Annotated in this window: 48 protein-coding genes and 3 tRNA genes (2 of these 51 cut by a window edge); 9 read left to right on the top strand and 42 right to left on the bottom strand. The window is 43.9% G+C overall.

Annotated elements, in window-relative coordinates; translation table 11 throughout:
* On the bottom strand, nt 1-803 hold the 5' portion of the coding sequence (gene nagZ / locus KFK88_RS09755) for a beta-N-acetylhexosaminidase (RefSeq protein ID WP_345252514.1). The gene continues 214 nt to the left of window position 1, outside the view; only the first 803 of its 1,017 coding nucleotides appear in the window; it begins with the start codon at nt 801-803; its stop codon lies beyond the left edge, outside the window.
* Between the two features lie 165 nt (nt 804-968).
* Between nagZ and KFK88_RS09750 the strand changes: the two genes are divergently transcribed.
* On the top strand, nt 969-2,810 hold the full coding sequence (locus KFK88_RS09750; protein ID WP_223579075.1) for a M2 family metallopeptidase: 1,842 nt from the start codon (nt 969-971) through the stop codon (nt 2,808-2,810).
* A gap of 61 nt (nt 2,811-2,871) precedes the next feature.
* Here the strand turns inward: KFK88_RS09750 and KFK88_RS09745 are convergent, their stop codons facing one another.
* Complete coding sequence (locus tag KFK88_RS09745; protein WP_223579074.1) at nt 2,872-3,786, bottom strand: aspartyl protease family protein; 915 nt, start codon at nt 3,784-3,786, stop codon at nt 2,872-2,874.
* Nucleotides 3,787-4,238: 452 nt separating this feature from the next.
* Here KFK88_RS09745 and KFK88_RS09740 point away from each other — a divergent pair, with 452 nt between their 5' ends.
* From KFK88_RS09740 to KFK88_RS09730, 3 genes are read left to right on the top strand one after another with little or no spacing between them, the layout of a single operon-like run.
* Nucleotides 4,239-4,541 carry a hypothetical protein gene (locus KFK88_RS09740; RefSeq protein WP_223579071.1) on the top strand — a complete coding sequence of 101 codons (303 nt, stop codon included), beginning with the start codon at nt 4,239-4,241 and terminating at the stop codon, nt 4,539-4,541.
* Nucleotides 4,538-5,716, top strand: coding sequence for an efflux RND transporter periplasmic adaptor subunit (locus tag KFK88_RS09735; protein ID WP_223579068.1), 1,179 nt, complete (start codon nt 4,538-4,540; stop codon nt 5,714-5,716). The genes KFK88_RS09740 and KFK88_RS09735 overlap by 4 nt, the downstream gene beginning before the upstream one ends.
* On the top strand, nt 5,713-8,844 hold the full coding sequence (locus KFK88_RS09730; protein WP_223579065.1) for an efflux RND transporter permease subunit: 3,132 nt from the start codon (nt 5,713-5,715) through the stop codon (nt 8,842-8,844). The genes KFK88_RS09735 and KFK88_RS09730 overlap by 4 nt, the downstream gene beginning before the upstream one ends.
* 125 nt (nt 8,845-8,969) lie before the next feature.
* On the opposite strand, the gene trhA is transcribed toward KFK88_RS09730, so the two are convergent.
* Together trhA and KFK88_RS09720 are read right to left on the bottom strand one after the other, a co-directional pair.
* On the bottom strand, nt 8,970-9,686 hold the full coding sequence (gene trhA / locus KFK88_RS09725) for a PAQR family membrane homeostasis protein TrhA (RefSeq protein ID WP_223579063.1): 717 nt from the start codon (nt 9,684-9,686) through the stop codon (nt 8,970-8,972).
* A 25-nt stretch (nt 9,687-9,711) separates the two neighbouring features.
* A complete protein-coding gene (locus tag KFK88_RS09720) occupies nt 9,712-11,736 on the bottom strand; it encodes an oxidoreductase (protein WP_223579060.1) in 2,025 nt (674 codons plus the stop codon).
* Nucleotides 11,737-11,963: 227 nt separating this feature from the next.
* Between KFK88_RS09720 and sppA the strand changes: the two genes are divergently transcribed.
* Nucleotides 11,964-13,835 (top strand): signal peptide peptidase SppA, encoded by a 1,872-nt coding sequence (gene sppA, locus KFK88_RS09715; protein ID WP_223579058.1) that lies wholly within the window; start codon nt 11,964-11,966, stop codon nt 13,833-13,835.
* 128 nt (nt 13,836-13,963) lie between these two features.
* Here the strand turns inward: sppA and KFK88_RS09710 are convergent, their stop codons facing one another.
* The 26 genes from KFK88_RS09710 to ppsA all read right to left on the bottom strand — a co-directional run bounded on the left by KFK88_RS09710 (nt 13,964) and on the right by ppsA (nt 43,200).
* Entirely contained in the window at nt 13,964-14,632 is a 669-nt protein-coding gene (locus tag KFK88_RS09710; protein WP_223579056.1) for a hypothetical protein, read from the bottom strand.
* 182 nt (nt 14,633-14,814) lie between these two features.
* Nucleotides 14,815-14,891, bottom strand: a tRNA-Asp gene (locus KFK88_RS09705).
* A 169-nt stretch (nt 14,892-15,060) separates the two neighbouring features.
* Nucleotides 15,061-15,519: a YcgN family cysteine cluster protein gene (locus KFK88_RS09700; protein WP_223579054.1), complete on the bottom strand. Its 459-nt coding sequence runs from the start codon at nt 15,517-15,519 to the stop codon at nt 15,061-15,063.
* Between the two features lie 26 nt (nt 15,520-15,545).
* Nucleotides 15,546-15,830 (bottom strand): YcgL domain-containing protein, encoded by a 285-nt coding sequence (locus KFK88_RS09695; RefSeq protein WP_223579052.1) that lies wholly within the window; start codon nt 15,828-15,830, stop codon nt 15,546-15,548.
* Between the two features lie 22 nt (nt 15,831-15,852).
* Nucleotides 15,853-17,007 carry a ribonuclease D gene (rnd, locus tag KFK88_RS09690; RefSeq protein ID WP_223579051.1) on the bottom strand — a complete coding sequence of 385 codons (1,155 nt, stop codon included), beginning with the start codon at nt 17,005-17,007 and terminating at the stop codon, nt 15,853-15,855.
* 8 nt (nt 17,008-17,015) lie between these two features.
* The gene (locus tag KFK88_RS09685) at nt 17,016-18,671 is read right to left on the bottom strand and encodes an AMP-binding protein (protein ID WP_223579049.1); all 1,656 of its coding nucleotides are present in this window, start codon (nt 18,669-18,671) and stop codon (nt 17,016-17,018) included.
* Between the two features lie 96 nt (nt 18,672-18,767).
* Nucleotides 18,768-19,649 carry an alpha/beta fold hydrolase gene (locus KFK88_RS09680; RefSeq protein WP_223579047.1) on the bottom strand — a complete coding sequence of 294 codons (882 nt, stop codon included), beginning with the start codon at nt 19,647-19,649 and terminating at the stop codon, nt 18,768-18,770.
* 284 nt (nt 19,650-19,933) lie between these two features.
* Nucleotides 19,934-20,815 (bottom strand): MBL fold metallo-hydrolase, encoded by an 882-nt coding sequence (locus KFK88_RS09675; protein ID WP_223579043.1) that lies wholly within the window; start codon nt 20,813-20,815, stop codon nt 19,934-19,936.
* A 21-nt stretch (nt 20,816-20,836) separates the two neighbouring features.
* Nucleotides 20,837-22,147 (bottom strand): transglutaminase-like domain-containing protein, encoded by a 1,311-nt coding sequence (locus tag KFK88_RS09670; RefSeq protein ID WP_223579040.1) that lies wholly within the window; start codon nt 22,145-22,147, stop codon nt 20,837-20,839.
* Between the two features lie 46 nt (nt 22,148-22,193).
* Complete coding sequence (locus KFK88_RS09665) at nt 22,194-23,843, bottom strand: Na+/H+ antiporter NhaC family protein (RefSeq protein WP_223579037.1); 1,650 nt, start codon at nt 23,841-23,843, stop codon at nt 22,194-22,196.
* Between the two features lie 9 nt (nt 23,844-23,852).
* Entirely contained in the window at nt 23,853-25,124 is a 1,272-nt protein-coding gene (locus tag KFK88_RS09660; RefSeq protein WP_223579034.1) for an amidohydrolase family protein, read from the bottom strand.
* Nucleotides 25,125-25,141: 17 nt separating this feature from the next.
* Entirely contained in the window at nt 25,142-26,530 is a 1,389-nt protein-coding gene (locus KFK88_RS09655; RefSeq protein WP_345252515.1) for an amidohydrolase, read from the bottom strand.
* A 49-nt stretch (nt 26,531-26,579) separates the two neighbouring features.
* The gene (locus KFK88_RS09650; protein WP_223579028.1) at nt 26,580-27,977 is read right to left on the bottom strand and encodes a sodium-dependent transporter; all 1,398 of its coding nucleotides are present in this window, start codon (nt 27,975-27,977) and stop codon (nt 26,580-26,582) included.
* Between the two features lie 215 nt (nt 27,978-28,192).
* Complete coding sequence (locus KFK88_RS09645) at nt 28,193-29,884, bottom strand: acyl-CoA dehydrogenase family protein (protein ID WP_223579024.1); 1,692 nt, start codon at nt 29,882-29,884, stop codon at nt 28,193-28,195.
* Nucleotides 29,885-30,036: 152 nt separating this feature from the next.
* Nucleotides 30,037-31,728, bottom strand: a complete 1,692-nt coding sequence (locus KFK88_RS09640; protein WP_345252516.1) for an alanine/glycine:cation symporter family protein — start codon at nt 31,726-31,728, stop codon at nt 30,037-30,039.
* A gap of 93 nt (nt 31,729-31,821) precedes the next feature.
* A complete protein-coding gene (gene dinB / locus KFK88_RS09635) occupies nt 31,822-32,934 on the bottom strand; it encodes a DNA polymerase IV (protein WP_223579018.1) in 1,113 nt (370 codons plus the stop codon).
* Between the two features lie 107 nt (nt 32,935-33,041).
* Nucleotides 33,042-34,364: an LCCL domain-containing protein gene (locus KFK88_RS09630; RefSeq protein WP_223579016.1), complete on the bottom strand. Its 1,323-nt coding sequence runs from the start codon at nt 34,362-34,364 to the stop codon at nt 33,042-33,044.
* A 142-nt stretch (nt 34,365-34,506) separates the two neighbouring features.
* Nucleotides 34,507-35,892, bottom strand: coding sequence for an ATP-binding protein (locus KFK88_RS09625; protein ID WP_223579014.1), 1,386 nt, complete (start codon nt 35,890-35,892; stop codon nt 34,507-34,509).
* A 13-nt stretch (nt 35,893-35,905) separates the two neighbouring features.
* Nucleotides 35,906-36,589, bottom strand: coding sequence for a response regulator transcription factor (locus tag KFK88_RS09620; protein WP_223579012.1), 684 nt, complete (start codon nt 36,587-36,589; stop codon nt 35,906-35,908).
* 49 nt (nt 36,590-36,638) lie between these two features.
* On the bottom strand, nt 36,639-36,935 hold the full coding sequence (locus KFK88_RS09615) for a PepSY domain-containing protein (RefSeq protein ID WP_223579010.1): 297 nt from the start codon (nt 36,933-36,935) through the stop codon (nt 36,639-36,641).
* A gap of 51 nt (nt 36,936-36,986) precedes the next feature.
* A complete protein-coding gene (locus KFK88_RS09610) occupies nt 36,987-37,529 on the bottom strand; it encodes a glycine zipper 2TM domain-containing protein (protein WP_223579008.1) in 543 nt (180 codons plus the stop codon).
* Between the two features lie 98 nt (nt 37,530-37,627).
* Nucleotides 37,628-37,882, bottom strand: a complete 255-nt coding sequence (locus tag KFK88_RS09605) for a GlsB/YeaQ/YmgE family stress response membrane protein (RefSeq protein ID WP_223579006.1) — start codon at nt 37,880-37,882, stop codon at nt 37,628-37,630.
* 126 nt (nt 37,883-38,008) lie between these two features.
* Nucleotides 38,009-39,667, bottom strand: a complete 1,659-nt coding sequence (locus tag KFK88_RS09600; protein ID WP_223579003.1) for an AMP-binding protein — start codon at nt 39,665-39,667, stop codon at nt 38,009-38,011.
* A gap of 71 nt (nt 39,668-39,738) precedes the next feature.
* Nucleotides 39,739-40,182: a GNAT family N-acetyltransferase gene (locus KFK88_RS09595; protein ID WP_223579000.1), complete on the bottom strand. Its 444-nt coding sequence runs from the start codon at nt 40,180-40,182 to the stop codon at nt 39,739-39,741.
* A 96-nt stretch (nt 40,183-40,278) separates the two neighbouring features.
* On the bottom strand, nt 40,279-40,686 hold the full coding sequence (locus tag KFK88_RS09590) for a hypothetical protein (RefSeq protein ID WP_223578998.1): 408 nt from the start codon (nt 40,684-40,686) through the stop codon (nt 40,279-40,281).
* 144 nt (nt 40,687-40,830) lie between these two features.
* The gene (gene ppsA, locus KFK88_RS09585) at nt 40,831-43,200 is read right to left on the bottom strand and encodes a phosphoenolpyruvate synthase (protein WP_223578995.1); all 2,370 of its coding nucleotides are present in this window, start codon (nt 43,198-43,200) and stop codon (nt 40,831-40,833) included.
* Between the two features lie 142 nt (nt 43,201-43,342).
* On the opposite strand from ppsA, the gene ppsR reads away from it, so the two are divergent.
* Nucleotides 43,343-44,164: a posphoenolpyruvate synthetase regulatory kinase/phosphorylase PpsR gene (ppsR, locus tag KFK88_RS09580; protein WP_223579968.1), complete on the top strand. Its 822-nt coding sequence runs from the start codon at nt 43,343-43,345 to the stop codon at nt 44,162-44,164.
* A 131-nt stretch (nt 44,165-44,295) separates the two neighbouring features.
* Here ppsR and astE read toward each other — a convergent pair whose 3' ends face one another.
* From astE to KFK88_RS09560, 4 genes are all read right to left on the bottom strand, one after another.
* Entirely contained in the window at nt 44,296-45,321 is a 1,026-nt protein-coding gene (gene astE / locus KFK88_RS09575; RefSeq protein WP_223578992.1) for a succinylglutamate desuccinylase, read from the bottom strand.
* Nucleotides 45,322-45,337: 16 nt separating this feature from the next.
* On the bottom strand, nt 45,338-46,168 hold the full coding sequence (locus tag KFK88_RS09570) for a M23 family metallopeptidase (protein ID WP_223578990.1): 831 nt from the start codon (nt 46,166-46,168) through the stop codon (nt 45,338-45,340).
* Nucleotides 46,169-46,199: 31 nt separating this feature from the next.
* Entirely contained in the window at nt 46,200-47,528 is a 1,329-nt protein-coding gene (gene rmuC, locus KFK88_RS09565; protein WP_223578988.1) for a DNA recombination protein RmuC, read from the bottom strand.
* A gap of 164 nt (nt 47,529-47,692) precedes the next feature.
* A complete protein-coding gene (locus KFK88_RS09560) occupies nt 47,693-49,240 on the bottom strand; it encodes a cryptochrome/photolyase family protein (protein WP_223578986.1) in 1,548 nt (515 codons plus the stop codon).
* Nucleotides 49,241-49,489: 249 nt separating this feature from the next.
* Here KFK88_RS09560 and KFK88_RS09555 point away from each other — a divergent pair, with 249 nt between their 5' ends.
* Together KFK88_RS09555 and KFK88_RS09550 are read left to right on the top strand one after the other, a co-directional pair.
* Nucleotides 49,490-50,536: an NAD(P)-dependent alcohol dehydrogenase gene (locus tag KFK88_RS09555; RefSeq protein WP_223578985.1), complete on the top strand. Its 1,047-nt coding sequence runs from the start codon at nt 49,490-49,492 to the stop codon at nt 50,534-50,536.
* Between the two features lie 11 nt (nt 50,537-50,547).
* Entirely contained in the window at nt 50,548-50,976 is a 429-nt protein-coding gene (locus KFK88_RS09550) for an organic hydroperoxide resistance protein (RefSeq protein ID WP_223578983.1), read from the top strand.
* Nucleotides 50,977-51,023: 47 nt separating this feature from the next.
* Here the strand turns inward: KFK88_RS09550 and KFK88_RS09545 are convergent, their stop codons facing one another.
* The 8 genes from KFK88_RS09545 to KFK88_RS09510 all read right to left on the bottom strand — a co-directional run bounded on the left by KFK88_RS09545 (nt 51,024) and on the right by KFK88_RS09510 (nt 57,434).
* A complete protein-coding gene (locus KFK88_RS09545) occupies nt 51,024-51,359 on the bottom strand; it encodes a hypothetical protein (protein WP_223578981.1) in 336 nt (111 codons plus the stop codon).
* 171 nt (nt 51,360-51,530) lie between these two features.
* A tRNA-Arg gene (locus tag KFK88_RS09540) sits at nt 51,531-51,607 on the bottom strand.
* A 160-nt stretch (nt 51,608-51,767) separates the two neighbouring features.
* A tRNA-Ser gene (locus KFK88_RS09535) sits at nt 51,768-51,858 on the bottom strand.
* A 62-nt stretch (nt 51,859-51,920) separates the two neighbouring features.
* Nucleotides 51,921-52,148 (bottom strand): carbon storage regulator CsrA, encoded by a 228-nt coding sequence (gene csrA / locus KFK88_RS09530; protein ID WP_223578979.1) that lies wholly within the window; start codon nt 52,146-52,148, stop codon nt 51,921-51,923.
* Nucleotides 52,149-52,395: 247 nt separating this feature from the next.
* Nucleotides 52,396-55,014: an alanine--tRNA ligase gene (alaS, locus tag KFK88_RS09525; protein ID WP_223579965.1), complete on the bottom strand. Its 2,619-nt coding sequence runs from the start codon at nt 55,012-55,014 to the stop codon at nt 52,396-52,398.
* 100 nt (nt 55,015-55,114) lie between these two features.
* Nucleotides 55,115-55,591, bottom strand: coding sequence for a regulatory protein RecX (locus KFK88_RS09520; RefSeq protein ID WP_223578976.1), 477 nt, complete (start codon nt 55,589-55,591; stop codon nt 55,115-55,117).
* A gap of 18 nt (nt 55,592-55,609) precedes the next feature.
* Entirely contained in the window at nt 55,610-56,641 is a 1,032-nt protein-coding gene (gene recA / locus KFK88_RS09515; RefSeq protein WP_223578973.1) for a recombinase RecA, read from the bottom strand.
* A gap of 190 nt (nt 56,642-56,831) precedes the next feature.
* Nucleotides 56,832-57,434 carry a YhgN family NAAT transporter gene (locus tag KFK88_RS09510; protein WP_223578970.1) on the bottom strand — a complete coding sequence of 201 codons (603 nt, stop codon included), beginning with the start codon at nt 57,432-57,434 and terminating at the stop codon, nt 56,832-56,834.
* 143 nt (nt 57,435-57,577) lie between these two features.
* Here KFK88_RS09510 and KFK88_RS09505 point away from each other — a divergent pair, with 143 nt between their 5' ends.
* A protein-coding gene (locus tag KFK88_RS09505) for an alkane 1-monooxygenase (protein WP_223578967.1) crosses the window boundary here: on the top strand, nt 57,578-57,671 show its start. The gene runs 1,010 nt beyond the window's last position; the window shows 94 of its 1,104 coding nt (coding positions 1-94); its start codon is at nt 57,578-57,580; its stop codon lies off the right edge, out of view.

The raw sequence follows: 57,671 nt of genomic DNA, 5'->3' as shown, positions 1-57,671 counted from the left end.
GCGGCTTTGGCACGCTCATAATAACCGCCAACGACCTCTGCCCCTTTCATGCTCAAGTCATCGCTAAATATCACACCATCAAAGCTTAATTGGTTACGCAAAATATCTTGCAGCCACAACTCAGAAAACCCTGCCGGTTGCTTATCAACGCTCGGGTAAATGACGTGCGCAGGCATGACTGCTTGATAATTCTGAGCTAACTCAGCGAACACTCGCATGTCTTGGCTGATGATTTGCTCGCGTGGGCGCTCATCGACCGGAATATCAACGTGTGAATCGGCTTCAACTGAACCATGCCCCGGGAAGTGCTTAGCCGTCGCCGCCATACCAAAGTCATTCATACCTTTGATAAACTCACGACCGAGCTCGATCACCTCATCTACCTTTGTAGAAAATGCTCTATCACCAATAACGCGGCTGATTTCATCGCCTAAATCAAGCACTGGCGCGAAACTAAAGTCGATGCCAACGGCTTGAACTTCAATCGCAATCAAACTTCCCCAGCGATAGGCTGACGCTTTTGCTTCAGCTAAGTCGTTAGCATTCTGCAAAATACTCGCCATAGCAGGGACATTAGTAAACCCTTCACGGAATCGCTGTACGCGCCCTCCTTCATGGTCCACGGCAATCAGAATGTCGCGCCTAGCGGTTTCACGGACGGCTTGTGATAATTCGGCAATTTGTTGGGGACTGGCGTAATTACGGGTGAAAAAGATGATGCCTCCTAACAAAGGGTTTTGAAGCATATCTTTTTCAGCTGCATTAATTTCAAGACCTTCTAGATCCAGCATCAAAGGGCCAATCGGCATAGTTATTCCTGAGGATTCACCAAAAGCCGTATGATAACCGATCCGCCAAATAACGACCATGATGAATTCCATTTCTCAAATTAAAACAAGTCGCTATAATGGAGCGCGATTATGAAACGATAATGATTATTATCAACTTAAACAATAAAGGGTAACTCTATGATAACGCTTAAAAAAGCCGTCAGTACTGCAGTATTGGTGGGTGCTTTATTAGGACAACCTGTTATTGCCGACGATCATAAACAAAAAGTCACTGCGGAAGACGCAGCGGCTTTTGTTGCTGATGCTGAAAAGCGATTAACAGAAATTGCAGAATATGCTGCGCGCATTGCTTGGGTAAACGCGAACTTTGTCACTCACGACACAACTGCGCTAAATGCTCAAGTGGGCGAAGATTACACCAAACTAGGCGTTGAGCTTGCGAATGAAGCGAAGAAGTTCAACGGTTTGGACTTACCTTACGACGTTAATCGTAAGATTGAAATGATCAAACTAGGTCTTACGCTGCCAGCTCCAGCTGATGCGGAGAAAACAAAGCAACTTGCTCAAATCACATCTAAGCTGGACAGCCTTTACGCTAAAGGTAAAAGCCCAGATGGTCGTAGCCTTGGTGAACTGAGCCAAGTCTTGCGTGAATCGCGTGACGCTGATGAGCAACTAAAAGCATGGACTGGCTGGCGCGAAATTTCTAAAGAAATGCGTCCGCTGTATAAGCAAATGGTCGACATCGCTAACGAAGGTTCAAAAGAACTTGGCTATGCAGATACTGGCACCATGTGGCGCTCTAAGTACGACATGCCTGCTGATGATTTCGCCAATGAAATGGACCGCCTTTGGGGACAAGTACAACCATTATACAAAGCGCTACACTGCCACGTTCGCGCTGAGTTGAATGACCAGTATGGTGATGAAGTTGTTGCGATGGATAAACCAATCCCTGCGCACCTATTAGGCAACATGTGGGCGCAGCAATGGGGTAATATTTATGACATCGCTGGTCCTAAAAATGCAGCCGAAGGCATTGATATCGACCCTATCTTGAAAGCACACTACGGCGTCGATAAAGAAAACGTAAGCCACGAAGAAAAAGAAGTTGCTGTTAAGAAAATGGTTAAAACTGCTGAAGGCTTCTTCTCTTCACTAGGTTTCGCCCCTCTTCCGCAAACGTTCTGGGAGCGCTCGCTATTCGTCAAGCCACGTGACCGCGACGTTCAGTGTCATGCCAGCGCTTGGGATATCGATAACGAAGAAGATATCCGTATTAAGATGTGTACCAACATCAATGGCGAAGACTTCCAGACTGTTCACCACGAACTAGGCCACAACTACTATCAGCGTGCTTACAAAGACCAGTCAATCTTCTACAAAGGCAGTGCTAACGACGGTTTCCACGAAGCAATCGGTGACACTATCTCACTATCGATCACACCAAAATACTTGAAGCAAATTGGCCTAATCGACGAAGAGCCAGACGCGAGTGCTGATATTGCACTTCTAATGCGTTCTGCTTTGGACAAAGTTGCCTTCTTACCATTTGGCTTAATGGTTGACCAATGGCGCTGGAAAGTATTCAACGGTGAAATTTCACCTGAAGAATACAACCAAGGCTGGTGGGAGCTGCGTGAAAAATACCAAGGTATTGAAGCGCCAGTGGCACGTACTGAAGATCACTTCGACCCAGGTGCGAAATACCACATCCCTGGTAACACACCTTATTCACGTTACTTCCTAGCACACATCTTGCAGTTCCAATTCTACCGTGAAATGTGTGACATGGCGGGCAACGAAGGTCCACTTCACCGTTGTTCATTCTACGGCAACAAAGAAGTTGGCGAAAAGCTCATCAAGATGCTAGAAATGGGCTCTTCACGTCCATGGCCTGATGCACTTGAAGCTATGACGGGTAGCCGTGAAATGGACGCGACAGCAGTACTTGAGTACTACGCGCCATTGAAAACATGGTTAGACGAGCAAAACGAAGGCCGTAACTGCGGCTGGTAAGTTTTAGCTTTAGCCATACCCTAATAAAAGAAAGGCGCCAATTGGCGCCTTTTTTAGATTATTAGGTAGAGGGGTAATACAAGTGAACTTTCTTTCTCTTGTAATCAATCGTGATAATAAAATTACGTAATATTTCATAACCAAGAATACCGTCTTGGACAGAGCTTTCCTCAGGGATTCTGCTAAAAAGGTATCTCTTTTTCTCGTCAAAGGCATTTTTATAATCTTGGTTATATATAGCTAGGAAAGAGTCGAAATCGTAAGTACCTAACCTAAACTCTTCAACTTTAATGACACTAAAGTCAGCACTTTCGGCAATTCCTGAGACCTGATGAGTGACTCCCTCTACTGCATACTGGTCAAGTTCATTTTTAAAAATGAACTTACGTTTTAATAGCGCAAGGGTATTACTACCAGTGTCTAACAGCATCCAGGCTTTCTCACCGGCGATATAAGCTTCAACTAGCAGCCCTCCATCATACTCATAGCGAACATCAATATTACTTTCAAAATTTACTACTTCAGGACTTAGAAAGCGAACTCTGTTATTTGGGTAGTCTATCTGAACTACTGACTGCTCGAAAAACTTCCGTCCTAGTATCATGTCATATGGGGTGTCACTATTAATGATAGGGATATCTCGTAATGTAAAGCTTTGCCCATCGGCAGTGATATCAAAAGGTTCTGATAAGGGGGCTTGGACTTCGCCATTGATCCCTATCAAAGTGATCGCTCTTGCAGAATTTCCTTTAATCCCTGTTTTTTCTACTATGCTGGAATTTAGTGCGTGGATAGATGCACCTGTATCAAGCAATACCTTCGCAGGTTGATCATTAATTTCCACATTTAGTACTAATGCCCTACTTTCACTATCAATAGGGATCCAGCCTTCAGGATTATCTTGAAATGCGTAAATGGGCGAACAATAGAGGTGTAAGAAGCCAACAAGGCCAATCATTAATTTTTGTGCTTTCATGCGATAGAGCTAGTAAAAAACTTAAGCTTTCCAAAATTTATTAATGACTAAGACTAACAATAAATCAGATCAGAGTATATTCGTTTTGTACTGAACGTAGCCTCGATTAGCGAGAGCGTACCAAGAGTGACTGAAAGGAATACCTGTGGTACACTTCCTTCGGTCTTAATCGAGGGGGAAGGTAAACCATCAACAAGAAACCTCGAGATCACTTATCTTATTTTCCCTAAAGGAATTCCCAAGGTCACAGGCTAGGCTTATTCTCCGTAGTTTAAAGATTAATCTACTCTGCCCCCATTAATAATTACCATTAATATTGCACCCTTTCCAGCATTCTTAGTTAGCTGTTCTTGACCTTTTACATCAACGACCTATGTCAAATTTAAGTCATGATACTTATTTAATATACTATGATAGGATGATTTCTGAATTTAGACGAAATAAGAGATAAGATGCTTTCATCAAATTCAATCATCAGGTTTGGAAACAGCTCTTTGTTATTAGGAGTTGTGATTTCGTACTGCACATCTCGTGCTAGTCATCAAAATTATAATTTACCAATTCAAGGTGAACCCTCTTTTTCACTATCAGGACAAAACGCTGTTTACGATAACTGGTGGCGATATCTAGAAGATGAAAACCTCAACACGTATATTGAAACCGCTTTAGAGAACAATTTTACATTAGCTTCTGCGTGGGAGCGTTTAAATGTAGCTAGAGTGAATATGAGAATAAGAAGGATGGATAAAAGATGATAAAAAGCAAAACTTTTACAGCCATTGCAATTGGGGCTATAGCGACTACTGCCGCTTTTCTGTTTTTTGTCATCAACTCTACTGAACCGCAGGCGCAGCGTGAGGCAGCGACCAAAAGGACAGCGATGCTGGTGGATGTACAAGAAGTTCGACGCGGTAATTACAACCCACTTATTGAGGGTCTAGGAACTGTGGAAGCTGCCCAAGATATTATTCTCAGTCCGCGTGTCGACGGCCGTGCCATTGAGATTACTGAGAATTTTATTCCCGGCGGTTTTGTCAAAAAAGATGAAGTATTACTTCGAATTGATCCTGCCGACTATGAGAATGCGCTCGCTCAAATGGAAAGCGCATATGCACAAGCCCGCTCAGATTTGGATTTAGAACTTGGCCGCCAGCATGTTGCAAGAAAAGAATATAATCTGCTTAGGGAAGAACTTCGTGAAGAGAACACATCTCTTGTCTTAAGAGAGCCGCAACTGGCCGCAGCCAAGGCCAATTTAAAATCGGCTGAAAGTATGCTGAACCAAGCCAAGCTGGAACTCGAGCGCACATCTGTGAGTGCACCGTTTGATGCTCAAATTTTATCCAGAAATGCCAATGTAGGATCGGAGATTGATACCAATATGGAATTGGCGCGGCTTGTCGGGGTTGATGAATATTGGGTGGTTGTAAGCGTACCAGTAGCAAGACTTGAGCGAATTACTTTCCCTAAAAAAGGACAACCTGGCGCGCAGGTCATTATTCGCAATCGAACAGCCTGGCCCGATGACGCGAGCCGTAAAGGTGAAGTTATTCGTTTGATCGGCGCGTTGGATGCGCAAACACGTTTAGCGCGTGTATTGGTTAGCGTAAAAGACCCGCTTGCCTTAAGCCCAGACACACAGGGGCCTCAAATGCTAGTCGGCGCGATTGTTCAGGTCGAGATTTCAGGACGCGAATTAGAAAATGTTTTTCGCATTGATCGTGACTTCCTGCGTGAAAGCGACCGACTCTGGCTCAAACGCGACGGAAAGTTAAGCATTACAGAGGCTAAAGTCGTTTTCAAAGATAAAGACTATGCTTATATCTCCGAAGGCATGGAGGATGGTGACTTACTTGTGATTAGCAATCTAGCGGCTGTGGCTGAGGGAATTGGCCTGCGTACAGAGGCCGAAGCGGAGACGCAAGAATGAGCGAATCGCAAACGAAATATGGCAAAGGCGCAATATCATGGATGGCACAGAACCCTGTCGCCGCAAATTTGTTAATGATTGTCCTGCTTTTGGGCGGGGTTTTTACAGCGCTTAATATTCAAAAAGAAGTTTTCCCTCAGTTTCAACTGGATATTGTGAACGTCAGTGTTGGCTACCCCGGCGCAGCCCCTAGTGAAGTGGAGACTGGTGTTTTGCAGCCTGTAGAGGAAGCTGTGCGTGGCCTTGAAGGTATTCGTGAAATCACAGCTCGCGCCCGTGAAGGCGGAGGAAATGTAGAAATTGAGCTAGTCTCTGGTGCTGATCGCATGAAAGCTTTTCAGGATATTGACCAGGCAATTGCTCGTATTCGCACCTTCCCGGAAGAAGCAGATCAGCCGGAAGTGAGTCTTGAAGCACAACAGCGCGAGGCGATGGAAATTGGTCTTTTTGGGTCCGTAGATGTCTGGACATTACGCATTCTAGCCGAACGCTTGCGGGATCGTTTGTTGAGCGACCCGAATATGACGCTTGTTGAGCTCGGCAATGTTCCAGATTATATAACGCATGTTGAAATAAGCGCCGATACCTTGCGCAAATATGGGCTGACTTTACCCGATATTGCACAAATGATCAGTCAGTCCTCGCAAGATATTCCGGCCGGGGCCGTCAGAACTTTTGATGGTGAAATTTTACTGCGTATGCAGGAGCGAAAAGTCTGGGCAGAAGAATTTGCCGATATCGATATTATTTCTGGTGAGAACGGAGCAACCATTAAGCTGGGCGACATTGCAATAATCGAAGACGGCTTTGAGGAAGGTAATTTTCACTCTCAGTTTAATGGCGTGCCATCTGTTGAAGTGAATATTTTCAGGACGGGCAATGAATCGCCTCTCGATATCGAACAATCCGTATATCAAATTATGGAGAGTTTTGAGCGCACTCTGCCACCTGGCGTGGAATGGCGGATTGACAGTAACAATGCGCAGGACTTTCGTCAGCGTCTTGGATTGATACTTGAAAACGGTGTGGCGTCTATTTTGATTGTTCTGGCGATCCTTTCGCTCTTTCTCGCGTCGAAGCTGGCATTCTGGGTCATGATGGGTATGACCATTTCCTATGTCGGATCGGTGTTATTTTTACCAGGCCTTGGCGTCAGTATCAATATGGTCTCCCTCTTTGGATTTCTCGTGGCACTCGGTCTTGTAGTCGATGATGCTATTGTGGTCGGAGAGAATGTTTTTGAGGAGCGCAAAAATCATAGCGATCCCCTGAAAGCCGCGATTGAAGGCACGAAAAGTGTAGCAACGCCCGTGACGTTTTCGATTATTACCACCCTCATCGCCTTCGTGCCTTTGCTCTTTATGCCTGGCGAGACGGGCCTTTTCTGGTGGCCTCTGCCCGTTGTGGTGATGACTGTGCTGGCTTTATCACTTTTTGAAGCACTTTACATTCTGCCAGCCCATCTGGGGCATGTGAAGAAAAGCGCCAATGACAATGCAATCCTGCGTCCGATCAAAAATGTGCAGGTGAAATTTGCTAAGAAGTTTGATGCTTTCGTACAAGGGCCGTATAAAAGCTTCCTCGACCTTTGTCTCCGCGCTCGATACATCACGATTTCAGCAGCGCTGGCGCTTTTGTTTGTTTCCTTTTCGTATATGAATAGTGCGCATATGGGCATTATCAATATGCCAGAAGTCGCCGCCAATGAGATCGAAGCCGGCATCTCCATGCCGGTTGGCACAACGCCTGCACAAGCTGGGGCGATGGCGATAAAACTCACTGATGCTACGGTTCGTATGTATGAAGAAAACAATCTCGACCGAGTGGCGGATGGGATAAAAACCAATGTCCGTGGGCAGGATTTTATTGATGTTGAAATCGTTCTGCGCCCTCCCGAAGAGCGCGATATGACCGCCCGCGAAATTATTCAGCTCTGGCGTGATGAGCTCGGCGATATTCAGGGAGTGGATCAAATCACTATAGAGGCAGAGCGTGGCCCTGGTGGTTGGAGACCTGATATTAGTGTTGATCTCAGCCATAACAATATTGACACTTTAGAGCAGGCCAGCCAACGCCTTATTGCAGAATTGGAGACATTTACCAATACGGCTGACATTAATGACAATTTTGATAAAGGCAAAAAACGCATTGATTTTCGTCTTCTTCCAGAGGGGCGTGCTTTGGGCCTCACACCGGAATATGTCGGGGAGCAATTACGGGGTGCCTTTTTCGGCTCTTTGGCTGTACGTCAATTGCGTGGCAATAACGAAACCGAAGTCCGTGTCAAACTGCCAGAAAGCGAACGTGAGGATTTATCCTATCTGGAAGATCTTATCATTCGCACTCCAAGCGGAGCAGAAGTGCCCTTATTTGAAGTGACAGCTTTTGAATATACCGAAGCGTTCTCATCCATCAACCGCCGTAACGGAATGCGCGTTGTTACAGTATCCACCGATGTTGAGCCCAAACGTGAGATTGTGCAGGTGGTGAATGCTCTTAATCAGGAGGTTCTGCCTAGGCTGCGTGCGGATTTCTCGGGTCTGACATGGACCTTTCAAGGATCTAACGCCGAGATGCGTGAGTCAACGCAGCAGCTTTACGGTTATTTCGGCCTCGCGCTTATCGTCATTTACGCCCTATTGGCTGTCGTGTTTCGTAGTTATTCCCAGCCCTTTATTGTCCTGAGCGCCATTCCATTCGGCATCATTGGTGCTGTCATCGGGCATATCATCATGGGCTACGATATTTCCCTGATCTCTAAAATGGGCTTTGTCGCATTGTCCGGCGTTGTGTTGAATGCGTCCTTAATTATGGTTGATTATGCCAACAAATTGCAGAGCCAGAGCAACGGAACAACAGCGTATGATGCTATCAAACAAGCCGGGCTGCGCCGTTTTAGGCCAATAATTCTTACGACTTTAACCACTTTTGGTGGGCTGTCTCCCATCTTGCTTGAAACATCTCTACAAGCACAATACCTCATCCCTATGGCTATTTCTCTAGGCTTCGGGATTGTTTTCTCGACAGCTATTATTCTGATCCTGGTGCCGTGTCTATACATGATGCTGGAGGATATAAAGTCTGTAGCCTCACAGAAAGCGGACGCATCGAAAGAGTCCTCAAATTAATGGGGTCAGAGTACATATATTTTCAAGAAAGCCGAGCTGAAAACGCCAACTGATGGAAATAAAACTGATGGGTTACCCACTTACCTGTGCTAACCCATCCCATTCGAAATGGTGTTGCTTAGGACTTAAAAAACGTACAGATAAATACCAAGGAAATGACAAACAGCGCCACCTAATACAAATAAATGCCAAATGGCATGATTGAACGGTATCTTACGATCGGCTGCATAGAATATGGTTCCAAGGGTATAGGATAAACCACCCGCTAGAAGTAACCATAATGCACCGGGAGCGACTTTGTCGAGCATTTCAGGGGCTGCGACGACAATGACCCACCCCATCAAAATGTAAGTGATTAATGAAACTTTTGGGAAACGCTGCTTAAACTTCACTTTAAACGTCACGCCAAACACTGCAAGCCCCCAAATCACGCCAAAGAGTGACCAGCCCCAAAGTCCGCTGAGACTGACCAAAACAAACGGCGTGTAGGTTCCAGCAATCAGGAAGTATATGGCGCAGTGATCCAATGTTTGAAATGTCTTTTTAAGGTTTTCCGGCTGGAAGCTGTGGTACAAGGTCGATGTCGTGAATAAAACCACAAGGCTTAATCCATAAACGATACCGCTCGCTAACTTCCAACCATCTAAGGGATCGAGTGAGGTCATGATCATCATGGTCATTGCTGCTACGCTCAGTAGCGCGCCAATGGCATGGCTCATGGCATTAGCGATCTCTTCCCCAATACTATAAGTATGCTCGGTTAACTCAACATCAAGGTGTGCTCTTGCATGTTCTGAGTGATTCTCTTGACGAGTATCTATTTGACTCTCTGCTTGACTCATTATCTCTTAAATACCTGTTTATTTTTTATATACTTAATGCAAGCTCGGTGCCTTGTCGGATGGCTCGTTTTGCATCAAGTTCAGCGGCGACATCGGCGCCACCAATTAAATGCACCTTACAACCTGCTTTTTCAAGCTCTACTGCCAACTCTCTATTTGGTACCTGTCCTGCACAAATCACCACGTTATCGACAGTAAGAGTTTCCGTTTTACCTGATGACTTATGTTCTACTACTAAGCCATCGTCGTTAATTTCTTTATACTCTACGCCCGTTACCATCTTCACTTTTTTGTGCTTCAAACTGGTGCGATGGATCCAGCCAGTGGTTTTACCTAGGCCTTTACCCATTTTGCTTTCTTTACGCTGCAACATGGTCACTTCGCGCGCTGGTGGCGTAATTTCAGCTTCATCAAGTAGACCTCCGTCATCCTGATACAAACGATCGATGCCCCACTCTTTTAACCACTCTTCAAGATTTAACGTTGGCGAATCGCCTTCATGTACCAAATACTCAGACACATCGAAGCCAATACCACCGGCGCCGATCACAGCCACTTTCTCACCTACAGGCTTTTTGTGTAGCAAAACATCAATGTAAGACAGCACTTTTTCGTGTTCGATACCTGGGATTGCTGGCGTTCTTGGAAGCACTCCGGCTGCCACGATGACTTCATCAAACCGGCCAGACAGTGATTCAGGCGTTGCTTCTGTCTCTAAATGGAGGTGAACACCCGTTTCTTCAAGCAAATGCTCAAAATAACGTAAGGTTTCATAAAACTCTTCTTTGCCTGGAATCTGGTTCGCAATATTCAGCTGACCACCGATCCTTTTGGCTCGGTCAAACAGGTGAACTTGATGCCCACGTTGCGCCGCTTCAGTAGCAAATGCTAAGCCTGCTGGGCCAGAACCAACGACAGCAAGTTTCTTTTTAAAATTCAGCGGCTGGGCAACTAATTCAGTTTCATAACAAGCTTTCGGATTAACCAAACAAGTTGCTCGCTGCTGCTTGAAAACATGATCCAAACAGGCTTGGTTACAAGCGATACAGGTATTAATCAGTTGGCTCTGTTCTTTTTCGGCTTTAATCACAAAGTCAGGATCTGCAAGTAATGGGCGTGCCATCGACACCATATCCGCACAATCATCAGCCAAAACCTGCTCTGCAACTTCCGGCATGTTAATACGGTTTGAGGTAATTAGAGGGACGGTCACTTCTTCACGCAGTTTTTTTGTGACCCAAGTAAAGGCACGACGTGGCACAGATGTGGTGATCGTCGGTACTCGAGCTTCATGCCAGCCAATACCAGTGTTGATAATGGTTGCGCCAGCCTTTTCCACTTCTTTCGCTAGCTGTACAACTTCTGGCCATGTGCTACCTTGATCAACTAGATCAATCATTGATAAGCGATAGATCGTAATAAACTCATCACCGACCGCTTGTTTAACCGCCTTGATAATTTCCAACGGGAAGCGCATACGGTTTTCATATGAACCACCCCACTTGTCGCTGCGATTATTGGTTCTGGTGACAATAAATTGATTAATTAAATAACCTTCTGACCCCATGATCTCGACACCATCGTAACCCGCTTCTTTTGCCAAACGGGCGCAACGAGCATAATGTTTGATGGTTTTCTGGATCATCCGCTCCGTCATTTCTTTAGGCGTAAAAGGCGTGATCGGTGACTTAATTTTAGAAGCAGATACCGATAAAGGGTGATACGCATAACGTCCCGCATGCAGGATTTGCAAGGCAATTTTACCGCCTGCATCATGCACTGCTTTGGTCACTATGCGATGTTTTTTAACATGACGACGACTGCTTAATTGAGACGAATGTGGTGCTAGTCGCCCACGAAAATTAGGCGAAATACCACCTGTCACCATCAGCCCAACGCCACCGCGCGCACGTGCGGCGTAAAACTCAGCCATTTTTTCGAAGCCACCTTTTTCTTCTTCAAGTCCAGTGTGCATCGAGCCCATCAATACGCGGTTTTTAATCTGGGTAAAGCCCAGATCAAGCGGTTCTAACAGTTTTGGATATTTCACAGGTTTCTTCTAATCACGCTAAATCATAAGTCTTGGCTTAAGTCTACTGGTATAACCAGTATCATGCAATGCTTATGGACATATTTCATTACAAAAGAAGTGGACATTAATACTATAAAAAACAACAAGTTATTATTTCGTTACATTTATACACTAGTCATAAAATGAGCAATTTGGTTAGAATTGGCGCAGTTTCGTAATTTTAACTAGTAAGAGAAGGAAGAGACGTGTCAAAACCCAACTCTATGATCGGTAGATTTTTCTACCGCATTTGGAAAACTGTCGATGTGGCTGGTCGTTTATTGATCGGCCTTATAGCTATCACTATTTTAGTCTTTATGGTTAGAAGCTGCGTTAGTGGCCCTGACCTACCTAAAGTCAATCAAGGGTCAGCGCTTGTTCTCAACCCTACAGGTACTTTGGTCGAACAGACTACCTACATGGATCCGATTGAGGAAATCATTGCTGATGCACAGGGCACTAAAAACCCTGAAACATCGATGTATGACTTATTGGATGCGATCGAGTATGCCAAGAATGATGACAACATCAGTGTTCTAGTGCTACAGACCAACAATTTAACTGGCGCTTATGGTGGTATCAGTAAATACCAAGACCTAAGAGAAGCGATTGATGACTTTAAAACTTCTGGCAAGAAAGTCATTGCCATCGGTGACAATTACAGCCAAGGCCAATACTACTTAGCCTCCTCTGCCGACGAAGTTCTAATGAACCCTCGTGGCGCACTGATGTTCGAAGGTATGGCCCGTACTGGCACTTACTACAAGTCAGCGCTGGATAAGCTCGGAGTTAACGTCCACGTATTCCGTGTAGGCACATTCAAGTCTGCGGTAGAACCATTCATACGCGATAGCATGTCAGAAGCAGCCAAAGAAGCCAATATAGAGTGGTTAGGCGACTTGTGGGGGCACATGCGTAACGACATCGCTAGTTCACGCGGTATGACTGCTGATGAAATGGACAGCTTCATCGAAAATTTCCTTCAACTTATGAAAGATAAGAAAGGTGATGCTGCGGCTGTAGCTGTTGAGAACGGTTTTGTTGATAAATTAATGACGCGTGCTGAGTACCGTGACTACATGATCAACCTTGTCGGCTTTAATGACGAAGAAGACTCGTACCAAGCGATTGGATATAAAAACTACTTAAAAGCTCGTCGTCCTCTTGTCGATATGCCAAGCAGCAAAGATAAAATTGCAGTCATCATTGCAAAAGGTGAAATCGTTGATGGCAGTCGCAAAGAAGGCACGATTGGCGGCGACAGCACCGCGAAGCTTATCCGTAAAGCACGTCTTGATGATTCAGTAAAAGCCATTGTGATGCGCGTAGACAGCCCTGGAGGCAGTGCCTTTGCATCAGAAGTCATCCGTAGCGAAATTGTTCAGGCGCAAAAAGAAGGCAAAATTGTTGTTACTTCAATGGCTGGCATGGCGGCGTCGGGTGGCTATTGGATTTCTGCAACCTCTGACGAAATCTGGGCGCACCCTACTACGATCACTGGTTCTATCGGTATCTTCGGTATGATCCCAACCTTCGAAGAACCGCTTAACGAGTTGGGTGTTTATCGTGATGGTGTTGGAACGACTAAATGGTCTCGCTCGTTTGACGTCATGTCTGGACTTTCTGACGACTTTAAAGAGCTCATTCAAACCAGCATTGAACACGGCTATGATGAATTCTTAACGTTAGTAGCGAACGGCCGTGATATGACGGTTGAAGAAGTGGACAACATTGCGCAAGGCCGTGTTTGGTCTGGTGAAGACGCACACCGTCTTGGCTTAGTCGATAAGCTGGGTGATTTAGACGATGCGATCGAGTCAGCAGCAAAGTTAGCTAATGTGAGTGACTACGAAGTCCGCTTCGTTAAGCGTGAATTAAATCCTACTGAGCAAATGCTTCGTGAAATTCTGCAAAACGCAGAAGCCACTGGCGACACAGCAAAAGTTCAAGCATTAACCGCTCAAGCTAACCCACTGATTCAAGCAGTTAGCTCACAAGTCAGAGAAGCTTATAAATTACTCACTGATTACAATGATCCAAACCATGCGTATTTACACTGCATGTGTGAGATTAAATAGTAACCGTTAGGTTAGACAAAATACAAAGGCAGCTTCGGCTGCCTTTTTTACCTTCATATAGTAAAAGTTAGTTCAAAGTGTAAGCTGTCGGGAAGGTAGCAAGATAACATTAAACTAAACTTATTCGTTTAAAGATTCTCCGAAATAATTACCTCGACATCTAACTCTGTAAACTCTTCAGGTGATAGCTCATTCTTCAGATAAGAATCTATATATGATACAAGTTTCTTTATGTCTCTTGACTTACTTCTTTTCAGCTCCTGTTCAAATAAAGCAGTAGATACATCAAAGGCCGAATATTCCATTACTTCCGAGCTCCCCAATTCTTTTATTAAAACATAAGAAAGTAATCCTTTGCTGCTCTTATACTCAAACAGGACGCCTCCCTGGTATAGAGTCACTGTCTTTAACTCTAATCCTGAAAAATGACCGAATTCAAAATTGTCTTTATATGTCTCTAGCTGGCTTTTTTCGGAAGAGCTCATTAAGTGAGGGTTAACTGAGTAGAGCTCTACGGCTAAACAGTGTTCGCTATATTTACTTAGCAATTCTAGGTCTTTTAAATCACATAAGTTGGGATTATTTTTTACCGAAATTCGAAAGTTATTATTTAACACTGCCAATCTAAATCCACTGCCAACGCCTAATAGGACTTTCTGTGGCTCGGTATCTTCGAGAAATGGTAAATCCACCCCTAAAACTCTACCATAATAGTAGTTTTCGATTTCAGTCTTATTGTCAATAGCTAGAAGCAAGTCTGGAGTTAACCAGAAGGTCAGTAGCAGTAAAAACTTCATTGTGTGTAAAATCCTTTAGTAGGAGGACGAATAAGAACATCCATTTTGGCACATTTTCGAATCCAGCTGTTTTAATAGATCTGTTAACTAGATTATTGGCATATCCACTCTCAAACACAACTTTATAATCAAAAATTACAGACATAAAAAAACCTGCAACAATGTGCAGGTTTCTTAAATAGTGGCGGAGCGGACGGGACTCGAACCCGCGACCCCCGGCGTGACAGGCCGGTATTCTAACCAGCTGAACTACCGCTCCGCGATGTCTAACTTAGTACTCGAAAGTGCTTTGTTAGAGTGTTTTGCTGGCGACCTCATCGGTCAACGAGGCGCATATTACTGGCGTTCTGGGATCTCGTCAACTCTTTTTTTCAATTTTATTTAATTTTTTTCAAAAACGTTTAAAACACATACAAAAAGGCTAAATATCAATCAGTTATCGCAATCCATTCGATGATTCGATCTTCAACCTCTTCTTCTGGAACATCCATTTCGCTGACTAATTTTCCTTGTAAACTGAACCCTTCTTGATGAATTAATTCACGGTTCCCGCTCACGAGATGGTGCCAGCTTGGTAAATCCTCACCACGCGCAACGATTTTGTAGCTACAGCTATCAGGTAGCCAGTAATAATCATTGATAGTGTCTGGCGTTATTTGAACACAATCTGGTACTTTGCTTAAACGGTTGTGGTAGTCAGTGCATCGGAGCGTCGATGTATCTAGCAATTTACAAGCAACATCGGTTTGCATTAACATCGTGTCATCATCATCAAGGAACTGAATACGGCAACACTTACCACAGCCATCACACAAGGACTCCCACTGCTCGTGAGACATCTCATGCATTGGCGTGGTTAGCCAGAATTTGTTGTTAGGCTTACTCAAGGTAGTAATAAACAGGGATTAGCTGATTATCGAGAAATCGGCGCTTTAGAATTACCTTCGATCAACCCTGCTAACTCTTCTTGGGTTGGTGGCATCTGTAGGTAATAACCATCTTCTGTCAGCTTTTCTTTCAGCTCAGTAATATCGACTAAAGCCAACTTGTCACGTTGTCCCAAATCGATATGCATAACAAGCTCAGGCTCACCCCAAACGCTGGTTAGGCCTTCTGGCAAGTCGTCAAAATCGCTGTCATACGGGACGTATAGATAAGTATCAGGCTTCTTCGCGCTTTTATAAACACTGCACATCATAGCGGTAAATCTCTTCTCACGATTAACTAAATTCGGCGAGACGCTGCTCAAAACGTTGTTGAAGCAACTCTTGACGCCAACTGTTCCAGAATTGGTTAGGGCGTGATTTTAACCCTAAATCCGTCTGAATAACATATTCTAACAGACGTTTACTGCTGAGTGCTTGTTCAGGTATATCGTGCTCCTGTGCTACTGCGCTTGCTTCTTGCTTGAGTGCTTTTAGCTTTTGCTTTGCGCTGGGCAGTTTATGAAACGCTTGAATAGGCTGTGGCCAATCAGACTCAGTCATATTGTCGGCCTGATTAATCTGATTCAATAGCTCAGAGCCATGCTTGCGAATACTGCCGCGATTACAGCCCAACTGAAGCAAGGTGCCGGTAGATGGGTTGGGTGTTTGGCAAATTTCGAGCAAATGATGATCACGGAAAATAAAAGTTTTGGGAATGTCTTTATCTCTAGCTAAAGCTTCACGCCACGCCGCAACATGCTTTAATCGATTGAGATACTTAGACTGAAGTCGATATGCACCTTTAACTTTGAGGTAGGCCTCTTGGAAGTTATCCAGTTGGCTGATCGCCTCATAAATTGAACGCGTATCTTCTAACACAAACCCGTAATGCCCCTTCTCTAGCAACTTTTCACGCAAGCGATAGAAACATGGCAGCAGAAACTGCACATCTTGAGCGGCGTAAATCTTTTGTTCTTCACTAAGTGGCCGCGCCAGCCAATCAGTCTTGGTATGCTCTTTGTCTAAGGTTAGGCCCAACATGATATCAACCATGTTGCCATAACCGAGCATAGGGCCCATATCACACAAAGCAGCCGCGATCTGCGTATCAAACACTGAGTTTATAGGGAAGTGATAACTGTTATGTAAGGCCTCTAGGTCTTCACTACAGCTGTGAAGCACCTTAAGCGTACCCTCATCTCCAAGAACCTCACCAAAAGCTTTTAAATCGCTAATTTCCAAAGGATCTATCAGGTAAATTTCTTCACCGTCGTATACCTGAATTAACGCCAGCTTATGAAAAAACGTATTGGTACGGTCAAATTCCGTATCAATAGCTAATACATCTTGCTGTAACCAAGATTTGCACAAAGTTGCAAGTCGCTGTTCAGAAGTAACTTTCTCAACAGCGACAAGCTCTGAATGGTGATCTAGTTCGAATCGACTCAATATAAAACCTACTTGCGCAGTTCCTTGCGTAATATTTTACCCACATTTGACTTAGGAAGTTCTTCTCTGAACTCAACCACTTTTGGAATTTTGTAACCGGTTAAGTGTTCACGGCAATGCTCAATCAAGGTATCTTTGTCCAAAGACTGATCTTTCTTAACCACTACAATCTTAACCACTTCACCTTTCACATCATCAGGCTCGCCAATAGCTGCGACTTCAAGCACACCAGGATGCAGAGCAACAATATCTTCAATCTCGTTTGGATAAACATTGAAGCCGGATACAAGGATCATGTCTTTTTTGCGATCAACGATTCTAAGGAAACCGTTTTCATCGATAGTCGCCATATCACCCGTCGCTAACCAGCCATCTTGTAGCACCTCATCGGTTTCTTTGGGTCGGCCTAGGTATTGAACCATGACTTGCGGTCCCTTGACCCACAACTCACCCGGTTCGTTAAAGCCAAGCTCCTTACCCTCTTCATCACGGATCTGAACATCAGTCGAAGGAACAGGCAAACCAATAGTGCCATTATAAGCTTCAAGATCTAACGGGTTCATGCTGACCACAGGTGACGTTTCAGTCAGACCATACCCTTCTAACAAAGGTGTTTTCGTCAGCTTCTGCCACTCTTCGGCAACCGATTTTTGAACGGCCATACCGCCACCCACTGTCAGCTTCAGTTTTGAGAAATCAAGCTGGCGGAATGATTCCTTATTCAATAGGCCGTTAAATAAAGTATTAACACCAGTCAATGTGGTAAATGGATATTGTCGTAAGCTTTTGCAGAAGTCTTTCATATCACGAGGGTTGGTGATGTAAATATTATGCCCTGCCGCTTTGGTGAACAGTAGACAATTCACGCACAAGGAGAAAATGTGATACAGAGGCAGCGCAGTAATGATCGTTTCATTGCCTTCATCCAAGAAAGGCCCCATCCAAGCATAAGTTTGAAGTACATTTGCCACCATATTTTTGTGACTTAATACTGCGCCTTTGGCAACTCCTGTCGTGCCGCCAGTGTATTGAAGAAATGCTACGTCATCATGCCCAACTTCAACAGGACTAAAATCAAGCGAATGTCCCTTGTTAAGCGCATCAACGAAACTGATGGTGTTCGGCAAGTCAGCTTTAGGAACCATCTTTTTGATGTACTTAACAACAAAATTGACGATAAACCGCTTTGGCTGTGGGCAAACATCACCAACTTGAGTCACGATAATGTTATCCAACTCAACTTTATTTAAAGCTTCTTCGAGGGTGTTTGAGAAGTTAGCTAAAATAACGATGGATTTAGCGCCGCTATCATTAAGCTGATGAGCTAACTCACGTGGCGTGTAAAGTGGGTTTACGTTTACAACCGCAAGACCAGCTTTTAAAGCACCGAACAAAGCAATTGGATACTGCAACAAGTTCGGCATCATCAATGCTAGTTTGTCACCTTTCTGAAGCCCTAAATCATGTTGTAAATAAGCAGCAAAGTCTTCAACTTTTTGTGACAGTTCTTGGTAACTTAGCGTTAAACCTAAATTAGTCACCGCAGGCTTGTCACCATGCTTTTGTACCGTTTCCGCTAAAATATCATTCAGATTCGCGTATTGATCGGTATTGATAGTTTCTTGTACTTTTTCTGGATAATTTTTAAGCCACACTTTTTCCATGAATTAACCTATTAGAAATGCGAATCTGTTAGTAAATATAAGACAAGAAAATTACATGATTCGGCAACGTATCGCAACTATTCCGACCACTTACTGTCAGTTTAGCCTTTTTTGTTCAATTTTAGACCAAAAGTCGATGATTTTTTCAGCAACTTGCTCTGCGAACTGCATATGCAGATGGTGGCCACCCTCCATATCAACGCGCTCGACATCTTTCAGGTAGTCAAACCGTTGCTCAATAGCAGGGTAATCCTTATAAAGTCCGTCAGAAGCCATTACTACCAGTACTGGACATGTGACTTCACGCATCACAGCCTCCATCTGCGGTTCCGTCATGCGCAACCATGACAAATGCTTTAATCGAGCATCACTTGACCACTGGTAACCTTCTTCGCATAAAGTTACACCTCGTTCGATTAAAGGCAGCAGTACATCAACAGGCAATTCGCTGACTTGTGCGCGTGCCTTTGCAGCAGTTTCCAAATCTTTGAAATACCGCTTCTTACTGCGTTTAGCGCTGCGTTGCTCCAAAGCCTTACGGAGCTGTCTAACAGTTCCTTCGGGTGATGAGACTAAAGCGCCGAGGGCGTCGATGGAGACAATACTATCCACTTTATCGGGAAATACGCCAGCGTATATAGACGACAACGCAGCTCCCATTGAGTGGGCTAAGAGTTTTGGTTTCTCAAGTTTTAGTACCTCAAGAACACCATCCATAATCGCGATACCTGAAATAAACTGGTAATCAGCTGCTGGGTGTAAGTGTTCGGACTGGCCGTGCCCTGGAAACTCTATCGCTATCAATCGATACTGAGAGTTTTTAGTGAGAAGCGGCGCTAAATAGTGGAATGTTGCAGCGTTATCAAGCCAACCATGTAGGCACAAAACGGGCTGTCCCTCAGGATCGCCCCACTCGATAACGTTAATTTTATTGTGCTTAATTTGAAGTTGATACTCTCGGTCAAACTTAAAATGCATGAGTGTTAAAGTTCTTTTCGTGAATGAATCTGCAGATATGATAGCACATAAAAAACGGGCCATTTACATGGCCCGGTATGAAAAAAAACTCATCAAAGAGAAGTGACAATGACAACCAAGTAAGCTTTAAGCAAAATAGCGTCTAAACTAAAGTTTGCTTTATCTGCTACTTGTATAATCTTTGAGCACTGCTCTATGAATTAGTTCCATTATTTAGAGATAATTTTTAAGATACCAATCTCAATAACAACTGATATCAAAGATAAAATTTTAATTTCAATACATTAGAGTGATAAGTTAATAATTTTCTTTAATGGATTATCGGCAAAAAACTTGCCCTTCTCATTGGTCGCTACATCACCTATGGCAACTTCAGGGTCATGGGTAAAGAAAACCTTGCCTTTACGTTCCAGTAAACCCGTCAACAATTGACGCTTCTCATCAATGAGGTTTTCAGGAAAACGATCGTAGCCCATAGTAATCGGTAGGTGCATCCATGGCGCGCCAGGAATTAAATCCGCAGCAAAAACTACGGGGCCAGTCTCCGTGGCGATCTCTGTAATCAACATACCAGGGGTATGGCCATTAGAAACGTGAAATTGGTAATCTTCTCCCAGCAACTCCGTTGATTGGCCGTCTACAAGGTGCAAACGTCCCGTTGCTTCCAGCATATCGGTCAAACCGGGTATAAACGATGCTCTATCTCTAGGGTGTGGGTTTTGCGCCCTCTCCCAAGCCTCTTTACCAATGACAAATTCAGCATTTGGAAACAATAGCTGAGGTTCTTTATCTTCTTGCCATTGCGTTAACAAGCCACCGGCATGGTCAAAGTGCATGTGAGACAACACGACGATGTCTATGTCTTGGTGGGAAAATCCAGCTTCTTTTAAAGAGTCTAATAGGACATGATGAGATTCTTGGACGCCGTAGCGATCGCGATATTTGGGCTCGAAAAAAGCCCCAATACCGGTTTCAAAGAGAATGTTCTTGCCCTGATCTTGAACCAACATGGCACGGCAGACCAGAGGAATTCGGTTTAACTCATCAACCTCCGTCCAACGCTCCCACAAAGCTTTTGGGGCGTTGCCAAACATGGCTCCGCCATCAAGCTTTTGGCTGTTACCGTTGATTGAATAGAAGTTCTTCTTACTAGGTGTTTGAGTCATATCGGCTCGTATTATTAATCGTTATTTATAGTGTATCTGCTCAACACTAAAATCCAAGTCTGAGACAGACTTTTCTTGTGGAATAGTAATTGGCAAATGTCCTGCTGTTGTCTGGGTTAAATTCCATGTGGGGTCAACGCCAACCCACTCGCCATCAAGTAACACTTCAACCCAAGCATGGCCACCAAATCGCTGCTCCTCATCGCCCAGATAGATATAGCCGCTGACTTCTCTCGCTGGAATACGCTGTTCATTAAGAAGAGCTAACAGTAACTGAGTATACTCAGTGCAGTCACCATAACCATTGTTGATAATCTCTTCGATGGTAAAGTTGGTTGGTGTTGGCTGATAGTAAAGATAGTTATGAACAAACTGGACAAGTTGCTGAACAGTTTCTTTAGGGTCTTGCTCGATGGCTATAGCAGGTAATAACGCTTTAACTTGTTCACTTGTGCGATCAAAGCTCCAAGTCGAACTATCCCTGTCGTTAGCTAAATACTTAGCTCCTTGCTTTGTTATCAATGTATTGCCTTGAATAGAAGCGCTCGGATGTACACCAAGCCAACTATTGTCGCCTTTTAATGCTATGTGTAACGATTTGATGTTTTCTATTTCACCCAGAGGCTTATTAATCGGTAAACCGACATTTGTGTATAAATCTGTCTGCATTTCTGGGTTGAAGCTGGGCTTGTTGCGACTAGCGACTAACTCAATACCACGGCCTCGCCTTTCGGCAAGTAGCCTCCCTTGTCGATTTACCTGCAATCGATTTCCTGAGGAGTCTAACAATTCAAAGCGCTGATGACGCCCCTGAGGGACTTTGCTCACAGTAAAGCTATTTGATGAGAGAATTAACTCATGTGGGTCTAAGGATTTGGACTGTAGCGAATCACCTTGCTCAGGTCTCTTTTCAATAAAACGACGCCAACTTAAGTACTGAGGTAAGGTAAAGTTAATCGAGTCACGCTCATACTTTGAAGTGTTTTGATTTCGGGATTGAGTGACTGTCAGTCTATCTCCATTGAGAAAGTTCGTTTCCATGACCATATTGGGCTCTAACAGTTTTGATTCGCCTTTCTGTATACGGTAAGGCGGTTGCGTCTCAAAATAAAACGTTTGCTCATAAACAAACTTAACTCGTTGTCCCCTAACTCGCCCCTCAAAATGCTCTTGCTGGTGAACCTTAAACAAGCCGTTATGTTTTGTTAGACGGTTTTGGGCCCAACCAACCACTTGGCCTTGCCAGTTAATTTGGAACCATTCATTAAAAGGCTCGAGGTCACTGACCTGCCATAATCGTTTATAGGGTTGATACGATGTGAGGAGTATCAAGCACGCTGCTAAAAAAAGATTTTTCAGCAGCGCGGACAGAATGGTATTAGCCGTCGACTTCATCGCCTTCTATCGGACTAATTTTGAAGTTAAATAACGCATAAATAAACGATACAAACGGCGTTAACAGATTGAAGAAACAATAGATCCAGTATGCACCAGTTGCAACACCAAGCGTACCGGCCATATATGCACCACAGGTATTCCATGGAATTAATGGTGACGTAATGGTCGCCGAATCTTCTAGAGTTCGAGACAAGTTCTTGGCATCAAGACCACGGCGTTTAAACTCAGCTTTGTACATACGCCCCGGCAATACGATCGAAATATACTGATCCGCCGTAATAACGTTCATGCCAATACAGGTTGCTAAAACAGAACCGATTAAAGACCCTGTAGACTTTGCCATACCGATAATTGTCTTGATCAGCTTATGCAATAAGCCCGTTACTTCCATTGCCGCACCGAAGCTCATCGCTGTGATGATCAGGAACATAGTGTTAAGCATACTAATCATCCCACCTCTTGAAAGCAGGTCGTCAAAGTCAGCGTTGTTAGTTGATGCTGAAAAGCCACCAAACATCGACTTCCATGTTGCGGATAGATAGGTCATAAAGTCGCCATGGCTATAAGCAATCACGGTTCCTTCTGAAGTCTCAAAACTTATCTCTTCACCTTCTTTAAGATCGAACGTCTTTGTTAATGTCTCATCAGAATTATTGAACGATATGGTCATTGTGACGTTAGCGCTATCTTCCGTTACTTCGTAACTCGTAACTTCACATTTGTAGACAGCAGAGCGCTCACATTTTACTCTATCGCTACCAATAAATTTCTCAATCACACTTCCCTGTAGTGTGACTGCAACAATACAACCGAGCAGCGCACCAATTAAAATCGTAGCCACCGCAGGAACCTTCTTAAAAGCTAGGACAAAGACCACAGCCATTGGAATAAGCGTCCACAATGAAATGTTAAAGTTGTCGTCCAACAATTTCAGTGTGTCTTCTAAAACCAGTACTTGCTGCTCCGTGTCACTATTGAAGCCCATAAAGGTAAAGATGATTAGGGCAATGATAAGTGCCGGTGTGGTTGTCCAAACCATGTGACGAATATGAGTAAAAAGGTCAGTTCCAGTTACAGCAGGCGCTAGATTGGTTGTGTCGGACAGTGGCGACATCTTGTCACCAAAATAGGCACCAGAAATGATAGCGCCAGCGGTAACTTCCATCGATAAGCCAAGACCTTGCGACACACCGATCAAACCGATACCCACGGTACCTGCAGTTGTCCAAGAACTACCGATGCTCAATGCGACGAGAGCGCAAATCCCGCAAGTGGCGACATAAAAGTATTCTGGCGAGAGTATTTGCAAACCATAATAAATCATGGTGGGTACGGTACCGGCCAAAATCCATGCGCCGATTAATGATCCGACCATTAACAGGATAAGCAATGCTCCTAGCGCAATACTGATCCCATCGACTATGCCCTGCTCAAGTTCTTTCCAAGTTTGCCCGTTACGCAACCCCACCAATATAGCGACTCCAGCACAAATCACTAACGCAATTTGGTTGGCGCCATAGGATGAGTCTGCACCATAGAGGTAAACAGAGAATGCCAATAAAATAACTAAAAGCCCTATGGGTAATAGGGCTTGAAGCATACTGGGTTGGCGAGTTGATGAATCTGCCATGTAAACCTCTTATTTACGGTAGAAAGTATTTTGGTCGTTGCTAATGTCTTTGTAACGCTTTTCCAGACGCTTAGCTCGCGTGTTCAAATCTGCAACTTTGCCATCAGTAATGACGCTCTTAACATAAGTAGTCACTTCAAACGGGTCGCCGCTCCAAACCACTAATTCTGCCTTAAATCCTGGCATTAATTTACCGTAATTACTGGCGCCGCCAAACACCTTGGCTGGTAAGTGGGTTATCGCTGCTAAAGCTTTATCATACGGCATGCCGTAAGCCACCGCGTTACCTGCGGCAAAGCGGATGTTTTGCGCATTGTGAGTCTCGCTGGTAAACATCACTTTAACGCCGGCTTTACTTAATAAGGCCGCATTATCATAACGTTTTCCTTGCGACTCAAAGCTTCCAGGAATGTTATCCATTGGGTTTAGCATCACAGGGACATCGGCTTCAGCGATCTGCTTAGCTACTTGCCAGCCTTCTGCAACACCTTCGAGCACTAAATTAACACCGTACTTTTTTGCAAACTTCAAAATAGTCAGAATGTCACTCGCACGGTTTACGCTAACGACCAGTGGAATTTCATTATCAAGCACCCGATTAAGCGTTTGTAAATCATCCATACTGTAATCAAGTTCTCGGTATTCACCACTTTTTACTGCAGCAGTATTCTCAGCATACTCTTTAGCTTGGCTAAAGGCTTGTTCTAAATCATGTAGAGCAGCTGCACGAGACCCGCCATTTAATGATGCTGCATACTCTCCATAAATAGCGAAAACAGCGACATCGCTAACAATAACTGAATCAAAGTCCCCGCTTAGGTCCATAATCGAACCCAGACCCGCGAATATCGAAGTGCCATTGTAAGGTTTGATTAAAGTACGAGTGACGCCACCAGCTCGGTTCATTGGTACAAGTGTTGATTTAGCATTGAAAATTTCATCCACACTAAATGCGGCACCAAACCCTTCTAATTCTGTGGCCGCATCATTAGTCCCTTCAACAGCACCAATTTCAACGAGACCAATCTGGTTACCTAAAGCAAATAATCCAGATGTCACGACGCTCCCTTTAGCGTCTATAACTCTAGCATCGTCAGACGATAAGCCTTCACCAATATTACGGATTAAGCCGTCTTCGATTAAAACGTCTGCATTTTCAAGAATACCGGCCGATGTTTGTGTATAAACTTTAGCATTCTTAATTAAAATGGTTTCTGCTACAGCAGCTGAAGAAACAACTGTAACCAAAAGAATGACTAAACTTTTCAATAAAATGTTCATCGTTCGCTCTCCTCTGGTTACTGTTTAATGTTCGTTAGCCCGAAATCACTCACAGGCTGTTTGAATTGGTTATTGCGGTCGTACTTTAACGCCCCATCAATAAAGACTTTCTCAGCTTTGGTATAGACACTGAACGGATTTCCATCCCACAGTACTACATCCGCCATTTTACCTTCTTCCAGCGAACCCGTTTGCTCATCAACACCAATCGCCTTGGCTGCGTTAATGGTGATCCACTTAATGGCGTGAGCCGGAGTAATGTCCATACCTAATTGGTTACCAGATGTCATGGCTTTAGCCGCTTCTTTATTCAGGTGCTGAATAACCGTTGCAGAATCTGAGTGAACCACAGCACAGGCGCCCGCCTTATCAACTAGTGCAACATTAGAAGGAACCATGTCATAAGCTTCTTGTTTGAAGCCCCACCAATCAGACCACATTGCTGAACAAACACCATTCTCAGCAAGCTTGTCGGCGATTTTGTATGATTCTACGGCGTGATGGAATGTTGTGACTTTAAAGTCAAACTCTTTAGCAATCTCCATCATTACCAACATTTCATCAGCACGATAGCAGTGGTTTTGAATTAAGATTTCGCCACGCAAAACGCCCGCAAGACTTTCTAAACGAAGATCGCGCTTAGGTGGTTTACCGTTACCCATGCCCGCTTCATAATTGTCCCAAGACTCCATGTATTCTTTAGCATCAATCCACGATTTACGATAACCGGCTACGTTACCCATACGCGTCATTGGTGCCTGACCTTTACCACCATAAACACGTTTTGGATTTTCTCCACAAGCCATCTTTAGGCCGTAAGGAGCATCAGGAAATTTCATGTCCATCACTGAACGACCAGCCACATTTTTCAAAGTCACACCACGGCCACCGACTAAATTCGCTGATCCAGGAAGAATTTGCATCGCGGTGACACCGCCAGCCAAAGCCAACTGGAACTGTGGATCTTGCGGCCATACAGAATGTTCTGCCCACACATCAGCAGTCACAGGCGACGTCATTTCATTACCATCCGAACTCGACTGAACGCCTGGCGCTGGGTACACGCCTAGGTGTGAATGCACATCGATCAAGCCAGGTGTCACCCACTTACCTTTTGCGTCAATGACTTCTAAATCATCATCACTAGGTTCATCTATATCAGTGCCAACTTCAACAATTTCACCGTCAGCAAAAAGAATACTGCCGTTTTCAATCTGTTCACCTGTGGCAGTTAAGATGGTTGCATTTCTTATAAGGACAGGATGATAGCTTTGTGCTTCATACTGAGAAATAAAAGCCTGGCTGTCAGAATCTTTTGGATGAACCGCTGGCTCATCTTCACCACAGCCAACCAAAAAAGCAGCCCCAACAAAGGCTGCTAAGAAGGATTTTGAGAATTGTTTCATCGTCATAAACATACCCTTTTTAAAAAGGCCCCCAAAATTAAGTCTAAATTTAAAATACTTGAATACCGAAGAAGCGCTCTAAAATAGTAATAATAGTAATTGCGCCTAAAATCAGTGGACAGAAGAACATCACTGCAAAGTTAATGTACTTCATCATCCACTGCGAATCAGTCTCACGACCTTCCATAAGTTCAGCATTAAGATTATTTTTCTTCCACACGTAGGCAGTAAAGATTGCAATAACCGTACCGCCTAGTGGCAGGAAGGTATCACTTGCGATCAGCTCTACGAAATCCATGAAGGAAATCATTTGCTCTTGGCCATCGCGGTACAGTGTCATGAAGCTGGTTAATTGCTCTACAGCACCATTACCTAACAATGACGGGATACCCAAAACGAAAATCAAAGTTGCCATGCCCCATACCGCGACTGGACGCTTTATTTTCTTTTCGTCTACTAGGTAAGCAACAGGCACTTCAAGTAAAGACACGGTTGAAGTCAACGCTGCAAAAGAAAGCAACAAGAAGAATGTCGCACCAATCACAATACCTAAAATTGGACCAAGCCCTTCAAAAACTCCAGGAAGTGTTGCGAAGATTAAACCTGGGCCACCAGAAACACTGCTCATGTCACCTGAATTCAAGAAAGCAACCAGCGGGAAGATCATCAAACCTGCTAGGAACGCTACTGACACATCCGTCAGGGTAATCATGGCTGCTGAGCGAACAATATCTTGCTTACGAGACACGTATGAGCCGTAAGTAATCAGAGCGCCCATACCTAATGATAACGAGAAGAAGGCTTGACCAAGCGCTGAGTAGATAACTTCGCCTGTAATTTCAGAGAAGTCAGGAATCAGGTAGTATTCAATACCAGCCATCGCATCTTCTAGCGTGAAAGCATATACCATCAGGCCAATAATCATAGCAAATAAAGTTGGCATTAATATTTTAGCTGCTTTCTCGATACCGCCTTGGATGCCTTTAGAAACAATCAGTGCCGTAACGCCCATAAATACAAGGCCATACAAGCCAATCGTTTGCCATTCGCCGATATAACTGCCAAAGTTCTGCCCTATTTCAAAGTTACCTTGAACCATTTGCAAGAAGTAACCAAAGGCCCAACCCGCAACAACATTATAGAAAGACAGAATGAACACACCCGCTAGAATGCCGAGTAGACCAATCCACGCCCAATTGTGGTGACCGAGTTTCTTAAACGCACCTACAGCATTGAGTTGTGTTTTACGACCGATTGCAATTTCGGAAATCATGACTGGGAAACATAGTAAGAAGCAGAACGCTAAATAAATAAGTACGAAAGCCGCACCGCCACCAGCACCTACTTCGAAAGGAAATTTCCAGATATTACCCAGACCAACAGCTGAACCTGCTGCAGCCAGAACAAACCCTAGACGAGAGTTAAATTGACCTCTATTTGTTGCCATTATTTCTACCGTTTAATTGTTTATTGTAATAGGAAGGACCCGATCCTAGCCGCTAATAACACCATATTTAGACTAATCACTCAAGTATGGGGAGATAAATCCTGCTAATTTTTGTCGGATTTCAACTTGTTAGTTCAATTCTTGTGCAAAATTAGTGTCTAGATAGCAAAAAGCCTCGCATTAACGAGGCTTTGGTTTTGTTCCAGAACGGCAAACTACAGTTCATTTTCAATGCTTGCTTTCAGTCCAAGCGTCCTCGGCAATACACGTTTAAAGAAGAAATCAGACTTTTCATCAAGCTCTCCTCCTGCCGCAACTTCCATTTTAAGCCATAAATAGGAATATGTGACTAATGCAGCATAATGCAGATAGTCGCAAGCAATCAGTTGAGGTAAATCCGCATTCGCAGCACTCTGAGACATAATGCTGTTGGAAAGCACCTCAAGTTCTTTCAAATGCTCAGCAACTTGTCCTTTACGCGCGGAATCAGGCATAGTATCTAAATCAGCATTAACTTCAGAAAGAAATACTTGTAACTGCTCGCCTTTGCTACCGATTAACTTTCGACCAACTAAGTCCAAAGCCTGAATACCGTTAGTGCCTTCATAAATCTGAGCAATACGGCAGTCACGGACGTGCTGCTCCATGCCCCACTCACGAACATAACCATGTCCGCCGAACACTTGCTGACCAATGGTGCAGGTTTCATAGCCAGCATCCGTAAAGTAGGCTTTTGCAATTGGGGTTAACCAAGCAGACATGATATCCGCTACTTTAATCGCATCTTTGTCTTTACTGTGGAAAGCGACATCAAGGTAACTTCCCAGCCATACGGCTAAAGCACGCCCAGCCTTGTTGAATGACTCCATCGTATTGAGCATGCGTTGCACGTCGCCGTGTTTAATCAAAGGTGCTGGGGCTTCACCATCAGATGCCTTACCTTGTAGGCGTTCACGTGCATAAGTATCGGCTTGCTGGAACGACATTTCGCCCAGGCCAATCCCTTGAATACCAATCGACAAGCGTTCCAAGTTCATCATGGTGAACATGCAGGCTAATCCACGGTGTGGCGGTCCAATTAACCAACCTTGGGCATCGTCCATATTCATGACACAGGTCGATGAAGCCTTAATCCCCATTTTGTGCTCGATGGAGCCGCATCGAATACCGTTTCGGTCGCCCAATGAACCATCATCGTTAACCAAAAACTTAGGAACTAAGAATAGGCTGATACCTTTAGGTCCAGCAGGCGCATCAGGAAGTCGTGCCAAGACTAGGTGGATAATGTTTTCAGCCATGTCATGCTCGCCGCCAGTAATAAAGATTTTTGAGCCTTCTAAGGAATAACTACCGTCGTCACGAGGCTCTGCTTTGGTCTTTAGCAGCCCCAAGTCTGAACCGGCATGTGCCTCTGTTAAGCACATAGAGCCCGACCATTGGCCACTAATAAGATTGGGCAGGTATTTCTCCTTGGTAGCCTCATCAGCATGGGCTTCGAGCAGCTTTGTCGCGCCACCAGTCAAACTACCGTATAAGCAAAATGACGTATTAGCCGAATAGAACATCTCTTCAATTAGAACATGCAAGGCTTTGGGTAATCCTTGTCCGCCATAGTTAGGATCCGCGGTAATCGATTGCCAGCCACCTTCGACATAGGCCTGATATGCTTCCTTGAACCCTTTAGGCGTCGTTACAACTCCATCATCATACTGACAGCCCTCTTCGTCACCAGAGCGGTTGATGGGTTGCAGTACGCCGGTCGCAAACTTACCCGCTTCTTCAAGAATAGCGGCGTAAAGCTCATCATCAAAATCTGAAAAGTCAGCAATATCCCCTAAACGCTGGCTCAGCGAAAATACGTCTTTGACAAGAAACATCATGTCATCTACTGGGGCTTGATACTGCATATACTCTCCTAATACTTAAGTTCACCTTGATTGGTCTGACCAGCTTAGTATAGGAAAAATAATTTGCTTTTGTCTAGCGTAGATTGAGATTAATCCTTTAGAAATAAAAAAGCCCCGACAGACGTCAGGGCTTTGATGTTTAATATAAAACGTTAATGGGCATCCCCTTTCCGGAAGTCATCCCAATATTGTTTAACAGTTTGCTTCATATCTTTATGTAATAACATGATACCGATTAAGTTCGGAATGGTCATCATTACAATGGCCACATTGGCTAATGCCCACACCACTGTCGTATCAACCACAGCAGCTACAGCGAACATAATGACGTAAATAACACGGTAAATATGAACACCTTTTGAGCCGAACAAATAGGTTACTGCACGATCACCATAGTAAGACCACGCAATCGCCGTGGTGAAAGCGAATAACAATAAGCCCAGCGATACAATGTATTTACCATTTTCGCCCAAGAAGCCTTTGGTGAACGCCTCAGCCGTTAAGCTCGCAGAGTGAATAAGAGACTTACCCTCAACCACGATATCGAGGTTCTCAAGCTTACCGTTTTTAACCGTAACAACACCTGTTATTGGCTCTAACTCCAGACTGCTTTCATCACGTTGCTTATAAACAACATCTTCAGCAATCGAGCGAGCGTTAACTAGAGTATAACCATCTGAAATAGCCACGCCGTCTTGTAACGAAATACTACCTTCGTAACGTTTAACTTCAGACTCTTTCTCTGTTTTCTTATCAAGGAAGATTTGTAGCTGTTTTACATCATCAGTGTTTTGATCTGTGTAATCGCCAGTGACAAAAATCATGTCATTTCGATCAAACGTATTCTGATGTTTTTCACTCCAAACACCTGAAGACAAGATTACTAGGGCTGTCAAAGTACAGATAATCAGCGTATCGATGAATGGCTCAAGTAATGACACCATACCTTCTGATGCTGGCTCTTTACCTTTTGCCGCCGAGTGCGCAATGGCTGCAGAACCTTGACCTGCTTCGTTCGAGAATAAACCACGGTTTACACCACGCTGCATAGCATAAGCGAAGCTCGCACCCAAGAAACCACCCACAGCAGCAGATCCAGAAAAGACACTACTAAAGATAGATGAGAACGATGGGATGATGTTTTCATAGTTGTAGGCAATAACCAATAAAGCACCGATCACATAAAGAACCGCCATAAATGGAACAACACGCTCTGCAACTTTCGCTATTCGCTTAATGCCGCCAATAATCACTAAAGCAAGTAACACAGCTAAACCGACACCGGTAATCCAGTTAGGTAACGAGAAGGTATCATTCATCACCTGCGCAATGTTATTCACCTGTGGCATGTTACCCGTACCAAATGAACAAATGATCGTTGCTAGAGCAAAAATGACCGCTAGCCACTTCATGTTAAGCTTTTTCTCCATGTAATACATGGGACCACCGGCCATGGTGCCATCTTCGGTTTTTTCGCGGTATTTGTGAGAGAGGGTTACTTCCACAAACTTAGTGGTCATACCCAAGAATGCAGTCACCCACATCCAGAAAATCGCGGCAGGGCCTCCCATGAAGATTGCCAACGCCACGCCACCAATATTACCGGTACCGACCGTACCTGATAGCGCTGTAGATAGAGCTGCGAAGTGGGATGTATCACCAGGATCGTCTTTTTTGCTGTATTTACCTTTTACAATTCGAACTGCTTGCCCAAAATATCGAACTTGAGGTAGGCCCAGATAAATTGTGAAAAATAAACCGACACCAATTAATAAATACGGAAAGTAATCCGCAGAACCCAGAAATCCGTCTAGAAAATCCAGTCCGTTCTTAATTGTTTCTATAATGTCCAAGAAATGATCCCCATGTCACTTATAAGTTAAAATTATCGGCTAACCTTACCATTATGAGAAAAGCTTGGCTAGTGACTTTATTGATCATTCTTCATCGTCAAACGCCCCATCTAAGTACTCTAGAGGCAATTGCACAAAACTAGCCGACTCGGCATTTTGGAAGCGAACGCCAAGCCCCAAAAGTCGCACGGATTTCTCCCTACGATGGAAGCCCTCATCCATCAATTCATAGAACAGATCATCATTAACGCCAAAACTGGTTCTTTCGACCGTAGTTGCCGAAAAGTCACTAAACTTCAGTTTTACGAACATTTTATTGACTGGAGCATCGACTTTTGAGCGCGCCAAACGCTGCTTTAGTGTGCTTAACAGCTTAGGAATTTCCGACAGGCAATCTTCTAGACGGTATAAATCCTTATCGTAGGTATTTTCTACACTCAAAGACTTTCTAGGGTAATGGGTAATCACGGGCCGATTGTCGACACCACGAGCTAGATAGTACAAACTGCGCCCGAAGGTGCCAAAACGTCGAGTTAACTCCAGCAACTCTAACTCTTGTAGATCTTGGCAACTATAAATCCCCATATTATGTAGCTTCTCAGAAGTTTTCTTACCCACGCCTGGGATCTTTTTTACAGGCAGGTCAACCATAAAGCGATCAACAGCACTCGGCTCTATTACAAATTGACCGTTTGGCTTTTCCCAGTCCGAAGCCACTTTAGCCAAAAACTTATTCGGCGCTATGCCTGCCGAAGCTGTCAGTTTCAGCTCGTTATAAATATCATGGCGAATTGCCTGCGCGATATAGGTCGCGCTTCCTTTATACTCCGTAGACTCTGAAACATCCAAAAACGCTTCATCTAAAGACAAAGGCTCAATCAACGGCGTGTATTTGGCAAAAATGGAACGGATAACCTTGGAGTCATGGCGATATTTATCAAAATTCGGTGGAACAATAATAAGGTTCGGACATAAACGCTTGGCATGAGCCGACGCCATTGCTGAATGAACCCCATACGAACGCGCCTCATAGTTACAAGTCGCGATCACGCCACGCTTATCTGGCGAGCCACCTACCGCCACAGGCGCACTACGCAACAAAGGATCATCCCGCATTTCAATGGCTGCGTAAAAACAGTCCATATCCACATGGATTATTTTTCGATTGGCTTGGATTTTGGGTAAGGCATCAGGCATGCCTTATTTTATGGTGGAATGACTTATTTGTCATTCCACCAATCTAGTTGATATATGATCACCTAGCCTGCTCCTTGTATTGAGCAAACTAAGTTATGTGGCTCATTTTACTTTGCACTCAGCCCTTCGACTAACTCAATTTTATAGGGTGTTCTTTTATAACGATACCCCTCTGAAGTAACACCATTCTTAAGTGTGCCGGAGAATGCCACCCGTTCAGAGTATCTTGAAATTTTAACGACTCCTGACTGACCAGCTTTTAATACTCCGCTATGTACAACAGCTGATGACACATCACTTTCACCCTGATAAAGGTCACTTCCATATACTGGACCATCGACCTCCCCAGTAACAAAGTAATGAGCATATGACATCTCTTTTAGATTAAGGTTAGAAAGGTTGCCTTTTGCAATGAAAGCTTTGTGCTTTGAGATCAGTTCTTCGTAAATTTTTTGCTTTTCTTTAAAGCTTGCCACTTGCGTTAAACGCGACTGCAATGCTTCACCGTCTTTTTCGAGAGACAAACTCCACTTATTGCCTGAAGCATTGTATTGCAACATGCCATCAGTAGTGAATTTCCATTTATAGCGTGGGTTTACACTGAACTGTAAGCTTTTATGTTGAGTAGGTTCGTTGAATATGATCGTGGCAGCCTCGCCATCACGGTTAATGCTAAAAGCAATTGGCACGGTTATTTCGTCAGATGGGTTATTATAGTCGTACAGGATCCCTACCCCGGTTCCAGCTGTATTTTCTCCTTCTCCAATCTCTAACTGTATGCCTAACTGTTCCCCATTTCGAGATGACCACACTGCATTATTATGTAAAGCCGGTTGTTTTGCGGCCCAAATACCTGTCAAATTGCTTCTTAAATGTGCAATTTTTTCTCTCAAAGCAGCCGCTTCTTCAGCTTGTTTTTTTGCCCGCGCGGCAGCCGCTTTTGCTTGCTCTTCTTCGTGGCTCGCTAGTAAATTATTATGTTCATCCGAACCCTCTAGCACAAAACCATCAACCCCATACTGACTTTCTGCAAGTCCATAGATTGGCGGAAAATCCTTTTTATCTATTCGAACATCCCAACTTTCCCCTCTCAAAAAAGAACTCGTGATTAATGTACCAGTAACAGTATCACCTTCTTCTGCAACTTTTCTTACAACGGGCTTGCTAAGAACGGGCCTCACTCTGGCTTCTTGATAAAAGTCTTCTGTGTAGCTCAAAGTCACCTTGGAGCGTGCGCGATACTGAGGTTCAACTTCAGAACCAATATTTTCAGATACCTGAATTTCGACATCATCAACCTCAAGACCTGTAGGAAGCTGTAAAGCAAAAGTATTTGCAATTTGGTCATCAGATGCGCCCTCACCTCCCGAACACCCTCCTAGTAAACCAAATGAAAAAATTACTAGCCATAAAGCTATGTAACGGTTCATGCGACTCTCCTTATTTCCCTAGATAATATTTTTTGGAACGCAACCAACTGTTCACGTTCAGTTATAGTTATAGCTGTTCAATCATAGAAATAGATTATAAATTAGTCAATTATGAAATAATACAAGCCTTTCTTCTTATATATTAAAAACTCAACCTCATCAGTGCCCCACCTAGCTCGCTGCTATCAATGTCTATTTCACCATTATAGGCAGCGACGATTTCGGTAACGACGGACATGCCAATACCCTGCCCTTCAACGGTTTCATCAAGGCGCTTACCGCGTGAAAGAATGGCGAGGCGAACATTTTCAGGAATACCCGGGCCATTATCTTCGACGGTAATTTGGACTTTTCCTGCAACTCGTTGCGCTTTGACTCTAACTTTTGACTCAGTCCATTTACAGGCGTTGTCGAGTACATTTCCAAACACTTCATAAAAGTCGCCTTCGTTTAAAGCAATCATGAGTCCCTTGCTAACATCAACTTCTATGCTGATGTTTTTGTCCTGGTACACCTTGGTTAAGCTGGTAGCTAATTTGTCTAGTGCTGGCTCCACTTCCATCGATCGCATCATGACCTGAGGCCCGCTGGTTGCTCTTTGCAGTTGGTAAGCAACGATTTGGTCCATGCGCCCTATTTGCTCTGAGCAAATTGACGACAACTCTTCCGCGTCATTACTTTTGTTTTGCAGAGCAGTATTCATAACCGCTAACGGGGTTTTAAGGCTATGCGCTAAATTACCCAGCGTTTCTTTATAGCGTTTACTTTGGTGGCGCTCGTTTTGAATAAAGCGATTAATATTTTCAGTTAGGCGCTGTAGCTCCTGCGGGTACTGGTCGGACAAAGTGCTAAGCAGCCCCTTCTCAATTTGACGGAGCTCTTTTACCGCTCGACGAATTGGGCGTAAGGTCCAGCGCATGACGACAAACAAGATGGCCAACAATGACAATGCCATAATCGACAGCCAAAACCAGAGCTGATTGCGGTACGCCGAGATTACTTGGTCAAAAGGACGTTTATTCTCAAGAATGACGAAGTGATACAACGAAATAGCGCCTTCGGGCGACTCCCACTCGGCAATGTAATGAAACCTGAAATAATCGGTATCATCCATGGTGATTTCCGCTAAGGTTCCTTCGCCTGGTAAGCTCAATGGTAACGGTACCTTGTGCTGCTCCTGATCATAACGCGCCGATAGCGATTTCCAAATTAAACTTTCAGTTTCATCATAAACTAATGCTGAAAGGCCGCTGTTGTATTGATTAAACCGCTTGTCTGAAGGAATTTCTTCTGGCAGAAACAAGTCGCCTGGCTCTAGCTCGTCGGCATAGGACAAAAGACTGTAAAACTGCGCATAAAGACGCTCAAAAGTCGCCTGGCGGATACCTGTTTTGTAGGAATCCAATAACACAAAGCTCATGGCAACAATAAAAAATACCAGCACAATACTGGTATTTAATAAAAGTCGCCGTTGTAAAGAGTAAGGCGTTTTGTTGGCTTTAACCTGTTGCTGAGGCTTATTCGTCACGAAGTTTACCTTGCTATGATTTATCTAAATCACTATTTAAACGGTAACCTCGTCCTCTCAATGTTTCGATTGGTTTTAAGCTGCCATCAGGGTCAATTTTCTTGCGCAAGCGCCCGACAAAAACCTCTAACACATTTGAATCGCGATCGTAATCTTGGGCATATAAATGCTCGGTAAGTTCTGTTTTAGACACAACCTTGTCTGGATTGAGCATTAAATATTCCAGTACCTTGTATTCGTAAGCAGTTAAGTCCATCGCTTCGCCATTGACTTTAACTTCTTGTTTAAGGCTGTTCAGGCTGATCGGCCCTTTTTCAATTTCAGGTTTAGCATAACCCGACGCACGGCGTAATAAAGCATTAACTCGTGCTAATAGCTCTTCAATCTGGAATGGCTTAACAAGATAGTCGTCAGCACCTGCAGCTAAACCATCGACTTTATCCTGCCAATGCCCTCGTGCTGTTAAAATCAGCACTGGAAAACCAATATCTTCTTTGCGTAAGGTTTCAATCACTTCGATACCAGAAATATCTGGCAAACCTAAGTCAAAGATACCTAAATCAAAAGAGAATTCGCGTCCCAAATAAAGCCCTTCTTCGCCGTTCGGAGCTTCTTCTACGACGTAACTTTGTTTTTCTAGTGCCGTGACGAGCTGTTGACGCAAAGCATCATCGTCTTCCATCAAAAGTATTTTCATTGTTTTGCCCCTTACGACCTTATATTTGGTCCTTAGTACACTGCTTATTCTAGGCTAACCGCCCATTGCAAGCATTCACATAGACGTGACGAACTCGCCCCGACTCAGTCAAAATTTTAACACGATAAACCGGTGGACGAGCACGCATATTCAGGCTCGCAGAAATAACCTTACCATTAATGCGTCGAGCCGCAGCGCTCATTGCAGCGCCTTTGCCTATCGGATTACAAGTAGTCTTTTCACGTAACTCTGGTGTTGGCAATAATTTTTGCGAGGCGCCATAAGCTTCTGGCGCCATTACAATAGCTAGTGTCATTAGAGCCAATAAAGTGAGCTTCTTGATCATTTCAATCTCTTACACTGTGTCTATATAGAAACGTTTAATACATTCAATGCGTTAGTGATGATATTTGTTTGGGCGCTTAACTTCAATCCATCGTCCTGGACGATAATCCGAAAACGTCGTGTAGTGTCGACCTCGATACTTGTATGTAACGTCATAACCGACAATACCGCCACGCTCATAGCGAGACTCATAATGAGTAGAACAGTGTGTTCTTTCTCGGCCACTATTTTTAGCGATGGTCGCGCCTATTAAGGCACCAGCAACAGCCCCAGCGTTTTTGTGACGCTGCTTGTCACCAATTTTATATCCAATCAGTCCGCCAACGACGCCACCAACAAGTGCTTTTCGACGACGGTCACTTGCATCATAGCGAGTTCGTTCTGAATAACAAGTTCTTACGGGTTCATCGTAACGATAGCCACGGTCATATACAGGCGTGACATCGACAACTTTAGCTTTGATAAAATAACGACTGTCTTGGCCATGGCTGTAGTGTGCATGACGATCATAACGATGATCAGCTTGAGCAATGCTCGGAAGGATTAGCGCTGAAAGCGCCAGTGAAGTAATAATCAGTGGATTTTTAAGTTTCATATGCTGTCTCCTGATGCCAAGCAACAAAGCTGGCTTATTTCAGGAGACAGTGTACAAAGATTCAACTGAATCGAAGATGAATCAACTTTTCTAGATTTTTATGGCTTACTAAAAGTCCTGTAAAGGAACAAGATAATAATAGCGCCACCTGTTGCGGTCAGCAGTGTCGGAATATTGAAGCCTGTGGCTTCTCCACCAAGTCCTAGCAAGTCACCGACAAAACCACCAACAAACGCTCCAACAATTCCCAGAACGATAGTCATGATCCAGCCGCCACCATCTGGGCCTGGCATGATTAACTTAGCAAGTGCACCTGCTACTAAACCTACAACAATCCAAGTAAGAATACCCATGTCACATACTCCTTAATCAAGTTGATTATAGACCCTATTAAGTATGCCACACGAGTAGTACAAGTTAATGATTTGAACGTAAAATACTGTTAACTTTCAGTAAAGTAACGCCAATTGGCTCACAAACTAGTTATCCCAGACGACAAGTCCTTCTTTTTTCATATAACCATCGAGCTTTGATTTGTAGTGCTCCTCAATCCGTTGCCGGCGAATTTTTAGTGTCGGCGTGATTAAACCGTTTTCCGGGCTCCACTCCTCGTTTACCAATACCAGCTTATCCAGTCGCTCATGCCCTTCGAGCTTGTTGTTGATCTTTTCAATCAACTGCACAGCCTCTTCGTGGTAAGCATCTTTATCCTGGAATTGTTTATTGTAAATCGAAGCAATCGCAATTGGAGATGGCAAACCGTCACCAATCACACACAAATGCTCAACACCTAGTTCTGGCTCTAAGGTCGCTTCAATCGGGACTGGTGTAACATATTTGCCTTTAGAGGTTTTGAAGATATCTTTCACACGACCTGTAATAAACAAGAATCCATCTTCGTCAATTTCCCCAAGATCACCTGTATGGAAATAGCCATCGTCATCTATAACGTCTTTAGTTTTGAGCGGTTCCTTATAATAGCCCTGCATCACGCATGGACTTCTTAATAAAACCTCGCCTGACTCAGCGATTTTCGCTTCTGCTGTCGGCATTGTGATACCCACAGAACCTTGCTTCCAAGTATCGGGGGACGATGCGTGTGAGAATGCCATGGTTTCAGTTAAGCCATAAGCTTCACAAATCTTGATACCGATTGATTTGAAGAAATCCGATGTTCCGCGTGGTAAAGCAGCTGCGCCAGACAGGCAAATTTTAGCCTGATCCAAGCCGAGACCTTTTAAAATTTTCTTTTTTATCAGTGAGTTAATGATTGGTATTTTAAGTAAGATCTTAAGTTTTGTTTTTCCTGCTTTGTCCTCAATCCCTTGTTGAAACTTAAGCCATATTCGAGGTACACCGAAGAAAATCGTAGGCCTTACAGATTGAATATTCGCCTGAAAGCGGTCGAGAGACTCTGTAAAAGAAATGACGCTACCCGTGTGGATGCTGATGATTTCTGTTAGCTCACGTTCGGCGCAGTGCGCTAATGGCAGGTAAGAAAAGCAACGCTCTTCTTTAAAATCAATAAAAGCAGATGCTGCCGCCGCCCCGTTAGATAGAATCTTATGAGTAATCAACACCCCTTTTGGGATACCTGTCGTACCCGAGGTGTAGATAATGGTAGCAAGCTCATCAAAATCAGGAACAGGAGATTCCTCGTAAGGCTCTTCATCAGCAATGATTTCATCCCAATCTTTTAAGCCCTCGTGGCTTTGATGGCAGCCAATAATGGAAAGCTCAGAAGGAATTGCATCAGATTTCTTAGTCCATTCAGGAAATTTGCCTACAAATACTAGTTTGGCTTCACTATGTTGCAAAATCGTAGTGATAGTTTCAGAGCCAGCACTTGGGTATATCGGTACGCTGACATGCCCAGCTAACATGATAGCTAAGTCAGCCATGATCCAATGCGAACAGTTATAGGACAAAATGGCTACTTTGCTATTCGCTGGCAATTCACGCTTGAGATAGCTAGCCATTTTACGAATCTGTTGCCCAGCATCTTGCCAAGTATACTCTTTCCAGTCGTTTCCAAACGGCTGTCTCAGAAAAGGCTGATGCGCTTTAATTTTTTCCCAGCGATAAAATGCTGATAAGGTATTTTCCAGCTCTAATTGGCTTACCTCAGACTGACTCATACGTTTCTGACCCTGTTTCTTTTCGTTAAAGTAATAGTTTTTATAACAAGTTATAACCAAACTCGGTCTGTTTATAGTTTTTTATACATGACATAGTGTGGTCCGATGTTTTCTATATTAAACACTTCTCCTTGTATTGCAAAATTTAGTTTCCGATAAAAACCAGCAGCGCTGGTACGAGCGTTACACCACAGTAAATCCCCACCTTTTTTACGACACTCATTAATGCCTTGCTCCAGCAATTTGCGCCCAATCCCCAGTCCCCTGGCACTCTCGGACGTTGCCATCCCCCGAAGTCTCCAGCTAGATTTTGAGTCAAACGCTACGTGAACTTCTGGGTAAAATGATGCAATACCGATAATATTATCATTTTCAATTGCTGCAACATGAAAGACACCTTGTCTCGAGTCTTCTGGGTAATAGCAAGTGTCTATCGGCTGACCTTTTCTTAGAACTTGATGACGTAAGGGGTATATTTCCTCTATAGGAACTTCTTTAAATACTACGCTGCTCATTAGATTACCGTTTCGCTCAATGTTTATTAGTGACATAAAAAAAGCCACTTGATCACTCAAGTGGCTTTTGATTCACACAAAGACAATACCGCACAATTAGTGCTCGCCTTTATCTTCCTCTTCTAACTCTTCTTTCGCTTCTTCAAGCTCACGCTCAGCTTCCGCTAAAGCTTCTTTAGAGTCAGCTTTCGCTTCTTCTAACGACTGCTCAGCTTCATCAAGCATTTGTTGAGCTTCTTCCTTGGTTGCGTTGTAAGCATCAGCTGTAGCTTCTTTTACATCTTCAGCTGCTTCGGCTGTTGCATCAGCGGCATCAGAAGCCATTTCTTGAGTCTTATCAACTGCAGTAGCTGTAGCTTCTTTTGTTTCTTTCCAAGCCTCACTTCCTGCGTCTTTCATCGCTTCCATAGCTTCTTTACTTTCTTCTTTAACCTCGTCTTGTTTTTCATCACTACAAGCGATCATCAAAGTTGAAGCCAAAAGCGCAATAGCTAAATGTTTCATCGAGCTAACCTCCTCATTTGCTTAGAATTTTCCTGTAACTCGGAAGTTAGTATGCCACGCACCTATATTTTATCAAAGTAAAATTCTTTAAAGTGTGATTCAGTATCTAATGGCCCTGTAGTGTCTTACTACAGGGCATTATCACTACTTCTTACCTAAGAACAACCAAGTTTCAAGTACCGTGTCAGGGTTTAGTGAAACACTATCAATACCCTGCTCCATGAGCCACTTAGCGAAATCTGGATGATCTGAAGGCCCTTGGCCACAAATACCAATGTACTTATTGGCTTTCTTACAAGCCTTAATCGCATTGGCTAACAACACCTTAACCGTTGGGTCACGCTCATCAAACAAGTGCGAAATAATCCCTGAATCACGATCAAGACCAAGCGATAATTGAGTCAAATCATTCGAACCAATTGAGAAGCCATCAAAGTACTTTAGGAACTCTTGGGCCAATACTGCATTTGAAGGAAGCTCACACATCATGATAATGCGTAAACCATTATCACCACGTTTCAAGCCATTCTCTTCAAGCAACTCAATCACTTTCTTCGCTTCGCCTAAAGTACGTACGAATGGGATCATGATTTCAACATTATTGAAGCCCATCTTGTTACGAACACGCTTAATCGCTTCACACTCAAGCTCGAAACAATCACGGAAATCATCAGAAATGTAGCGAGATGCACCGCGGAAACCAATCATTGGATTTTCTTCATGCGGTTCGTAAAGGCTACCGCCAATCAAGTTAGCGTACTCGTTTGACTTGAAGTCAGACATACGAACAATCACTTTCTCAGGCGCAAAAGCACAAGCAATGGTCGATATACCCTCTACCAACTTGCTGATGTAAAATTCTTTTGGATTAGCATAACCCGACATCTGCATGGCGATAGTCTTTTTCAGGTTATCGTCTTCCAGCTTGTCATAGTTCAATAATGCTTTAGGGTGAACGCCGATCATACGGTTAATGATGAATTCTAGGCGAGCCAGACCGACACCAGCGTTTGGTAACTGACCAAAATCGAACGCGCGATCAGGATTGCCTACGTTCATCATAATTTTGAACGGCAAGTCAGGCATGTTATCAATCGAGCTTTTGTTGATTTCAAAATCCAACAAGCCTTGATAGATATTACCGGTATCACCTTCTGAGCAGCTGACAGTCACTTCAGCACCATCTTTGATGCGGTCTGTCGCATCACCACAACCCACAACTGCCGGAATACCTAATTCACGAGCGATAATCGCTGCGTGACAGGTACGGCCGCCACGGTTAGTGACGATCGCCGCAGCGCGCTTCATCACAGGTTCCCAATCCGGGTCAGTCATGTCTGTGACTAGAACATCACCTTTCTGGACGCTCTTCATTTCGTCTACAGAGCTAATCACACGAGCTTTACCTTTACCGATACGCTGGCCAATAGCACGACCTGTCGCAACCAACTCAGACTTATTCTTAAGCTGGTAACGCTCGATAACGTTTTTGTCGGCACGGCTTTTTACCGTTTCAGGGCGAGCCTGAACAATGTACAACTTACCATCAGCGCCATCTTTAGCCCACTCGATGTCCATTGGACGCTTGTAGTGCTTCTCAATGATCATGGCTTGCTTTGCCAGCTCTTGAACTTCAGCATTGTTGATACAGAAGTTCATACGCTCGTTGTGCTCAACATCAACAGTCTCAATGCTTTTGTCGTGCTCATTATTGTCGGTGTAAACCATCTTAATGGCTTTGCCGCCCAATGTTTTACGCACGATCGCTTGACGACCTTGCTCTAAGGTTGGCTTATAAACATAGAATTCATCAGGGTTAACCGCACCTTGAACCACAGTTTCGCCAAGACCATAAGCGCCTGTAATGAATACAACATCATTGAAACCAGACTCAGTATCCATGGTGAACATGACACCACTAGCAGCGATGTCACTTCGTACCATTTTTTGTACGCCAGCAGATAACGCTACTAATTTGTGCTCAAAACCTTGGTGAACACGGTAAGCAATAGCGCGGTCGTTAAATAAAGAAGCAAACACTTCTTTCAAGGCTTTCATGACATTGTCTAAGCCACGAACGTTAAGGAAAGTTTCTTGTTGACCCGCAAAAGAGGCGTCTGGTAAATCTTCAGCCGTTGCTGATGAACGTACAGCGACTGCAAATTCTTCGTTTGAATCACCTTTGAGCTTGTTGTAAGCATCAGTGATTGCCATTTCCATTTCAGGAATAAAAGGGGTATCCATCACCCAGCCACGGATTTTAGCCCCAACTTCGACGAGTTTTTCAACGTCGTCTACGTCTAATCCGTCTAACTCTTGGTTAATTCTTTCGTTTAGGCCGCTTTGCTCTAGAAATGCACGGAAAGCATCAGCTGTAGTGGCGAAACCGCCAGGTACACTAACACCCATGTTGCTTAAATTACTAATCATCTCGCCTAAAGACGCGTTCTTACCACCTACGCGCTCGACGTCGCCCATGCCTAACTCTTCATACCAAAGTACGTACTTATCCAAAGTATTTCTCCCGTTGCGGTCTGCAAATTAAAGAAAATTGCCCTCTATCCCAGCGGCTACTTGCTGAAAACAGGCGTAAATGCTTAAATTCACACACTCATTGGTCATTAAAGGTCGCCATTTTACTGGTTATTGCACAAATATGAAACGTACAGTCTTCTTTATTTCAGATCGAACGGGCATAACGGCCGAATTGCTGGGGCAATCCCTTACCGCGCAATTCGAAGATCATGTCGAATTCATGTACCACACCATTCCCTTCGTTGATGATGAAGAAAAAGCCCTAGCGGCTGTGGCAAGAATTAACCAAACCGCGATACGTGATGGTGTCCCGCCTTTAGTCTTTGAAACGATTGTGCGCCCCGAAATTCGTGAAATCATCTTAAAGTCAGAAGCGATATTGCTCGATTTCTTTCACACCTACATTGGTCCACTGGAAAAAGAACTAGGCGTTAGAAGCTCTTTTAGTGTTGGTAAATCACACTCAACAGACGATATGCAGGCCTACGATACGCGCATGAGCGCGGTGAACTTTGCGCTTAACAATGATGATGGCGCGACAACGAAACAATATGACCAAGCCGATATTATCCTTGTAGGCCCTTCTCGTTGTGGTAAAACGCCAACGTCGCTTTACTTAGCGATGCAATTCGGTATTTTCGCAGCCAACTACCCTTTTACCGATGAAGACTTGCCTAACATTAAGCTAAACCAAGGGCTAGCTAAAAATAAACACAAAGTTTACGGTCTCAGCATTGACCCGATGCGCCTGCATGAAATTCGAACAGGCCGCCGCCCAGACAGCAAATACTCCTCATTCCAGCAGTGCATGTTTGAAACACGTGAGGTAGAAGCTCTCTATCGGAAAGAAAAGATTCCTTTTATCAATACAACGTCACGCTCAGTAGAAGAGCTCGCTGTAAAAATCATGAATGACACAGGGATAGAGAGAAGAATTTTTTAGTTAAACCAATACTCGTAAATAATAGTATTGAAGAGTCATCCTGAGCTTGACTCAGGATCTTTCTATCCGAAATATACCTATCTCAACAAGATCCTGAATCAAGTTCAGGATGACATATTTATATTATCGTACTAGACCTCTTCCACCACTAACGCCATGCGTTGCCCAATAGGCACCTTATTATTGGGGAACACGATGGCTTCGCCGTCATTTTCAACAATATAGGGTTCTTGTGGATCACTCAGTAGCTCAAAACCTTTATCAAAGCTGCTAAAGTTGGCTAAATCATCGTCTACATTAAGATGCGACTCGTCACTGACTCTTAATAACTCACGCTTAACTTTAAACAGTCTTTGACCATTCGCTTTGTAGCGCGCGGTGTGGTCATAGTTATAAGTTGACTCAACCAACTGGCGTAGCGTTTTCTCGGCGGCAGCAAAGTCATCACGGTTATTTTCGCCAAAAGGTTTCACTTTACCCAGTTCCACTGTGATGCTATCCGCTTTGAAGTTATGACTTGAATGATAAGAGAACACAGTGCTTGGTTTGTGATAAAGCAGAATGGTATTCACGCCACAGTCTTGCATCGCATTGAGTAACGCAGGATTATGTTCACGACTGCCTAAATAAGGATAGATTGCAAATTTCTCGTATTTAGACGCTCGTATCGCGGTATGTAAATCAAGGTGGGTACGAGTGTCGTTAGCGCAGCTTTGTGCAAAGAAGTCGTTCACCGCTTGCTCCAAACGCTTGGCACGCTCGACTTCGCAAATCTCGTCACGTTGCTCCCAATACTTTTTCCACTCGCCACTAAACATGCGGTTAAGGTTAAAGTCCAAAAAGCGCTGCTCCTTTAGCATTGCCTGGGGGTGCCCAATCATCACCAATAAATGACAGCGCAACGTCAGTTTGTTGTTCAATAGGTCATGAACCATATCCGAAACGATCTCCATCGGAGCTGTTTCGTTGCCATGAACACCAACAGAAAGCGCTAGGTATTGCTGAGACTCATGCTTAGGCTTGAACTCAATGATGCCAACATCGTGAAACGTCACCACGAAGTCTTCGAGCGACATGGAAAAAGGCTGATGCCCTTCTAGGTGGTCACGAACAAAATCTAACAGGTTGAAAGTTTTACAAAACTCAGTTGTATTCATACGTTATAAACTATAATTATTTATCTTCTTTAAAAGGTGGCACTAGCAGTTGCGGGTCAAGACGCGAGCTGTACCAGTTAATACGCCAGTCAAGGTGTGGCCCGGTCGCGCGGCCTGTTTCGCCGATGGTCGCAATTTTATCACCCTGCTTGACCTTTTGACCTTCTTCCACATCAATTGAATTCAAGTGGATAAAGGTCGATGAAACCCCGTAACCATGGTCAATGATTAGTGTGCCACCAGAATAAAACATGTCGTCATAGGCTAATCGGACTGTGCCATCGGCTGGTGCTACAACGGTTGTTCCCGTTGGTGCGGCAACATCAACACCATAGTGTGGACGTTTTGGTTCGCCATTAAGTACACGCTGACTGCCATAAAAACCGCTCAGACGCCCTTTCGCTGGCCAGATAAAGTCCTGCATAAAGAACTCGTCTTTACTGGTATTAGCTCGAGCCTTTGCGACCAAAGAACCTTCTTTACGAATACGCTTCAGTACTTCAGGCTTCATAGGATTCACTTTTGACGGTGGCAAACCATCAATCCGCTCAATATTGTAGTCGCGTTTACGGACGAATAATTTTTGCACCTCTTCTTGCTCGCCCTTCTTGATGGTTAACGTGGCTGTTTCTGGCATGTCACGATGAAATCCAAAAACGAAATATCCTTCGGGCGTCAACTCTAACGACTTATCATCAAAGGTCACTTCTGAACCTTTGACCGCCTGACCAACGACTAAGCCGCCCTGAGTAAAGTCGCCTTTTAGCGACAGCAATAGCGGCTCTTGTGCTTTAAGCGCAACACTTAAAATACTCAGCGCTGCGATAAACAATATATTTTTTAGCATGAATCAGATTCCTAAATGACAAATTTACTGACTATGATTGATGCCCAATGCCAATCGGATCATCGTCATCATCATCGTCCTGAAGTTCCACTTGTTCAATTTGGACAAATCTTTTGGTGATTTTATCCGCAGTCGTATCAATATCTTTAGCGCTCTTCGTCAAGCGATCAATATGGGTATTCAACTTACCCCAGCGATCTTTAAATCGTCCGAACTCTACGGACAATTTACCTAAGTGCTCCTGAATAATATGGACTTGTTTACGCGTTGCCTCGTCTTTAAGTACCGCGCTAGCTGTGGTCAACAGCGCCATCATGGTGGTTGGCGACACCATCCAGACTTTATTTTGCTGCGCGAACTCAACCAACTCCGGATGATGCGCATGAATTTCAGCAAAAACTGCCTCTGCTGGAATAAACATCACAGCTCCCGTCGCCGTTTCGCCATCAATAATGTATTTGCTGGCGATGTCCTTAACATGCTTCTTAATATCTTGCACAAACGCACGATGCGAAGCATCACGCTCCGGCTTGGATAATTCGACATCCACCATTTTCTGGTAGTTTTCCAGTGGGAATTTCGCATCCACACCAATCACACCTGTGGGTTCTGGTAGGAACAAAGCACAATCAACAATTTTTCCATTATTAAAGGTGTGCTGGAACTTGTAGTGAGTTGTTGGCATGACATTAGAGACTAATGATTCAAGCTGTACTTCACCAAACGCACCTCGCGAACGTTTGTCCGACAAGATTTCCTGCAAGCTAACCACATTGCTTGATAACTCAGTGATCTTCTTCTGCGCATCATCGATTAACGCCAAGCGCTTTAAGACATCTTGGAACGTTTTAGTGGTTTTCTCAAAGCCATCGGCTAGTCGCTTTTCGACCTGCCCACTGATTTCTTTTAAGCGGTCGTCGGTCGATTGCGTTAAACCCTTCATGTTCTTTTCAAAGTTTTCGCCATGTACCTTGAGGCTTTGCGTTAACTCTTCGCGTACGTCTTTAATACCACGTCTGAACTGCTCATGAAGCTGTGCTTGGGATTCTTTCTGGTTGGTTTCGATTTGTTCTTTTAGCTTAAAAATATCTTTCTGTAGATTATCTTTAAAGCCAGAAAGATCTTTCTGCAATTGATTCTGAAATGCTTGAAACGACTCTCCAAGCTTTATTTGGTTGCCTTGCAGCTTTTCAATAAAGTTCTCAGAAGTCCGCTGGCTCAGCTCAGTCATTCGGTTTAAATCAGCCTTTGCATACTCAAAAGCCATAGTCTGCTTTTGTTCTAGCCCTTTGACTGCATCCACAGAACTGGTTTGGGAGTCAACAATTGACTGAATCGTTTTAGATTGCTTTCGTAGCATTAGCATCAAGACAATAATGGCCAGAAGCAAAACGCCAAGAATTATGACAAGAGGCCCATTGTTTGATATGAAAGTGGTGAAATCCATTGATCGTATTATTAAGAATGAAGTCCACTAAGTGTAACAAAATCCTCATGAAAAAGTAGTGCTTCCACCGCTACAGTTTATAGATTTTCAATATTCCTGAGAACTCCAGCGGCCTTGTTCAAAATCTGTTCTTTTTCTGACGAGTCTTTTTTATTCCATACGTTATAAATCATGCCCATACGTTGGTTTTGTTGAAGCTTTTCCTTATTGTGGTCAATGAATCGCCAATAAAGACTGTTCAATGGACAGGCATTATCTGATGTTTTTTCCGTATGGGAATAGGTACAGCTGGAACAGTAGTCGCTCATCTTATGAACATAGTTCGCGCTCGCCGCATAAGGCTTTGTAGCAATAATGCCACCATCCGCAAACTGACTCATCCCCCGTGTGTTCGGCATCTCCACCCACTCTATAGCGTCAACATAAATACCGAGATACCATTCGTCGACTTGATCAGGGTCGATTTCAGTGAGTAAGCAAAAATTGCCTGTAATCATCAGACGTTGAATATGATGCGCGTAAGCATAGTCTAAAGACTGTGTCACAGCTTCCGATAAGCAACGCATCTGGGTTTCGCCTGTCCAAAAATATTGGGGTAGATCACGTTTGGCGTTAAAGTAATTTTTCTTTGCGTATTCTTCATGTGTCCAGTAGAGACCTCGGACAAATTCACGCCAGCCAAGTATCTGTCGAGTGAAACCTTCAATTTGAGCGATATCAATATGGTCATTAGCTTCAAAAGCATCTATCGCAGCACTAATGACCTCCTGTGGTGACAGAATTTTCGCATTTAAAGCAAACGATAAGCGAGAATGATACAACGACCATTTATGTACTGTAGCTGTAGTCATTGCGTCCTGAAACTCACCAAATTGTGGCAGGCAGGACTCACAAAAATACTGTAATAGTTGGCGTGCTTGTTTACGGCTGGTCGGCCATAATAAGGAGGTCTCCTCTTTGCCAAACGTTGTGATCTGATGCTTTTTGAGTCGAGCGAGGATCTTGCTAACATCATTAGCAAACATTAAAGGCTCTGGTATTTGCTGTATATCCTCTTTTTTTAGCTTGTTACGATTCTTTTTATCGTAATTCCACTGACCACCTCGTGGGTTCTGCCCATCCATAAGAATATCGAAACGCTTACGCATTTTCCGATAAAACGATTCCATGCGATTGTGCTTATCTTTCTGAAAGTACTGACCGAACTCTGACTCATCAAGAAAAAAATGCTCAGTACTATAAGCTTTGATGTCACAGCCTTTGAGCTTTAAATTCGATAACTGCTTTCTTAGTCGGTATTCGTCCGGGAGCTGATAGGCGAAAGTCGTTGCATCATACTTGCTAACCAGACCCTCTATCAGCTCAACAAGACTGTCGTAGGCCTGAGTATCGTCAAGATTCAAATATAGGCAGTCGTGACCGGCCTGATTCAACGCTTGAGAAAAATTACCCATCGCATGAAAAAAAGCGCAAACTTTTTGGATGTGATGTTTCACATAACTCATTTCTTGATGAAGTTCAGCTATGACATAAAGACATTCATGACTTTTGTTTTGGAACCAGCTATGTTCAGCGTTCAACTGGTCGCCCAAGATCAGCCTAATCTCTTGATACTTTTTCTTCATTGCATCTCCAGCCTACTGACTATCATCAAAGTTAAGGACTTAATATTAGCTAGAGCAAGTGAAATCAATGTGAATTCCTCAGCCTGATAATCCGATAGAGAGGATTAAACGATTGATATAGTGATTAAATTTGAGATCAAGCGATACACCCCAACCTATCTATTATTCAGAGATGCGGAGTGTCTAAACAAAACTTTCACTCATAGCATTTATAATAACCTCACATTCTCTAAACCGTTAGGAGAAATAATGAAAACAGCAGCCTACGCAGCACAGTCAGCCGAGTCAGAGCTGGAACCAATAGAAATCGAGCGCCGTCAGCTCGGCGATAACGATGTACATATTGACATAGAGTATTGTGGCGTTTGCCACAGCGATATTCACACGGCCCACAATGATTGGGGAGGCACGGTTTACCCTGTGGTGCCTGGTCATGAGATCATTGGCCGAGTTAAAGCTGTCGGCGATAAAGTGAGTAATTTTAAACAAGGTCAACTCGTCGGTGTTGGCTGTATGGTCGATTCATGCCAGACGTGCAGCGCCTGTGATGACGATTTGGAACAATACTGCGAAAACGGCGCAACCATGACTTATGGTAGCGAAGATCCTGTTTTGGGAGGTCCAACACACGGTGGTTACTCCAACCAAATCGTGGTTGACGAAAAATTTGTCCTCAATGTTTCAGAGAAACTGGATACCAAAGCTGTCGCCCCCCTACTTTGTGCTGGTATTACAACTTACTCACCACTTCGTCAGTGGAACGTCAAGAAAGGCGATAAAGTCGGTGTTGTTGGTTTGGGTGGCTTAGGTCATATGGGCGTTAAGCTCGCCAATGCCATGGGCGCAGAAGTTGTCATGATTACCACGTCCCCAGAAAAAGGCAAAGATGCTAAGCGCCTCGGTGCGAAAGAAGTTCTAGTCTCTAAAGATGAAGACGCTATGAAGCAGCATATGGGAAGTTTCGACTTTATTCTCAACACAGTCCCTGTCCCGCATGACCTGAACCCTTACGTCGGATTACTCAAGCGGGATGCCACTATGGTGTTAGTTGGTGCTTTAGAGCCACTACCAGACTTACATGGCGCAGGATTAATCTTAGGGCGTAAGCGTATCGCAGGATCATTAATCGGTGGCATAAAAGAAACTCAAGAGATGCTCGATTTTTGTGCAGAGCACGACATCGTTTCCGACGTAGAAATGATTGATATGCAGGACATTAACACAGCCTTTAAACGTGTCATGGACTCAGACGTCAAGTACCGCTTTGTTATCGATATGAAATCATTGAAATCTTAAGGAGTTATTGTATGAAGAAGCCAAACGAAATTGCTTACAAAACCAAAGCCACTGCAACAGGTGGGCGCACGGGCTCAGCCAAATCAGATGATGGAAAGCTAAACGTTAATCTATCAACGCCAAAAGAACTCGGCGGTGCTGGTGGCGAAGGAACCAATCCTGAGCAACTGTTTGCCGCAGGTTACTCAGCGTGCTTTATCGGCGCCATGCAGCACGTTGCTGGCCAAGAAAAGGTAAAGTTACCAGAAGACACTACGGTGACTGGTGAGGTTGGCATAGGCCCTACCGATGGTGGCTTTGCCATTGATGTCGAACTACAGGTCTCGATTCCAGGCATGGATAAAGCCGATGCTGAATCGCTAGTTGAAAAAGCTCACCAAGTCTGTCCTTACTCAAATGCGACTCGTGGTGGCGTCGACGTTCGCTTGAAAGTTGTTTAGCGACGAAATCCTTGAATGGGCACGCTCGTTCGTGCCTATTCAATAACTTAATCATATTTTTGCATCTCGAGCTTCACACTATCACTAACCGCTTCGGTAAGCTCATTGTAACTACGATGAGAGCGGTCAAAGTTTTCTAGTAAACCTAAACTTGTTATAGTTAGTACATCGTCATCGCCTTCATCGAAAGCTACATCCAACAAATGTACAAACTTCTTGTTCCAACTACCATTAGTTAAATATTGCTCTGTAAAGAAGTCAGCGATTTCTGATAGAAACAGATATATCAGTTCTTCTTCATAATAAAGCACGTGCTCTTCATATATACTCTGTACCTTGTTGTCAGTAGAGAACAGCACTTTTAGGAACATTTCTTTATTCATTGCAATACTATTAAGTTAGCAAAATAACACAGAGCCAAGAATACTCTATACTTTCTGAGATCTTACTTAAATTAGCAGACTATCCCAAACCACTCTATCGTAGGTTTAGTTTTTACGATAGATACTTTTTCTAGGCAATAAAAAACCCCGCCGTAGCGAGGTTTTAAATAATGGCGCGCGTGGAAGGATTCGAACCTCCGACCGCCTGGTTCGTAGCCAGGTACTCTATCCAACTGAGCTACACGCGCTTCGTTTTGTGGGGCGTATTATGCCACCCGTTTTTTAGAAGTCAACGAACTTTTAAAATAATTTATTAAAAGTTTTTTACTTCTTATTGAAACTAAAAAAACGTTTAAAAATCAATCGCTTTTAAGTTTCTCCGTCACTATTTACTCTGCAAGTAAATAATGGCGGTGAGGGAGGGATTCGAACCCTCGATACCGGATTAGGGTATACTCCCTTAGCAGGGGAGCGCCTTCAGCCGCTCGGCCACCTCACCGTTGACGCGGACGGAATGTTACCTTATTCAGGATAAAATGCAACACTCCAATCCAACTTTTTTTAATAATTATAATCGTCGTCTGAATTATTACCTGGTTGATTTGTTTGGTAATTCTCCATTTGCTTCTCATGTTGGATACGCAAATAGATTTCTTCACGGTGAACAGCAACCTCTTTTGGTGCATTGATACCGATACGAACCTGGTTACCTTTAACACCTAGTACCGTTACAGTAATCTCATCACCAATCATCAGCGTTTCGCCGACACGTCTTGTCAAAATTAACATTCCAGTCTCCTCTATCCTAGAGAGCATCCCTGGCTGAATCCAAGCCGCTCTCCACTATCTACAAATCATATCTACAAATCTAACTTACACAACGTGAATTATGTGTAAGGAAAGCCGACACTAACGTCGGAAGTCGCGAATTCTATCAACAATTCGCTTCTAAAACTATACTTTTGAGCATCCAGTCACAAAAATACTTTCTGTTACAAGAATACCGCGTTCAATTTCAAATGTATATCGTTGGATCTTAAGCTAGTTTGTCTAAAACCCATGGCTTCACAGAATCAAGGGCTGCTGGCAGCGCTGATGCATCTTTGCCTCCAGCTTGAGCCATATCAGGGCGACCGCCGCCCTTTCCGCCCACTTGTTCCGCAACCATCTTGATCAAATCACCAGCCTTAACCTTTGACGTTAAATCCTTACTGACGCCAGCAATCAAACTAACTTTGTCATCACTTGCGATACCAAGAACGACAATACTTGAACCTAGTTTATTCTTAAGTTGATCTTGCATGTCTCGTAGTGCTTTTGGCTCGACACCTTCAAGTTTCGATACCAGCAATTTCACACCGTTGATATCTTCAGCATTCGAAGCCAAATCACTCCCTTGGCTCGACGCTAATTTGCTTTGCAATTGTTGAATTTGTTTTTCAAGCTGTTTCGACTTGTCTAGTAATTGCTCGACTTTTTCCACCGATTGCGCAGGATCGCTTTTCAGCAACTTACCCAAGCTGTGGAATCGACTTTCAGACTGTTGCATCCAAGCCACAGCCTTCTCACCAGTAATCGCTTCAATACGGCGAACGCCTGCCGCAATACCCGTTTCAGACACAATTTTAAACGGACCAATATCACCAGTGCGTTTAACGTGTGTGCCACCACAAAGTTCGACAGAAAACGGCGACATGGTGAGCACACGAACTTCATCACCATACTTTTCTCCGAACAAGGCCATAGCACCGTGCTCTTTGGCTTCATCCATCGACATCACCGCGGCCTCAACTGGATGATTCTCAAAAATCTTTTCATTCACCATACGCTCGACTTTGGCCAAATCTTCACGCGATACAGCTTCAGGGTTAGAAAAATCGAAACGAAGGCGTTCAGGGTCATTTAGCGAGCCTTTTTGCTGCACATGCGAACCTAATACATCGCGAAGCGCGGCATGGAGCAAATGAGTTGCAGAGTGGTTACGCATCGTACTTTGACGCAAGCCACCATCGACATCGGCTTTTAGCTCAGAATTCGTGGTCACTTCACCTTTATCAACATAGCCGATATGCGCTATCGCATCACCAATCATCTGAGTGTCTTCGACAATAAAGTTCACGCCATTACCAAACAACGAACCTTTATCACCGACCTGACCGCCTGACTCACCGTAGAAAGGCGTTTGCTCAAGAATAACAATACCCTTCTCGCCTTCTTTCAAGCTGTCTACTGTTTCGCTGTTTTGAATCAGTTTAACGACTTTAGATTGTTGGCTTAAAAAGTCATAACCAGTGAACTCTGAAACTTCTTCAAGCTTGAGCGAATCGTTGTAGTCCACACCAAAGTTACTCGAAGCTCGCGCACGCTCGCGTTGTGCTTCCATCGCTTTTTCAAAGCCATCCCAATCAATCTCAAGACCTTTTTCGCGCGCAATATCAGCAGTTAAATCTTGTGGGAAGCCGTAAGTATCGTAAAGCTTGAAAACTGTCTCGCCAGAAATCGTTTTGTCTTTAATATCCGCGATATCGGCTTCAAGGATTTGCATGCCTTTGTCTAAGGTCTTCGCAAACGCTTCTTCTTCTTTTAGCAAAACGCCTTCGATAATCGACTGCTGTTCTTTCAATGCTGGGTATGCATCGCCCATGGTATCAACAAGAGCTTGTACCAATTTTGAGAAGAACGAACCTTGAGCGCCCAATTGGTGGCCGTGACGAATTGCTCGACGAGTGATTCGACGCAATACATAACCACGGCCTTCGTTGCTTGGCACAATACCATCAAGAATCAGGAAGCAGCATGAGCGAATATGATCAGCAATCACACGCAATGACTTATTGTCTAAATCGTTAACCTTTAATAAGTCTGCGGTTTGCTTAATTAAGTATTGGAAAGTGTCGATTTCGTAGTTGCTGTGAACACCTTGTAAAATCGCAGAAATACGTTCAAGCCCCATACCGGTATCGACAGACGGCTTTGGTAATGACTCCATGGTACCGTCTTTGTGACGGTTGTACTGCATGAATACCAAGTTCCAGATTTCAATGAAGCGGTCGCCATCTTCTTCAGGTGTTCCTGGAGGGCCACCCCAGATGTGTTCGCCATGATCGTAGAAGACTTCTGAGCAAGGGCCACAAGGACCTGTGTCGCCCATCGCCCAGAAATTGTCTGAGGCATAACGCTCACCTTTATTGTCGCCAATTCGGCTGATACGCTCTTCTGGGAAACCGATGTCTTTGGCCCAAATGTCATAAGCCTCATCGTCTTCAGCATAAACCGTGACCCAAAGCTTTTCTTTTGGTAGCTTAAAGACCTCAGTTAACAGCTCCCAGCAGTAACCAATCGCTTCTTTCTTAAAATAGTCGCCAAAACTGAAATTACCCAGCATTTCGAAGAATGTATGGTGACGGGCCGTATAACCGACATTTTCTAGGTCATTATGTTTACCACCAGCACGAACACAACGTTGCGAACTGGTTGCTCGTGTATATGATCGTTGCTCAGTGCCTAAGAAACAATCTTTAAATGGCACCATCCCGGCATTGGTGAACAGTAAAGTTGGATCATTCGCTGGAATAAGTGGCGCGCTGTCCACCATCTTGTGCCCATTGCTTTCAAAGAACTCTAAAAAGGCTTTACGGATCTCGTTAGTCGTCATTGTTTGTTCTGTCGTACTCACTGTTAAATTAACCTTTTACTTTACTATTCATATTTATCTAATTGATTTTGATACTCATTACAATATTCTGAAGGGAGTATCAGTAAAAATCTTCATCGTCACCCGGATCGGATGACAAGGCGAAGTTAATCATATCGAAATCAAAACCTCGGTACTGTAAAAACCGAGTTTGCTTTGCTCTTAACTTCATATCAGGCCCTGGCGCTCGGTTGTATTTTTTACGCCAGACATCAACCGCAATTTGATGCCAATCAATACCCATAGATTCAAAGTGGAGGCTGATGGCAGCATCTTCAATGCCTTTCTGCCTTAATTCTTGGCGAACTCGCAAGGGGCCATAGCCATTTTGCGAACGCTGTCGGATAAAGCTTTCTACAAAGCGCTCATCACTTTGCAAACCCCGTTCAGCGAGACGATCAAGATAAGCTTCAACATCCTCACCCTCGAACCCTCGAAGTTTTAACTTATCAATAAGCTCACGCCGGGAATGTTCCCGGCGTGCTAATAAGTCCATCGCTATGATTTTATAATCGCGTGGAGGCTGTTTAAAGCCCATAAAACTTACCCGTAAGAATTAAGCTTCCTCAGGAGCTTCTTCTTCGTCGCTAGGCTTAGCGGTCACTAGAAGTTGCTCACGAAGCGTCTTCTCGATCTCTTCTTTGATCTCAGTATTTTCTTTCAAAAACTGAATGACGTTCTGCTTACCTTGACCAATTTTGTTGCCTTGGTATGAGTACCAAGCGCCTGACTTCTCAACCAAGTCTTGCTTAACGCCCCAATCAAGGATCTCACCTTCCAATGAAGTACCTTGACCGTAAAGGATTTGGAACTCAGCTTGTTTGAACGGCGGTGCCACTTTGTTTTTCACAACTTTAACGCGCGTCTCGTTACCGATGATTTCATCACCTTGCTTAATCTGACCAATACGACGAATATCCAAACGAACTGACGAATAGAACTTCAGAGCGTTACCACCCGTCGTTGTTTCTGGCGAACCAAACATGACACCAATCTTCATACGGATTTGGTTAATGAAGATACACAGTGTGTTCGAGCGCTTGATATTCGCAGTCAGTTTACGCAACGCTTGAGACATCAAACGCGCCTGAAGACCCATGTGCGAATCGCCCATCTCACCTTCAATTTCTGCTTTAGGCGTCAAAGCTGCAACCGAATCCACGACCACGATATCAACCGCACCTGAGCGTACTAACATATCGGTAATTTCTAATGCCTGTTCACCCGTATCAGGCTGAGAAACGATTAACTCGTCTAGATTAACGCCTAGCTTTTCTGCGTACACTGGATCTAAAGCGTGCTCAGCATCAACAAAGGCTGCTGTTCCGCCATCAGCCTGGCAGCTGGCAATCGCTTGTAATGCTAACGTTGTCTTACCAGAAGACTCAGGGCCATAAACTTCTGCGATACGACCTTTCGGGAAGCCACCAATACCTAGTGCAATATCCAGCCCCAAAGAACCTGTCGAGATTGCTTCAATGCCTCTAGCCGCAGAACCGTCGCCAAGGCGCATGATTGAGCCTTTACCGAATTGACGTTCAATTTGACCTAAAGCAGCGCCGAGCGCCTTCTTTTTGTTGTCATCCATCAAAATTACCTACTGACTGAAATGTTATAAGAATTACGAAAATTAGACTGATTATTCCACAAACAGCCCTGAAAAGTAACCAGTGATTTCTCGATCAAAGCTAAGAAAATCGCCCTCATAGCGGTAAGCTATTGATGATTGCGCTTAGCTGTTGATTATTTGTACAAATGGCTCTGATTTAGGAATCGGTTTAGCCTAGGCTTTCAACGAAATCACGAATGCCGTTAAGCAACATTTGCGTGGCTAGAATGATCAAAATCATGCCCATAAGACGTTCTAAAGCTCTAGCACCCTTCTTACCGATTAAAGCCATCACTTTAGGCGACATGATCAAGATGATCGTGCTCACCAGCCAAGACAGCAACAAAGCCATGCTCCATTCGTTAATTTGTCCTGGTTGATTTGAGCTTAACAATAGCAACACGGCAATAGTCGAAGGGCCGGCAATCATTGGCATTGCCAAAGGCACAATAAAAGGCTCTTCTTCCTCGACTTCATCGCCCGGCTCGCGGCGACCAGGGAATATCATGCGAAGTGAAATAATAAATAACAGAATACCGCCTGCAATATTCAGCGAGGACTGAGTCAATCCTAAGAATGCGAGGATTGAGTTACCCGCGAACAAGAAGCCTAAAAGAATCAACAAGGCGATAATCAACTCACGCGCCATCACTTTAACGCGCCTTTTCGGCTCTACATTCGACAGAACCGCGTTAAACACGGGAACATTTCCCAACGGATCCATAATTAAAAACAATGTTACCGCTGCCGTAGCAATATCACCCCAATTCATAACTAATCCCCAAACGACAAAACTTTGCCCATCCTAATTTCAATTCACCAGTGTCGCAAGTGATTGATTATTAGAGAAACAATTTACAAACCATTTAAATAGCGTTATTAATAGAGGTCTGATCACTTAATGACTACCACACCATGAGCGAAACCAACGTTTTAAGTCGTCCACCACTGGCTTTTACACTCAAAAAGTACGCCTATGGCATGTTTATGCTTTCTGGGGCAGTGCCTT

Origin of the sequence: Kangiella taiwanensis, assembly GCF_020005165.1 — a bacterium.
In the GTDB taxonomy this organism is placed as follows: Bacteria; Pseudomonadota; Gammaproteobacteria; order Enterobacterales; family Kangiellaceae; genus Kangiella; species Kangiella taiwanensis.
This window is presented reverse-complemented; position numbering and strand designations above follow the sequence as displayed.

Excerpts from the sequence above, each read along its gene's own strand:
- KFK88_RS09750 (WP_223579075.1), top strand. The coding sequence starts at position 969 with ATGATAACGCTTAAAAAAGCCGTCAGTACTGCAGTATTGGTGGGTGCT.
- KFK88_RS09745 (WP_223579074.1), bottom strand. The coding sequence starts at position 3,786 with ATGAAAGCACAAAAATTAATGATTGGCCTTGTTGGCTTCTTACACCTC.
- KFK88_RS09740 (WP_223579071.1), top strand. The coding sequence starts at position 4,239 with ATGCTTTCATCAAATTCAATCATCAGGTTTGGAAACAGCTCTTTGTTA.
- KFK88_RS09735 (WP_223579068.1), top strand. The coding sequence starts at position 4,538 with ATGATAAAAAGCAAAACTTTTACAGCCATTGCAATTGGGGCTATAGCG.
- KFK88_RS09730 (WP_223579065.1), top strand. The coding sequence starts at position 5,713 with ATGAGCGAATCGCAAACGAAATATGGCAAAGGCGCAATATCATGGATG.
- trhA (WP_223579063.1), bottom strand. The coding sequence starts at position 9,686 with ATGAGTCAAGCAGAGAGTCAAATAGATACTCGTCAAGAGAATCACTCA.
- KFK88_RS09710 (WP_223579056.1), bottom strand. The coding sequence starts at position 14,632 with ATGAAGTTTTTACTGCTACTGACCTTCTGGTTAACTCCAGACTTGCTT.
- KFK88_RS09695 (WP_223579052.1), bottom strand. The coding sequence starts at position 15,830 with ATGATGTGCAGTGTTTATAAAAGCGCGAAGAAGCCTGATACTTATCTA.
- KFK88_RS09685 (WP_223579049.1), bottom strand. The coding sequence starts at position 18,671 with ATGGAAAAAGTGTGGCTTAAAAATTATCCAGAAAAAGTACAAGAAACT.
- KFK88_RS09680 (WP_223579047.1), bottom strand. The coding sequence starts at position 19,649 with ATGCATTTTAAGTTTGACCGAGAGTATCAACTTCAAATTAAGCACAAT.
- KFK88_RS09675 (WP_223579043.1), bottom strand. The coding sequence starts at position 20,815 with ATGACTCAAACACCTAGTAAGAAGAACTTCTATTCAATCAACGGTAAC.
- KFK88_RS09665 (WP_223579037.1), bottom strand. The coding sequence starts at position 23,843 with ATGGCAGATTCATCAACTCGCCAACCCAGTATGCTTCAAGCCCTATTA.
- KFK88_RS09660 (WP_223579034.1), bottom strand. The coding sequence starts at position 25,124 with ATGAACATTTTATTGAAAAGTTTAGTCATTCTTTTGGTTACAGTTGTT.
- KFK88_RS09655 (WP_345252515.1), bottom strand. The coding sequence starts at position 26,530 with ATGAAACAATTCTCAAAATCCTTCTTAGCAGCCTTTGTTGGGGCTGCT.
- KFK88_RS09650 (WP_223579028.1), bottom strand. The coding sequence starts at position 27,977 with ATGGCAACAAATAGAGGTCAATTTAACTCTCGTCTAGGGTTTGTTCTG.
- KFK88_RS09645 (WP_223579024.1), bottom strand. The coding sequence starts at position 29,884 with ATGCAGTATCAAGCCCCAGTAGATGACATGATGTTTCTTGTCAAAGAC.
- dinB (WP_223579018.1), bottom strand. The coding sequence starts at position 32,934 with ATGCCTGATGCCTTACCCAAAATCCAAGCCAATCGAAAAATAATCCAT.
- KFK88_RS09630 (WP_223579016.1), bottom strand. The coding sequence starts at position 34,364 with ATGAACCGTTACATAGCTTTATGGCTAGTAATTTTTTCATTTGGTTTA.
- KFK88_RS09620 (WP_223579012.1), bottom strand. The coding sequence starts at position 36,589 with ATGAAAATACTTTTGATGGAAGACGATGATGCTTTGCGTCAACAGCTC.
- KFK88_RS09615 (WP_223579010.1), bottom strand. The coding sequence starts at position 36,935 with ATGATCAAGAAGCTCACTTTATTGGCTCTAATGACACTAGCTATTGTA.
- KFK88_RS09610 (WP_223579008.1), bottom strand. The coding sequence starts at position 37,529 with ATGAAACTTAAAAATCCACTGATTATTACTTCACTGGCGCTTTCAGCG.
- KFK88_RS09605 (WP_223579006.1), bottom strand. The coding sequence starts at position 37,882 with ATGGGTATTCTTACTTGGATTGTTGTAGGTTTAGTAGCAGGTGCACTT.
- KFK88_RS09600 (WP_223579003.1), bottom strand. The coding sequence starts at position 39,667 with ATGAGTCAGTCTGAGGTAAGCCAATTAGAGCTGGAAAATACCTTATCA.
- KFK88_RS09595 (WP_223579000.1), bottom strand. The coding sequence starts at position 40,182 with ATGAGCAGCGTAGTATTTAAAGAAGTTCCTATAGAGGAAATATACCCC.
- KFK88_RS09590 (WP_223578998.1), bottom strand. The coding sequence starts at position 40,686 with ATGAAACATTTAGCTATTGCGCTTTTGGCTTCAACTTTGATGATCGCT.
- ppsR (WP_223579968.1), top strand. The coding sequence starts at position 43,343 with ATGAAACGTACAGTCTTCTTTATTTCAGATCGAACGGGCATAACGGCC.
- astE (WP_223578992.1), bottom strand. The coding sequence starts at position 45,321 with ATGAATACAACTGAGTTTTGTAAAACTTTCAACCTGTTAGATTTTGTT.
- KFK88_RS09570 (WP_223578990.1), bottom strand. The coding sequence starts at position 46,168 with ATGCTAAAAAATATATTGTTTATCGCAGCGCTGAGTATTTTAAGTGTT.
- rmuC (WP_223578988.1), bottom strand. The coding sequence starts at position 47,528 with ATGCTACGAAAGCAATCTAAAACGATTCAGTCAATTGTTGACTCCCAA.
- KFK88_RS09560 (WP_223578986.1), bottom strand. The coding sequence starts at position 49,240 with ATGAAGAAAAAGTATCAAGAGATTAGGCTGATCTTGGGCGACCAGTTG.
- KFK88_RS09555 (WP_223578985.1), top strand. The coding sequence starts at position 49,490 with ATGAAAACAGCAGCCTACGCAGCACAGTCAGCCGAGTCAGAGCTGGAA.
- KFK88_RS09550 (WP_223578983.1), top strand. The coding sequence starts at position 50,548 with ATGAAGAAGCCAAACGAAATTGCTTACAAAACCAAAGCCACTGCAACA.
- KFK88_RS09545 (WP_223578981.1), bottom strand. The coding sequence starts at position 51,359 with ATGAATAAAGAAATGTTCCTAAAAGTGCTGTTCTCTACTGACAACAAG.
- csrA (WP_223578979.1), bottom strand. The coding sequence starts at position 52,148 with ATGTTAATTTTGACAAGACGTGTCGGCGAAACGCTGATGATTGGTGAT.
- alaS (WP_223579965.1), bottom strand. The coding sequence starts at position 55,014 with ATGACGACTAACGAGATCCGTAAAGCCTTTTTAGAGTTCTTTGAAAGC.
- KFK88_RS09520 (WP_223578976.1), bottom strand. The coding sequence starts at position 55,591 with ATGGGCTTTAAACAGCCTCCACGCGATTATAAAATCATAGCGATGGAC.
- recA (WP_223578973.1), bottom strand. The coding sequence starts at position 56,641 with ATGGATGACAACAAAAAGAAGGCGCTCGGCGCTGCTTTAGGTCAAATT.
- KFK88_RS09510 (WP_223578970.1), bottom strand. The coding sequence starts at position 57,434 with ATGAATTGGGGTGATATTGCTACGGCAGCGGTAACATTGTTTTTAATT.